The organism is Alkalicaulis satelles (assembly GCF_008630495.1).
Taxonomy (GTDB): domain Bacteria; phylum Pseudomonadota; class Alphaproteobacteria; order Caulobacterales; family Maricaulaceae; genus Oceanicaulis; species Oceanicaulis satelles.
This window is the reverse complement of record NZ_VWOJ01000001.1, coordinates 1118624-1173363: the sequence shown is the minus strand read 5'-3', so window position 1 is coordinate 1173363 and position 54740 is coordinate 1118624. Positions and strand designations below refer to the sequence as shown.

At 66.2% G+C, this 54740-nt stretch carries 56 protein-coding genes and 1 tRNA gene (1 of these 57 cut by a window edge); 19 read left to right on the top strand and 38 right to left on the bottom strand.

Annotation, left to right across the window (positions count from 1 at the left end; translation table 11 throughout):
- The 4 genes from F1654_RS05690 to F1654_RS05680 all read right to left on the bottom strand — a co-directional run.
- Positions 1-700: outer membrane protein (locus tag F1654_RS05690; RefSeq protein ID WP_199200468.1), on the bottom strand; the 700-nt coding region annotated here is incomplete at its 3' end.
- A gap of 139 nt (positions 701-839) precedes the next feature.
- Positions 840-992, bottom strand: a complete 153-nt coding sequence (locus F1654_RS13870) for a hypothetical protein (protein WP_199200467.1) — start codon at positions 990-992, stop codon at positions 840-842.
- Between the two features lie 72 nt (positions 993-1064).
- On the bottom strand, positions 1065-2096 hold the full coding sequence (locus tag F1654_RS05685) for a sulfite exporter TauE/SafE family protein (RefSeq protein WP_233205144.1): 1032 nt from the start codon (positions 2094-2096) through the stop codon (positions 1065-1067).
- 80 nt (positions 2097-2176) lie between these two features.
- Positions 2177-2746, bottom strand: coding sequence for a hypothetical protein (locus F1654_RS05680; RefSeq protein WP_233205143.1), 570 nt, complete (start codon positions 2744-2746; stop codon positions 2177-2179).
- A gap of 165 nt (positions 2747-2911) precedes the next feature.
- Here F1654_RS05680 and F1654_RS05675 point away from each other — a divergent pair, with 165 nt between their 5' ends.
- On the top strand, positions 2912-4264 hold the full coding sequence (locus F1654_RS05675) for a spinster family MFS transporter (RefSeq protein WP_233205142.1): 1353 nt from the start codon (positions 2912-2914) through the stop codon (positions 4262-4264).
- A gap of 46 nt (positions 4265-4310) precedes the next feature.
- Here F1654_RS05675 and F1654_RS05670 read toward each other — a convergent pair whose 3' ends face one another.
- From F1654_RS05670 to F1654_RS05650, 5 genes are read right to left on the bottom strand one after another with little or no spacing between them, the layout of a single operon-like run.
- Complete coding sequence (locus F1654_RS05670; RefSeq protein WP_233205141.1) at positions 4311-4898, bottom strand: VOC family protein; 588 nt, start codon at positions 4896-4898, stop codon at positions 4311-4313.
- A gap of 1 nt (position 4899) precedes the next feature.
- Positions 4900-5535, bottom strand: a complete 636-nt coding sequence (locus F1654_RS05665) for a chromophore lyase CpcT/CpeT (protein WP_150022495.1) — start codon at positions 5533-5535, stop codon at positions 4900-4902.
- A 14-nt stretch (positions 5536-5549) separates the two neighbouring features.
- Complete coding sequence (locus F1654_RS05660) at positions 5550-6443, bottom strand: polysaccharide deacetylase family protein (RefSeq protein ID WP_150022494.1); 894 nt, start codon at positions 6441-6443, stop codon at positions 5550-5552.
- Complete coding sequence (locus F1654_RS05655) at positions 6443-7279, bottom strand: SDR family NAD(P)-dependent oxidoreductase (RefSeq protein WP_150022493.1); 837 nt, start codon at positions 7277-7279, stop codon at positions 6443-6445. The genes F1654_RS05660 and F1654_RS05655 overlap by 1 nt, the downstream gene beginning before the upstream one ends.
- A 12-nt stretch (positions 7280-7291) precedes the next feature.
- The gene (locus tag F1654_RS05650) at positions 7292-7606 is read right to left on the bottom strand and encodes an REDY-like protein HapK (protein WP_150022492.1); all 315 of its coding nucleotides are present in this window, start codon (positions 7604-7606) and stop codon (positions 7292-7294) included.
- A gap of 178 nt (positions 7607-7784) precedes the next feature.
- Here F1654_RS05650 and F1654_RS05645 point away from each other — a divergent pair, with 178 nt between their 5' ends.
- On the top strand, positions 7785-9020 hold the full coding sequence (locus tag F1654_RS05645) for a class I SAM-dependent methyltransferase (protein WP_150022491.1): 1236 nt from the start codon (positions 7785-7787) through the stop codon (positions 9018-9020).
- Positions 9020-9376, top strand: a complete 357-nt coding sequence (locus F1654_RS05640) for a hypothetical protein (protein ID WP_150022490.1) — start codon at positions 9020-9022, stop codon at positions 9374-9376. Before F1654_RS05645 ends, F1654_RS05640 begins: the two co-directional genes overlap by 1 nt.
- A 13-nt stretch (positions 9377-9389) precedes the next feature.
- Here the strand turns inward: F1654_RS05640 and F1654_RS05635 are convergent, their stop codons facing one another.
- Positions 9390-10511 carry a hypothetical protein gene (locus tag F1654_RS05635; protein WP_150022489.1) on the bottom strand — a complete coding sequence of 374 codons (1122 nt, stop codon included), beginning with the start codon at positions 10509-10511 and terminating at the stop codon, positions 9390-9392.
- A gap of 82 nt (positions 10512-10593) precedes the next feature.
- Between F1654_RS05635 and F1654_RS05630 the strand changes: the two genes are divergently transcribed.
- Positions 10594-11055 (top strand): cupin domain-containing protein, encoded by a 462-nt coding sequence (locus F1654_RS05630; protein ID WP_150022488.1) that lies wholly within the window; start codon positions 10594-10596, stop codon positions 11053-11055.
- A gap of 3 nt (positions 11056-11058) precedes the next feature.
- Here F1654_RS05630 and F1654_RS05625 read toward each other — a convergent pair whose 3' ends face one another.
- From F1654_RS05625 to phbB, 3 genes are all read right to left on the bottom strand, one after another.
- Entirely contained in the window at positions 11059-11592 is a 534-nt protein-coding gene (locus F1654_RS05625; RefSeq protein ID WP_150022487.1) for a tetratricopeptide repeat protein, read from the bottom strand.
- A 91-nt stretch (positions 11593-11683) separates the two neighbouring features.
- The gene (locus tag F1654_RS05620; protein ID WP_199200466.1) at positions 11684-12424 is read right to left on the bottom strand and encodes a DUF4908 domain-containing protein; all 741 of its coding nucleotides are present in this window, start codon (positions 12422-12424) and stop codon (positions 11684-11686) included.
- A gap of 55 nt (positions 12425-12479) precedes the next feature.
- Complete coding sequence (gene phbB / locus F1654_RS05615; protein WP_150022485.1) at positions 12480-13205, bottom strand: acetoacetyl-CoA reductase; 726 nt, start codon at positions 13203-13205, stop codon at positions 12480-12482.
- 211 nt (positions 13206-13416) lie between these two features.
- On the opposite strand from phbB, the gene phaR reads away from it, so the two are divergent.
- Positions 13417-13998, top strand: coding sequence for a polyhydroxyalkanoate synthesis repressor PhaR (gene phaR / locus F1654_RS05610; protein ID WP_150022484.1), 582 nt, complete (start codon positions 13417-13419; stop codon positions 13996-13998).
- Positions 13999-14576: 578 nt separating this feature from the next.
- Here the strand turns inward: phaR and F1654_RS05605 are convergent.
- Together F1654_RS05605 and F1654_RS05600 are read right to left on the bottom strand one after the other, a co-directional pair.
- Positions 14577-15152, bottom strand: coding sequence for a hypothetical protein (locus F1654_RS05605; RefSeq protein ID WP_233205140.1), 576 nt, complete (start codon positions 15150-15152; stop codon positions 14577-14579).
- A gap of 55 nt (positions 15153-15207) precedes the next feature.
- The gene (locus tag F1654_RS05600; RefSeq protein ID WP_150022483.1) at positions 15208-15954 is read right to left on the bottom strand and encodes a glycosyltransferase family 2 protein; all 747 of its coding nucleotides are present in this window, start codon (positions 15952-15954) and stop codon (positions 15208-15210) included.
- 113 nt (positions 15955-16067) lie between these two features.
- Between F1654_RS05600 and F1654_RS05595 the strand changes: the two genes are divergently transcribed.
- Together F1654_RS05595 and F1654_RS05590 are read left to right on the top strand one after the other, a co-directional pair.
- On the top strand, positions 16068-17840 hold the full coding sequence (locus F1654_RS05595; RefSeq protein ID WP_150022482.1) for an ArnT family glycosyltransferase: 1773 nt from the start codon (positions 16068-16070) through the stop codon (positions 17838-17840).
- A gap of 10 nt (positions 17841-17850) precedes the next feature.
- Entirely contained in the window at positions 17851-18783 is a 933-nt protein-coding gene (locus F1654_RS05590; protein WP_150022481.1) for a hydroxymethylglutaryl-CoA lyase, read from the top strand.
- A gap of 8 nt (positions 18784-18791) precedes the next feature.
- Here the strand turns inward: F1654_RS05590 and F1654_RS05585 are convergent, their stop codons facing one another.
- The 4 genes from F1654_RS05585 to cysS form a co-directional block, all read right to left on the bottom strand.
- Positions 18792-19778: a glycosyltransferase family 2 protein gene (locus F1654_RS05585; RefSeq protein WP_150022480.1), complete on the bottom strand. Its 987-nt coding sequence runs from the start codon at positions 19776-19778 to the stop codon at positions 18792-18794.
- A 51-nt stretch (positions 19779-19829) separates the two neighbouring features.
- The gene (yidD, locus tag F1654_RS14010; RefSeq protein ID WP_269844603.1) at positions 19830-20090 is read right to left on the bottom strand and encodes a membrane protein insertion efficiency factor YidD; all 261 of its coding nucleotides are present in this window, start codon (positions 20088-20090) and stop codon (positions 19830-19832) included.
- Positions 20091-20214: 124 nt separating this feature from the next.
- Positions 20215-20649, bottom strand: coding sequence for an iron-sulfur cluster assembly scaffold protein (locus F1654_RS05575; protein ID WP_150022478.1), 435 nt, complete (start codon positions 20647-20649; stop codon positions 20215-20217).
- Positions 20646-22034, bottom strand: a complete 1389-nt coding sequence (cysS, locus tag F1654_RS05570) for a cysteine--tRNA ligase (RefSeq protein WP_150022477.1) — start codon at positions 22032-22034, stop codon at positions 20646-20648. Before cysS ends, F1654_RS05575 begins: the two co-directional genes overlap by 4 nt.
- A gap of 293 nt (positions 22035-22327) precedes the next feature.
- On the opposite strand from cysS, the gene folE reads away from it, so the two are divergent.
- On the top strand, positions 22328-22954 hold the full coding sequence (folE, locus tag F1654_RS05565) for a GTP cyclohydrolase I FolE (RefSeq protein ID WP_150022476.1): 627 nt from the start codon (positions 22328-22330) through the stop codon (positions 22952-22954).
- A 78-nt stretch (positions 22955-23032) separates the two neighbouring features.
- Here the strand turns inward: folE and F1654_RS05560 are convergent, their stop codons facing one another.
- Positions 23033-24256: a substrate-binding domain-containing protein gene (locus F1654_RS05560; RefSeq protein ID WP_150022475.1), complete on the bottom strand. Its 1224-nt coding sequence runs from the start codon at positions 24254-24256 to the stop codon at positions 23033-23035.
- Positions 24257-24572: 316 nt separating this feature from the next.
- Here F1654_RS05560 and F1654_RS05555 point away from each other — a divergent pair, with 316 nt between their 5' ends.
- Together F1654_RS05555 and F1654_RS05550 are read left to right on the top strand one after the other, a co-directional pair.
- Positions 24573-25844 carry a type III PLP-dependent enzyme gene (locus F1654_RS05555; protein ID WP_150022474.1) on the top strand — a complete coding sequence of 424 codons (1272 nt, stop codon included), beginning with the start codon at positions 24573-24575 and terminating at the stop codon, positions 25842-25844.
- Complete coding sequence (locus F1654_RS05550; RefSeq protein WP_150022473.1) at positions 25844-26890, top strand: 1,9-bis(guanidino)-5-aza-nonane synthase; 1047 nt, start codon at positions 25844-25846, stop codon at positions 26888-26890. Before F1654_RS05555 ends, F1654_RS05550 begins: the two co-directional genes overlap by 1 nt.
- Positions 26891-26973: 83 nt before the next feature.
- Here F1654_RS05550 and F1654_RS05545 read toward each other — a convergent pair whose 3' ends face one another.
- A complete protein-coding gene (locus F1654_RS05545) occupies positions 26974-28479 on the bottom strand; it encodes a L,D-transpeptidase family protein (RefSeq protein ID WP_233205138.1) in 1506 nt (501 codons plus the stop codon).
- Between the two features lie 243 nt (positions 28480-28722).
- Here F1654_RS05545 and F1654_RS05540 point away from each other — a divergent pair, with 243 nt between their 5' ends.
- The gene (locus tag F1654_RS05540) at positions 28723-29772 is read left to right on the top strand and encodes a ribonucleotide-diphosphate reductase subunit beta (protein WP_150022472.1); all 1050 of its coding nucleotides are present in this window, start codon (positions 28723-28725) and stop codon (positions 29770-29772) included.
- Between the two features lie 40 nt (positions 29773-29812).
- On the opposite strand, the gene nth is transcribed toward F1654_RS05540, so the two are convergent.
- Genes nth through ileS form a run of 3 tightly spaced genes read right to left on the bottom strand, consistent with a single transcriptional unit; the run spans position 29813 to position 36389 of the window.
- A complete protein-coding gene (gene nth / locus F1654_RS05535) occupies positions 29813-30499 on the bottom strand; it encodes an endonuclease III (protein WP_150022471.1) in 687 nt (228 codons plus the stop codon).
- Entirely contained in the window at positions 30496-33186 is a 2691-nt protein-coding gene (gene leuS / locus F1654_RS05530) for a leucine--tRNA ligase (protein ID WP_150022470.1), read from the bottom strand. The genes nth and leuS overlap by 4 nt, the downstream gene beginning before the upstream one ends.
- 44 nt (positions 33187-33230) lie before the next feature.
- Entirely contained in the window at positions 33231-36389 is a 3159-nt protein-coding gene (gene ileS, locus F1654_RS05525) for an isoleucine--tRNA ligase (protein ID WP_150022469.1), read from the bottom strand.
- Positions 36390-36600: 211 nt separating this feature from the next.
- Here ileS and F1654_RS05520 point away from each other — a divergent pair, with 211 nt between their 5' ends.
- Together F1654_RS05520 and F1654_RS05515 are read left to right on the top strand one after the other, a co-directional pair.
- On the top strand, positions 36601-37425 hold the full coding sequence (locus F1654_RS05520; RefSeq protein WP_150022468.1) for an alpha/beta fold hydrolase: 825 nt from the start codon (positions 36601-36603) through the stop codon (positions 37423-37425).
- 9 nt (positions 37426-37434) lie between these two features.
- A complete protein-coding gene (locus tag F1654_RS05515; RefSeq protein ID WP_150022467.1) occupies positions 37435-38322 on the top strand; it encodes a bile acid:sodium symporter family protein in 888 nt (295 codons plus the stop codon).
- On the opposite strand, the gene F1654_RS05510 is transcribed toward F1654_RS05515, so the two are convergent.
- From F1654_RS05510 to msrA, 4 genes are read right to left on the bottom strand one after another with little or no spacing between them, the layout of a single operon-like run.
- Positions 38319-39437, bottom strand: a complete 1119-nt coding sequence (locus F1654_RS05510) for an FAD-dependent oxidoreductase (RefSeq protein WP_199200463.1) — start codon at positions 39435-39437, stop codon at positions 38319-38321. The two genes, F1654_RS05515 and F1654_RS05510, sit on opposite strands and share 4 nt — an antisense overlap.
- 44 nt (positions 39438-39481) lie before the next feature.
- Complete coding sequence (locus tag F1654_RS05505) at positions 39482-40234, bottom strand: 2OG-Fe(II) oxygenase (protein WP_150022465.1); 753 nt, start codon at positions 40232-40234, stop codon at positions 39482-39484.
- Positions 40235-40288: 54 nt separating this feature from the next.
- Entirely contained in the window at positions 40289-40960 is a 672-nt protein-coding gene (locus tag F1654_RS05500) for an HAD-IB family phosphatase (protein ID WP_150022464.1), read from the bottom strand.
- Between the two features lie 6 nt (positions 40961-40966).
- Entirely contained in the window at positions 40967-41632 is a 666-nt protein-coding gene (msrA, locus tag F1654_RS05495; RefSeq protein WP_150022463.1) for a peptide-methionine (S)-S-oxide reductase MsrA, read from the bottom strand.
- 188 nt (positions 41633-41820) lie between these two features.
- Between msrA and F1654_RS05490 the strand changes: the two genes are divergently transcribed.
- Positions 41821-41910, top strand: a tRNA-Ser gene (locus F1654_RS05490).
- 287 nt (positions 41911-42197) lie between these two features.
- Here F1654_RS05490 and cueR read toward each other — a convergent pair.
- The gene (gene cueR / locus F1654_RS05485) at positions 42198-42602 is read right to left on the bottom strand and encodes a Cu(I)-responsive transcriptional regulator (protein ID WP_150022462.1); all 405 of its coding nucleotides are present in this window, start codon (positions 42600-42602) and stop codon (positions 42198-42200) included.
- Positions 42603-42612: 10 nt separating this feature from the next.
- Positions 42613-43359, bottom strand: a complete 747-nt coding sequence (locus F1654_RS05480; RefSeq protein ID WP_150022461.1) for a MauE/DoxX family redox-associated membrane protein — start codon at positions 43357-43359, stop codon at positions 42613-42615.
- 188 nt (positions 43360-43547) lie between these two features.
- On the opposite strand from F1654_RS05480, the gene F1654_RS05475 reads away from it, so the two are divergent.
- The gene (locus F1654_RS05475) at positions 43548-44990 is read left to right on the top strand and encodes a TolC family protein (RefSeq protein WP_150022460.1); all 1443 of its coding nucleotides are present in this window, start codon (positions 43548-43550) and stop codon (positions 44988-44990) included.
- On the top strand, positions 44990-46327 hold the full coding sequence (locus F1654_RS05470; RefSeq protein WP_150022459.1) for a multicopper oxidase family protein: 1338 nt from the start codon (positions 44990-44992) through the stop codon (positions 46325-46327). Before F1654_RS05475 ends, F1654_RS05470 begins: the two co-directional genes overlap by 1 nt.
- 18 nt (positions 46328-46345) lie before the next feature.
- Here F1654_RS05470 and F1654_RS05465 read toward each other — a convergent pair whose 3' ends face one another.
- From F1654_RS05465 to F1654_RS05455, 3 genes are read right to left on the bottom strand one after another with little or no spacing between them, the layout of a single operon-like run.
- A complete protein-coding gene (locus F1654_RS05465; RefSeq protein WP_233205137.1) occupies positions 46346-46921 on the bottom strand; it encodes an RNA polymerase sigma factor in 576 nt (191 codons plus the stop codon).
- Positions 46918-47358 carry a Spy/CpxP family protein refolding chaperone gene (locus F1654_RS05460; protein WP_150022458.1) on the bottom strand — a complete coding sequence of 147 codons (441 nt, stop codon included), beginning with the start codon at positions 47356-47358 and terminating at the stop codon, positions 46918-46920. The genes F1654_RS05465 and F1654_RS05460 overlap by 4 nt, the downstream gene beginning before the upstream one ends.
- Positions 47355-47642 (bottom strand): hypothetical protein, encoded by a 288-nt coding sequence (locus F1654_RS05455; protein WP_150022457.1) that lies wholly within the window; start codon positions 47640-47642, stop codon positions 47355-47357. The genes F1654_RS05460 and F1654_RS05455 overlap by 4 nt, the downstream gene beginning before the upstream one ends.
- A 155-nt stretch (positions 47643-47797) precedes the next feature.
- On the opposite strand from F1654_RS05455, the gene F1654_RS05450 reads away from it, so the two are divergent.
- On the top strand, positions 47798-48562 hold the full coding sequence (locus F1654_RS05450) for a copper resistance CopC family protein (RefSeq protein ID WP_199200462.1): 765 nt from the start codon (positions 47798-47800) through the stop codon (positions 48560-48562).
- Between the two features lie 33 nt (positions 48563-48595).
- Here the strand turns inward: F1654_RS05450 and F1654_RS05445 are convergent, their stop codons facing one another.
- A complete protein-coding gene (locus tag F1654_RS05445; RefSeq protein ID WP_150022455.1) occupies positions 48596-49483 on the bottom strand; it encodes a CopD family protein in 888 nt (295 codons plus the stop codon).
- Between the two features lie 133 nt (positions 49484-49616).
- On the opposite strand from F1654_RS05445, the gene F1654_RS05440 reads away from it, so the two are divergent.
- On the top strand, positions 49617-50057 hold the full coding sequence (locus tag F1654_RS05440) for a hypothetical protein (protein ID WP_150022454.1): 441 nt from the start codon (positions 49617-49619) through the stop codon (positions 50055-50057).
- A gap of 89 nt (positions 50058-50146) precedes the next feature.
- On the opposite strand, the gene F1654_RS05435 is transcribed toward F1654_RS05440, so the two are convergent.
- From F1654_RS05435 to F1654_RS05425, 3 genes are all read right to left on the bottom strand, one after another.
- Positions 50147-50431, bottom strand: a complete 285-nt coding sequence (locus tag F1654_RS05435; protein ID WP_150022453.1) for a hypothetical protein — start codon at positions 50429-50431, stop codon at positions 50147-50149.
- Positions 50432-50473: 42 nt separating this feature from the next.
- Complete coding sequence (locus F1654_RS05430; RefSeq protein WP_150022452.1) at positions 50474-50944, bottom strand: hypothetical protein; 471 nt, start codon at positions 50942-50944, stop codon at positions 50474-50476.
- Between the two features lie 96 nt (positions 50945-51040).
- Positions 51041-51685, bottom strand: coding sequence for a helix-turn-helix transcriptional regulator (locus tag F1654_RS05425; protein ID WP_150022451.1), 645 nt, complete (start codon positions 51683-51685; stop codon positions 51041-51043).
- A 184-nt stretch (positions 51686-51869) separates the two neighbouring features.
- On the opposite strand from F1654_RS05425, the gene F1654_RS05420 reads away from it, so the two are divergent.
- Positions 51870-52415 (top strand): ECF-type sigma factor, encoded by a 546-nt coding sequence (locus F1654_RS05420; protein WP_150022450.1) that lies wholly within the window; start codon positions 51870-51872, stop codon positions 52413-52415.
- On the opposite strand, the gene F1654_RS05415 is transcribed toward F1654_RS05420, so the two are convergent.
- Positions 52412-54740, bottom strand: the 3' portion of a protein-coding gene (locus tag F1654_RS05415; protein WP_150022449.1) for a serine/threonine-protein kinase. The gene runs 62 nt beyond the window's last position; only the last 2329 of its 2391 coding nucleotides appear in the window; its start codon lies off the right edge, out of view; it ends in the stop codon at positions 52412-52414. The genes F1654_RS05420 and F1654_RS05415 overlap by 4 nt on opposite strands.

Sequence of the window (54740 nt, the reverse complement as noted above, 5' to 3'; positions counted from 1 at the left end):
GCGGAGGCGGCGGCGGGGGCGGCGGAGGCGGCGGAGCCGCAAACAGATACCGCAGGCCCACCCAGGCCTCGTGGCCGGACAGATTGCCGACATTCACGCCGTCATAGCGGGTCGAGCCATAGCCGAAATAACGGTACTCGGTGTCCAGCGTCAGGCGGTCGCCGATCGGCCAGGCGATGCCGGCGATGCCCTGATAGCCAATGGACAGGTCGTTATCGCGCACCTGGATGTAGCGCGAGTCCGGCAGAACGGAGCCAACCGGACGGGTGCCGGTGGTCCAGCCGCTCAGCGAGCCGCGGGAGTCCACAAAGCCGATGCCGGCGCCGATATAGGGACGCCACTCGCTGGCGAAGTTGAATTCGTACAGCACGTTCAACATCGCCGACCAGGCGTGGAACGAGGTCTCGCTGTCTTCGTAATTGGCGATGGCGCCGCCACGGTTATAGCGCTGGGCCAGTTCGCCCTCGATGCGCCAGTTGTCGGCCAGGTGGTAGCCGGTCGCGACCTTGAAGCGCCAGTTGCTGCCCGGCTTGATGGCGCCGCCCCGCGGGGCGTTGCCCAGATCGCCGGACACGACGGCCGATTGGGGCGCGCCGTAACCAATACCGCCGCTCACATACCAGCCCTCTTGAGCCGCCGCGACAGACGGCGCCCCCAGAACCAGCCCGAGAGCCGCAGCAGAAAGCAGATGCGATTTCATGCTTCGGATCCTCCGTAGGAAAAAACTCATGCACGTTATTGCGCGGATATGTGACAGCTTTAAGCGTGCACGTGCAGCAAAAAGCAAAACCTGGCGGGACTGTGGCCTTCCTGCACCAGTTGTCCGGACGGCTCAGTCATCAACCTTCTGTCTCGATCCTCAGGGTTTCATCCCCGATCTCCATCTCGAAGGTTTCGGTTTGGCTGTCGCGCCAGAGGGCGTAGCCCAGCGCGCCTGCGCCTGCCAGAGCTGCAGCGAGAATGATGTAGACGACGGCCTTGGGCAATTTCATGAGACAGTCTCCCCTCAGGGGCGGCTTCAAGTCAGGCCTGCAGTCTGGCATGAGGCGCGCATGGCGCCAAACCTAGAGCCCGGGGCGCGGCGGGCGGTTGGCCTCCCCCAGCCGGAACAGCCACAAAAAGCCCGCGCACAATACGCCAAGCGCCGCCAGCACGCCCAGCAGGACCCAGCCCGGCACGCCCTCCTTGAACAGGGTCCAGATAAACTGGGCGATGCACAGGGTGGACACGATGAGCAGGGTCGGCCGGCGCGGCAGGTAATTGACGATCACCGCCCCCAGCGGCGCGCCGAGAGCGACCACCGGCGCGGCGGCAAGCCAGTTGTGGAAGACAGCCGGATCAATGGCGTAGAGTGAGGGATGGATCTGGCCCAGCACGGCGTTGGCGCTGATGCCCACCAGTGAGGTGAAGGCCATGAGGAGCACCGATGTGGGGATCGCCACTTTCAGATCGGCCCGGAAATACAGCACCATCACCGTATAGAGGATCATGTCGATCCCCACGCCGGTCAGGGACGCCACCACGCCTCCTGTGAGGCCGATGAACAGGCCGGCAGGCCGGTCCAGGCGCGGGTTCGGGACCCGCGGGCCCTCGGGGCGCACGATATCACCGAGCTTGAGCCAGTGAATCACGCCAAAGCTCGCCCAGGTCACAGCGAAGATGAGCTTGACCAGAAGGTCCGAGGCATAGGGCGCGATGAAAGCCGCGCCCAGCGGCGTGGCGATCAGCGCGCCCAGGAGGGCCGGGCGCAGCAGCGTCCAGTCCAGCGTGCGCCGGGCGGTGAGGATGAATATGCTGGCCGAGACCATGCCTATGGACTGGACAGCCAGCCCGAAATTGCGTCCCAGCGTGGCGGGCATGTCGAACAGCAGAACCAGTACGGGAAACCCCACCGTGCCCCCGCCCATGGGCGTGGAGCCGGCGAAATAGGAGCCTGCCGCCATGGCCGCGGCGATGGGCCAGTGATCAAGCACCACCGGCCAGAGCCCGTTGAGCGAGATGATTGCAAGCCAGACCGTGTAGAACGCGGCCAGCCAGGCGAAGAACGGCCAGAAGCGCCGCGCGCTCGCCATCAGATGCCCCGCCAGCGCCTTCATCCCGCCCCGCCTTCGCGATCAGCCCGGAAGGGATATGAGCGCGCTGCGCGCCGGTTTCATAGTGTGAATATGCAGGACGCTCAGTCCTCCCAGCCCCAGGGCGCCTCCGGCGCGTCCACAGGAACGGCCAGATCAAACTCTGCATGGAAGGCGCGCTCCGTGCCCACCCGGCGCGCGTGATAGACGAAGCGCTCTCCGGGATGGACCTCCATCAGCCAGACATTCTGCCAGCTGGTGGGCAGGCGCGCGGTGGTGACATGGTCGCCGGGGAAGATCTGGCCGAAATCCGATCCGGGCGAGACGGTGACGCCGCCATACTGCGTGGCGTCTTCTTCCGTGCCGTCCTCATGGCGATGGTCGTGGCGCAGCTCGATGGCGCCGTCCTCATGGCGGGTCAGCACCCAGGTGCGCGACAGGTCATCTCCCACCACGAATGGGATGCGGATGCGGTCCGGCTCGCAGGCGCGCACATGCATGATGAGGCGCTGGCCCGACAGGCTGTCATCACCGTCCGGCGCGCGGTGCAGCTGGCCTTCGAACGCCTGTCCGCACAGGGCTTCCAGCCGCTCCCACCAGGCGCTGGAGGGATCGTCGGATGTGGCGGGCGCGGACTGGATCAGGGCGGCGGCGATGAGGGCGGCGGGGATCATGGCGGGCTCCATATCAAGGTGTGATGCGCGAGAGCCTGCCCTTTCCAGCCCGAGTGATCAAACCGGAGGGAGAAGAAAAGGGTTTTCTCCGCGCGCGGGCGCACTAACCTCATCGGCGTTGACCGGTCCGCAAAAGAGGCCGGAATGCATGGGGAGGAGTTATCCGTGACGGTTGACGCCAAAGAACCGGCGGGCGCACCTGCGCCGCTGGCCAAACCCGCCCGCGCCTACGCGCTGGGCGTGCTTCTGGTCATCTATATCTTCAATTTCCTGGACCGCCAGATCGTCAATATCCTGGCTGAACCCATCAAGCTGGAGCTGGGGCTGGCCGACTGGCAGATCGGGGTGATGACGGGGCTGGCCTTTGCGGTGTTCTACACCGTGCTGGGCATTCCCATCGCGCGCTATGCCGAGCGGGCCGACCGGGTGAAGATCATCTCCGTGGCCGTGGCGGTGTGGAGCGCTTTCACCATTCTGTGCGGGATGGCGGGCAATTTCGTCCAGCTTCTGGCGGCCCGGATCGGGGTGGGCGTGGGCGAGGCGGGCTGTACGCCGCCGGCCCACTCACTGATCTCGGACTACACCCCGAAGGAAAAGCGCGCCTCGGCGCTAGCGCTCTATTCAATGGGCATTCCGCTGGGCTCGCTGGCGGGCATGGTGCTGGGCGGCCTCATCGCCGACGCCTATGGCTGGCGCATGGCGTTCTTTGTGGCGGGCGCGCCGGGCATCCTCCTGGCGCTGATCGCCTGGTTCACCCTCCCTGAACCCCGGCGCAAGGGGCTGAAGAAAATCACTCCGGCGCCGGCGGCCAGCCGCCCGAACATTCTCAACGCCATGGCCGAGATGAAGGACAAGACCTCATTCTGGTGGATATCGGTGGGCGCGGCCTTGTCGGCCATGATCGGATACGGCCATATCGCCTTCTACGGCTCGTTCTATCTGAGAAATCATGGCGAGGGCCTGCTGGCGCTCGCCACACAGCTCAATGACGCCACCGGGCTGGGCTTCGGGCCGATCGGATTCATCGGCACGGCGCTCGGTCTGTTGTTCGGGATTTGCGGCGCTGCGGGCACCTATGTGGGCGGGATACTGGCGGACCGCTCGGCGCGGGTGAACCCGGCGGGCTACGCCATCGTGCCGGCCATCGCCACGGCCCTGACCGTGCCGCCCTTCGTGGCGGCGATGCTGGTGGGGGATGCAGGCCTGTCGCTCCTGGTCCTCGCCGTGCCGATCTTCTTCGGCGCGGTCTGGTACGGGCCGGTCTTCGCCAGCGCCCAGAGCCTGGTGGAGCCGCACACCCGCGCCACGGCGGCGGCGGTGCTCTTGTTCATCATCAATCTGGTGGGGCTGGGCCTGGGTCCGCTCAGCGTCGGGCTGGTCAGCGACGCGCTGGCGGTCACCATGGGCGCCGCCGAGGGCCTGCGCTGGTCGATGGTGATCTTCGGCCTCGTCGCGCTGCTCTCGGCGGGCGCGTTCTTCATGGCCGCGCGCACGCTGAAAGACGAGATCGTGAGCTAGGCGAAAGCGCGGGCGGCGCCGTCATGCGCCGCCCGCCGCCGATAGTTCAGTCCCACTGCAGGGGCGGATGAATCATCCGGTTCAGCTCCACGATATGCCCGTCAGGATCGCGCAGCATGGAGACCATGACCTGAAAGGTCATGCCGTCGCCGGGATATTCGCGATAGGACGGCTCGCTCATTACCCGCACGCCCGGCACGGCGGCGGCGGCGGGAAACACCGTGTCGAGCTCCTGGGTGTTGAACAACAGCACAATCTCGCCCGTGGCGAAGCCGGTTTCGGGCACGTTGGGCGGCGGCGCCTCACCGGCATCGGCCAGCTGCCACAGGCCCAGCATGCCGATGCGCTCGTCATTGGCTTTCAGCAGCACAAGGCGCGACTGGCTGGAGCCGTCCCGGCTGGTGATCATCTGGTCATAGCTGACCGTCATCCCCAGCGCGTCGCGATAGAGCGCCAGCGAGGCCTCCAGGTCGCGCACCAGCAGCGTGGTGCGGCGCAAATCCAGCGGATTGCGCTCGTTGGCGGCGGACGGCGCGGGCGGCTCCGATGCGCCCGCCGGCGGGGGCGCTTCATTGCAGGCGCCCAGCGACAGCGCGAGGCAGGCTGCGGTCAGGACAGACAGGGTTCTCATCATCTCACTCCGCATCAGTCATGCGGCGGAACACATAGCCGCCGCCGGTGGGGCCCCAGGCGCGCTCGCCGCCGGCCGTCAGGCCCAGATCCCAGTTGGCGAAGCCGTCCGGGGTGTGGATGGATTGCGAGCGTGTGCGCACCGCGCCGCGCAGATTGCTGGGGCAGTTGGGGAAGTCAGCGATCCACCAGCCCGCGGCGATCCGGTTCACCTCGCCCGAACAGTTCGGCGCGCCCAGCTGGTCCGCTTCGATGCGCTCGGGCGCATGGACCGCGCCCACCACCGAGGCCGGGTCGGTCATGGAGTAGATGGTGCGGATCACGGTGTGGTCATCAATGGCCACAAGCTGGACCAGGCGCTGGAAATAGGGGCGCTGGCGCACCGAATAGTCAGCGTCACCGGGATTGTCGCCCAGCCAGGCATTTTCCTGATAGAGCCAGACCCCGTCCTCGCGCTCGGGCCAGACGCGCACCAGGCGCGATTCCACATAGCCCCAGCCTTCGGTCAGCGATTGCTCGGCTGTGGTGAACTCCCCGATCAGAATGCCGGCCAGCTCCTCGGCGGGACTGGCGAGCGCCGCAGATGAAAGGCCCAGAGCCGCCAGGGCGGCGGTGCAGGCGGCGGCAAGGCGGGTGATCATGGCGGTCTCTCCGGTCAGGCCTGGGGCGCGGGCACAGCCGCGGCGAAGGCTTTGGCGATATCCTCGCGCGTGGCGATCCACACGCCGGTCTTTTGCGTCACATACTGCAGGAAGTCCCGGAACGCGCCGATGCGTCCGGGCCGTCCGATAATGCGCAGATGCAGGCCCAGGCTCATCATGCGCGCGCCATCGGCCTCGGCCTCGGCGTGCAGCCAGTCGAACGTGTCGATGGCGTATTGCAGCCAGTCCTTCGCCGTCAGTGACGGGTCCAGCCAGAACTTCATGTCATTGGTGTCGAGCGCATAGGGCAGGACGATGATCGGCTTCCGGCCCCCGCCGGGCAGGTCGACCACATCCCAATAGGGAAAATCGTCCGAATAATCGTCCATGTGATAGAGATAGCCCGCCTGCGCCAACAGGCCGCGCGTGATGTCGGTGTGCAGATAGCGCGACAGCCAGCCCGCCGGGCGCCGGCCGCACGTGGCCTCGATGGAGGCGCCAGCCTTCTCGATGAAGGCGCGCTCTTTGGCTTCGTCCATGAAGGCCTGGAACTGCCAGCGCCAGCCATGGCTGCACGGCTCGTCGCCGCGCGCCATCAGGGCCTTGGCGATCCAGGGCGCGCGCTCCAGCGCCTGGGCGCAGACCGTCCAGGTGGCCGGGACTTTATGGTCGTCCAGCTGCTGCAGCACCCGGCCCGCGCCGCGATTGATGCCGTACTGGTAATTGGTCTCGTTGCCATGCACACGGATCGGGGCTTTCAGCGCCACGCCCAGCTCGTCCACGGGCTCCGGCCCCTTGTCGCCGTCACGAATATTGCGCTCGGCGCCTTCCTCCACATTGACCACGACGGAGAGGGCGAGCCTGGCCCCGTTGGGCCAGGCGAAGCCGGGGGGAGGGTTATGGGTCATCAATGCGGCTCCTCGCCGCCCGAGACATTCATGCTCTCCGCGGTGATGTATTCGGCCTCGTCCGAGCACAGGAAGGCGACCGCCTTGGCGGTGTCTTCGGGCTTGCCGGGGCGTTTGAGAGGGATGCGGTCGGCCATGGCTTTGAGATAGGCCTCCACGCTTTCGGCGCCGACGACTTTGGAGAAATACTCGTTCTGCCAGGCGCCCAGCCCCGTGGTGACGTGGTTGGGGCAGACATTGTTCACGGTGATCTGGTGAGGGCCCAGCTCGATGGCCGCCGAGCGCACCAGGCCCACCAGGCCATGCTTGGAGCTGGTATAGGCCTGGGCGTGGGGGAAGCCGGACTTGGCCGCCTGGCTGGCGATATTGATGATGCGCCCGCCCTTGCCCTGCTCCACCATCACCTCGGCGGCGGCCTTGATGCCGAAGAAGCAGCCCGTCAGATTGACGTTGATCACGGCGCGCCAGTCCTCGGCGGTGACGTCCAGCAGCGGCTTCATGATGTAGCCGATGCCGGCATTATTGACCCAGATATCCAGCGAGCCGTGCACGTCGCGGGCGTGACGGGCCAGCGCCCGCATCTGGTCCAGATCGCGCACATCGCATACCCGGGTGGAGGCCTGGCCGCCGCTCTCACGGATATCGGCTGCGATGGCCTCCATCTCGTCAGTCGCGCCGATATGCTCAGCCGGGGTCGCCGGATCGGCGGGCTTGCCGATATCGGAGATCACCACCGCCGCGCCCTGGGACGCCAGATGCCGGGCGATGGCCTCGCCCAGTCCCTTGCGGCGGCCCGATCCGGTGATGACGGCGGTCTTGCCCGAAAAGCGGCCCATGACGCGCCCCCTCTAGCCCAGCTTGTCGGTGAGGATGAAGGACAGGTCGTCGGCCATGGCCTGGAACTCGCTGGCGATCTTCTGCATCGTCTCGGTCCCGACCTCGCCGCCGAACATCTCCATGTCGTTGACATCGATGATCTCGATATAGGCGTAGGGCGGCTTGGCGTCCGAGCCGAGAAGGCCGGCCGATTTGAACACTTCAAACCTGTCCACCGATTTCAGGCCGTTGACGGTGGGGATGTCTTTCGACTTGGCCCAGGCCTCGTAATCGGCGGCGCTGACGCCGGGTTTGAGATTGAACAGGGCGATGATGCGGGTGGTCATGACGGCTCTCTCCTCCCATCTTCTTCTTGTGCGGCCTTGCGGCAAACCGGCGCATGGGCGCCGTCAGGCGTTGGCTGCAGCCGGGCATAAATGATATATCATTTGAAACCGGCGGGTTTGCCAAGGGATTGTGATAAAGAATTTCAGCCCCGCCGTCGCCAGCAGGAGGATCGCAGCCATGCCCGAGGACCGTTCCGGGAAGATCAAACCGGCCATTCCGGCCTATGACGGACCGCCTGATTACCGCCTGGTGGGCCGCCATGACATGTTCCCCCACACCAGCCATGACGAGGCCGAGCGCTTCAATTTCCTGGCCCAGATGAACCGTCATCTCGCCAGCCGCGTGCTGCCGGGCGTGAAGGCGGCGTTCGAGGACCGCGTCGCTCCGGCCTGGGCGCATGAGAATGGCGCGTTTGAAAACCGCCATCAGGTGCGCAAAGCGCTGCTGGCTGATCCGGCCTTCCAGATGTGGTCGGCCCTGCGCCGGGCCACCATGGAGCAGCGCCAGCAGGCCGGGCGCTGGGTGACGCTGCGCCAGGGCGAGGCGCTCAATGCGCGCGCTGCGCAGCTGACGCAAGGCGATGACCGGCTGGAGCTGGACCCGGGCTTCGAGACCCCGCGTTATCTCGCGGCGGTGGACCATCACTGCATGCCTGGCAGCTATCACACCGAGACCGTGCCCGGTGATGTCACCGGGGCGGCCAATTATGATTGCGGCCTGTTCGCCACCACAGGCGGCGCGCTGGGCCGGTTCAATGATGGCGGCGGCCAGGCGGTGGCGGCCTGGGTGAAAAAGAACCTGCCGGACTTCAAGCCCAAGCGCATTCTCGATCTGGGCTGCGGGCTGGGCCACAATGTGCTGCCGCTGGCGCAGGCTTTCCCGGACGCCGAGGTGATCGGGGTGGATTCCGGCGCGCCCATGCTGCGCTACGGTTTGGCGCGCGCCAAGGCGATGGGCGTGAACAATGTGCGCTTCATCCAGGCCGACGCCGAAGATCTCAGCCGGTTTGAGGACGAGAGCTTTGACTGGGTGCAGACCACCATGTTCCTGCACGAGACCAGCCAGAGCGCCATGGGCCGCATCTTCGCCGAGACCCGCCGGCTCTTAAAGCCCGGCGGCGTCGTGCTGCATGTGGAGCAGCCGCAATATACCGACGACATGCCGTTCTATGAGCAGGCCATTCGCGACTGGGACGCCTTCTATAATAACGAGCCCTTCTGGACGACCATGCACGAGATCGATCTCGATGACCTGATGATCCGGGCGGGCTTCAAGTCGGACGGCGTCATGCATGGCGGCGTGGCCGCGGTGGTGGACGCCGCCCTGTTCCCGTCAGCAGGCGATGACAAGGTCGAGGACTACGGGCGCAAGGCCGCCTGGCATGTCATCGGCGCGAAGAAGGAGGCCGCGTGATGGCGTTTGATCCTCTTGCGCAGGCGGGCGCCAAGGCGCGCGGCAAGCGGCCCTGGTTCCTGGAAGACAAGGATTCAGAGCGCGTCCTGAATATCGTCATGGCGCTGGCCCAGGAAGTGGCGGTGACGCGCCAGCGGCTCGACACGGTGGAGCGCCTGCTCGAAGCGCGCGGCGTGATCAGTCAGGGCGATATCGAAGCCTACGCCCCGTCCAAGGCCGAGGCCGAGGCCCGCGGCGCCTGGACCCAGGAATTCATCGCCCGCATCCTGCGCATCGTGCAGCAGGAAAACGAGGCGGTGACCCGCCCTGACGAGGTCAGCTCGGAAGACGCGGCGCGGGAATTTCAGGAGAATTAGGCGCAGAGCCCCCTCACGCCGCCTTGTCGAGATCGGTGACCATCAGGGCGGCTTCGAAATCGGGCAGCAGGTCGAAGGCTTCCACCGGCGTCATGGCGTTGGCGCGCCGGCCGCGGGTCCAGAAGCGCCAGTAGGACGAGACGTGCTGGAGCCGGCCGATATCCTCGCCCATCTCCACAAACAGCTGGGGCGCGCGGCTCATGAAGGCTTTCAGCGCCGCCGGATCGCCACGCTCCACGAAGCGGGTGAACTCCTCATTATATTCGTTCAGGCGCGATTTCAGCCGCGCCCAGCGCCGGGCTGAGAGCTGGCCGATGGAACGGGTCACGCCCTCGATCTCGGCGCGGTCCGCCGCGCTCAGCCCGGGAATGCGCAGGCCCTTTAAATCCTTGATGAAGGCGGCGAGGTCGGCATAGCACTCGCCCGCGCGCCAACTGTAATAAAGCGTGCCCTTCCAGCCGAACACGCCGTCGCGGTATTCCTGCGCGGTCATGCGCAATGCGTCGCGCAGCACGGCGAGCTGGGGAGAATCCTCGTCCTCGAACAACACCTTGGCCAGGCGCCGGGACTTGTCGAGAGAATCCAGTGAAGCCTTGCCCATGGCCTTGCGCACCAGAAGATCGATCTGGCTGGCCACGAACTCGGTGATCTGGCGCAGCTCGTCATCGGAGATGACGAAATAGCACGGCGCTACTTTGTCCCCGCGGCGGCGGAAATATTCGTGCAGCAGATACGGGTCGAACGAGGGCAGAAGCGCCAGAGAGCGCAGCCGGTCCACATCGCTGGCGAAGGCGCTTTCGCCGACCGAGACCCCCAGGTGCTGGGCCAGCTGGCTTTCAAAGCGCGGGTGCTCGACGAAGATGGAATGCCCGCCCATGGCCAGCTCGGTATCGCTGATCGGTATGATCACCTTGGTGGCCGAGGTGCGCGATCCGCCCAGCTCCTCACGCTCCCAGGCGCGCAGGGTGTGTTTGACGATGAAGGACCGGTTCAGGCGCGCATTGCGGAACATGGGGTGACGCGCCCAGTCGGCCTCCTGGCCGTGGCGCTCGCGGATCGAGACCAGGTCGATCACGCGGCTGGTGGAGCCGCCGCGCTTGAGCAGATTGAGCTTGCCGAAGACGTCTTTCGACATGGGGTGAGCGCCATTACAAACGGATATGATGATACGTAATAACTCCGCCTTATGAGCGCGGGGTTAACCGGGGAGCACAGCCATGGCCGTTAGCGGAGATCTGGGAGCGGGCGAGATCGTGCGCATGCTGGGTCTCAAGCCCCATCCCGAAGGCGGCTGGTATGGCGAGACCTTCCGGTCCCGGGCTGCGCCCGGTGAACGCGCGGCGATGAGCGTGATCTGGTTCCTGCTGGAAGCCGATCAGGTCTCGGCCTGGCATCAGGTGGATGCTGACGAGGCCTGGTTCTGGCACGCAGGCGCGCCGCTGGTGCTGACACTGAGTGATGACGGCGTGAGCGCGCGTTCGGTGCGCTTGGGCCCGGATCTGCGCGCCGGGGAGCGGGCCCAGGCCATCGTGCCGGCCCAGGCCTGGCAGACGGCCGAATCGCTGGGCGCGTGGACGCTGGTGAGCTGCGCGGTGGCGCCGGCGTTTGCGTTTGATGGCTTCCGCATGGCCCCGCCGCACTGGCGGCCCGGCCCGGACGGCGCGCCGGATGGAGGTTGAGCCTCAGTTTGCCGGCAGATTGTCGATCATAGTGCAGCCCTCCTGCGAACCCAGGGCGCAGGCCTTCTCCAACGCGGTGCGCGCGGCCGGGATATTGCGCTCCACTCCGGCTGCGTTGACGTAGAAGAAGGCCAGCATGCTGCAGCTGTCGGCATCGTCGGCCTCGCATCCCGTGCTGGCCAAACCGTGTGCGCGTGTGAAGTCCTGATCTATACCGGCGTAGCGTTGTACAATCAGGACGGCGCCATACACGCAACTCGGCCCATAGCCGCGGTCACAGGCGGCCTCGAACAAATTCAGTGCGCCCAGCGTGCGCACGCCCGGCGCCAGACATGAGTCCGGCAATTGCAGCGTGCCTATCCCCATCTCATGGCAGGACTCGGCGCTGACCGCCGGAGACAGGCGGCACATTTGAGCATCGTCGCTGATGGCGCTGAGCGAACACATGGGATTGGCATGCCTTGCCTCGGCAGGGCTGGCGAAGAGCCAGAGCACTGCAGCCAAGCAAAGAGCTTTCAAGAAATATTCGATTTTCATGGCGTCCCCCGACAGTTTTGAACGTATACTTGAAAACGCTAACCCTCACAGGACGTCCCTGTAAAGGCGGACGCCGATTGCCCGCCGGGCTCTACCCCCCGCCCTGTTCCAGAGCGCGGCGGATATAGGCCGCGCTGGGCCGGCCGCCATAGCCGCGTGCGGTGTCCACAGAAATATCCAGCGTGCGCCCGTCAAAGCTGGCGCGCGGGGTTTCGCCCACGCCGATGCGCACGGTTTCCAGATTGCGCAGAGACCGGCGCGAGGCCTGCTCGGCGGCCAGTGTCACCATGGCCATGGTGTCGATGATATAGGCGTTCTGGTCGGGGGCCGGCGCAGCCAGTTCCGCGCGCACATTCTGGCGAGACAGCCGGGCGAGCCGGTCCGCCATCTCGCGCGCCGCCGTCTGGACCTGGGCGTTGTTGGCCGGTGCGGCCACCAGGGTGTGGGCGCGCCCCATGGGCTCCACCGCCACGCCATCGGGCCGGTCGTCGGGGAAAAAGGTCCAGCCGCCAATGCGCGAGACGCGAAGCACCACCTTCTCGGTATCGTTCACCCAGATATCCCCGCCGCCAGCCGCGCTGGCGCGGTAGAGCGCCACCACTTCCTGGGCGCCGTCAGGCCACAACAGGGCCGGCTCGGCCGAGCGGTCGAAGACAAAACGCCCGCGCCCGTCGGCGCGGTCATACCACACAGACGGCTCGGCCCGCCCGGTCTGTGACGAGACCAGGCGGTCGAACGGGTTGGACTGAGCGGCCCCGTCCGCCATGGTCAGCGCCCAAGCCCCGGCGCCCATGGCGAACAGGAGAATCATTCCCCTGAACATGGCTGTCATGCTGGCCGCCCATAAGGGCGATTTGTGGGCAAGAGACAGGCGCGGATCGGGCGTGTCAGCCCGCCATGTACTGCCCGCCATTAGCTGTCAGGGTCGCGCCGGTGATGAAACCGGCCTCGTCGCTGACCAGGAAAGCCACGCAGCGTGCGATCTCCTCGGCCTCGCCCAGCCGGCCCACCGGAATGGTGGCGATGATCTGCTCGCGCACCGCTTCGGGCACGGCCATCACCATCTCGGTTGCGATATAGCCCGGGCAGACGGCGTTGACGGTGATATTGCGCCGCGCGCCTTCCTGGGCGAGCGCCTTGGTGAAGCCCAGATCCCCGGCCTTGGCGGCGGAATAATTGGCCTGGGCGAACTGGCCCTTCTGGCCGTTGATGGAGGATATGGTCACGATCCGCCCGAAGCCGCGATCACGCATGCCGTTCCAGACGCTGTGGGTCATGTTGAAGACGCCGGTCAGATTGGTGTCGATCACCTCGCGCCATTGCTGCGGGGTCATCTTGTGGAAGGGCGCATCGCGGGTGATGCCGGCGTTATTGATCAGGATGTCCACCGGGCCATGGGCGGCCTCCACCGCAGCAATGCCCTCGCGGCAGGCGTCATAATCGGCCACCGACCATTTATAGGCCTTTATACCGGTCTCCCGGGTGAAGGCCTGCGCAGCGCTGTCATTGCCGGCGTAATTGGCCGCCACGTCATATCCTGCAGCCTTGAGCGCAACCGATATGGCCTTGCCGATACCGCGCGTCCCACCGGTCACAAGCGCCGTTCTCGCCATGAAAATACTCCCTGTCCCTGACTGCGAAGTGTGCTTATGCTGCGCAGCAATCCTTCGCCGCGAGTGCAGCAAAAAGACTGCAGTCGGACGCATGGAAGGCGCTGGCGACAGCGCATCGTTGGATCAGAACGTTAACCGCGAGCCGGCCGGAAAGAAAGCATGTCTCCGGCCTGCGCGCCGCCTTTTTCGGGCGGACAGGGAGGAGACCGACGTGACTCAATCTGACCACACAGACATCGTGACCATCAAGAAGTACGCAAACCGGCGTCTCTACGACACCTCGGCCAGCCGCTATGTGACGCTTGATCACCTGCGTGACCTGGTCAAACAGGGACGCGAGTTCAAGGTGGTGGACGCCAAGAGCGGGGAAGATCTCACCCGCGGGGTTCTGGCCCAGATCATCTTCGAGGAGGAATCCAAGGGCGAGACCCTGCTGCCAGTGGAGTTCCTGCGTCAGCTGATCTCATTCTACGGCGATTCCATGCAGACCATGGTGCCGGGCTATCTGCGCCTGAGCATGGATAATTTCGCCCGCCAGCAGTCCGAGATGCGCGACAAGATGGCCAGCGCCATAGGCTCGCCGGCAGCCTCCATGGCGCTCATCGAGGAGCAGACCCGGCGCAATATGGCCATGTTCGAACAGGCGATGAAGATGTTCACGCCCGGCATGACCGGCGCCGCGCCTGAACGCGATGATGCGCCCTCGGGCCTGTCACGCGCCGATGTGGAGGCCCTGCGCGCCGAGCTGGACGCCATGCGCAAGCGCCTCGACCGGCTCAGCGGGGAGGGGTGAACCGTCCCGTTTTGGCGCGCCGGTTTTGGCGGGCTGGCCGTTAACGGGTCATAAACCCGGGTTAACGGAGCGTTAAAACTGGCCCGGGACTTGCGGGGCAGGGGCCATGAGCGGTCTCGTTCCCATCCCTGCGCGCCCTTCGGGCGCTTCTGTCCCGGCCCGCCGGACGGCGCGCGTCGAGCCTGCTTGTCCCGTACGCGATGTGGGGGAGGAGCCGCGCCGTGCGGCCCCGCCCCCTCGCGCCAATCACCGCCCGTGCGAGCCGCTGAGCGCGTCTGGCGCCATCAGCCTGCAGTCCGCCCCGGTCCGCCGGGGCCTGCGTGCTGATGCATGCGAACGCAATCGCTACCGCGCGGCCTATGGGGCGGCCATGAGCCTGGCGTCGGCCCCCCGCCCGAGCGTGGAGCGCGCCGCATGAGCGCGCGCGCTGACAGCCTGCGCCGCATGACGCCCGCCGATGGCGCCTGGCTGCTGGCGCTGCTGTTTGTGATGGTCTGAGCACGTCAAAACGCAAAACGGCCCCGGACGCTGGTCCGGAGCCGCTGTCTGCGTGCGCCGTTGAGGCGGGCGTCTTGCGGTCAGACCCGCATGTCGCGCCGGGCTGCAATGGCGGTGATCGTGAACCCGCCCAGCACATTGACCAGGCTCATCATGGTGAGCAGGAAGAATGTGGTGGTGGCGAACAAGGGCACCATCAGGAACAGCACCATGGAGATCAGGAAGGTCAGCATCGACAGGCCGTGATTGATCAGCGAGCTGGTGCCCGATCCGGCCGACTTGATCATCTCCATGAACAGCATGACCAGCGCGAAGATCAGGATCAGATCGCCGGTCGTCAGGTTCCAGGAGCCCGAAGGCAGGTCCATGGAGAAAAGCTTGGAGTTGAGCACGCCGACATAGCATGGCGCCGCGTCAGCCGGCGCGTTGGCCATGCCCTCGCACTGTCCCGCCTGGAACTTGTCCAGCGTGCCCACGAAACTGTCCACGCCATTGCTGGATGTGAACGCCACGCCCATCGCCACGAGGGCGTAAATGATTACTGCCAGCAGCAGCTTCGGAAATATTGTGAAAAGAGACAATCTGTCACCCCCTCCGCCTTGGCCCCGCCCGCTGGCGACGCCCTTGGCCAGTCCTGCGCCCATGGTGTCTGCCATGACCTGCTCCTCAAGATAGGCCCGGATCGCCCGGCCGCCCCCTCGACTGCCGCGCTCAGGCCTCGTCCCAACCCCCGGACTGCCGCGCCCGGCTGTTGAGCCACATCATCCCTACCATATCACTCAACGAGGCGAAAAGGCGGCCAAGATTGGTATATTTGGATTTTCCCGCCGCGCGCGGCCTGTGGCCCACGTCCAGGAACTCCATGGCGAAGCCCTCGCGCTTCATCAGGGCGGGCAGGAAACGGTGCTGGTGATCGAAAAACGGCAGCAGCAGATAGGCGTCCCGGCGGAAGGCTTTCAGGCCGCAGCCGGTGTCATCGGCCTCGTCATTGAGGAGCCGCTTGCGGACGCCATTGCCGATGCGCGAGGCCAGTTTTTTCCAGCCGCTGTCCTGGCGTTTGGCGCGGCGTCCGCCTACCAGGGCCAGCGCAGCGGGCGCATCGGCCCGGGTGAGCGCATCCACCAGGGTGGGAATATCGGCGGGCGGGTTCTGGCCGTCTCCGTCCAGCGTGCACACCACTGGCGCGCGCGCGGCCAGCACGCCGGTGCGCACGGCGCGCGACTGTCCGGCATTGCGCCGGTGGGTGAGGATGCGCAGCTCGGGGATCTCCGCCTTGAGCGCGGTCAGCTCCTCCAGCGTGGCGTCCGTGCTGGCGTCATTGACGCAAATGATTTCAAAGCGGCGGCCATTGAGCGCGTCGTGAATCTCGCGCACCAGCGCGCCAGCATTGCCCGCCTCATTATGCATGGGCGCAATGACGCTGAGATCGGGCGTGAGGTCGGCGGAATTGGCGGTCATCAGCTTTTCCGGTGCGCGCAGGGCGCGGCTTGCGGTTTCAGGCGGGCCGTTACATACCGGGTTCCGGGCCGCGGCGCCCGAGGAAATTGCCGTTGCCGTTCCGGAATGACGCCATGATGCCGCTGATTGAAGAGCTTTCAAAGGGCTGGCGCGCCTGGGCCGCAGCCGGCTTGCTGGCCGCGCTGGCGGGCCTTGCGGGTGTTTTCACCCTGCCGGTGCTGGACCGCGACGAGGCCCGCTACGCCCAGGCCACCGCCCAGATGCTGCAGACGGGCGATTTTGTGCGCATCACCTTTCTCGACGAAGACCGCAACAAGAAACCGGTGGGCATTCACTGGATGCAGAGCGCGGCCGTTGCGCTGACGACTGGCGAGGCGGCGCGCGAGATCTGGGCCTATCGCCTGCCTTCGCTCTTGGGCGCGGTCCTGGCCGCCATCGCGGCGGCGCTGATGGCCGGGCGCCTCCTGGGCGCGCGCGCCGGACTGTATGCCGGATCGCTGTTTGGCGTCACGGTGCTGCTGGGAACCGAGGCGGGCATCGCCAAGACCGACGCCATGCTGGCGGGCGCCACCGCGTTTGCGCTCTACGCCCTGACGCGCCTGCGCCAGGCGCCGGGCGACGCCCTGGCTGAGCGGCGTCGCTGGGCGGTGATCGTGTGGGCCTTCACAGGGCTTGGCATTCTGATCAAAGGACCGGTGACGCCCATGGCGGTGGGCCTGGGCGCGCTGGCGCTGACGCTGTGGGAGGCGCGCGCCGGACGCAGCGACGGGGGATACTGGCCGGCCCTGAAGCGCTGCGCCCTCTGGCTGCGCCCTCTGGCGGTCTGGCCGGGGCCGGTGCTGGCGGCGCTGATCGTGCTGCCCTGGCTGATCTCTGTCCAGATCGCCACAGACGGCGCCTTCCTGCGCGAGGCGCTGGGCGATGATCTGGGGCCGAAAATGATCAGCGGCGATGAAGGCCATTGGGGGCCGCCGGGCTATCACCTGCTGGCGCTGGCGCTGACCCTGTTTCCCGCCGCCTTCTTCCTGCCCGCCGGTATTGCTGCGGCCATGCGCGCGCTGAAGGCGGGCGGCGAGTCTGCGCTGGCGGCGCGCGCGCTGATCGCCTTCTCTCTTCCGGTCTGGATCGTGTTCGAGCTTCTGCCCACCAAGCTGCCCCATTATGTCCTGGTGGCGTTTCCGGCCATGGCGGGCCTGTGCGCATGGGGCGTTGTCGAATGGGCGCGCACGCGCGCGGTTTGGCGCTGGACAGGCGCGGCCTTGAGCCTTCTGGGCGCATCCATCTGGGCGGCGGCGCTGGGCTATGTGACCGTCACCCATGAAGGATCGGTTGTGCTGCTCGCCGGCGGGCTTGCGGCGATCTTCGCCCTTCTGGCGCTCAAGCTGATTGCGGGCCTGCGCGGTTCGGGCGCGGCGGCGCTGATGGCGGCTCTGGCGCTGGGACTGGTCTGGCACAGCGCGGGGCGCGGCGTGATCCTGCCCTCCACCAATCTCTCGCCGGCCTATTTCGCCGCCCAGCTCGCCAAAACGGCCGATCTGCGCCCCGCAGGCGCGCCGGTGATCTCCACCTATACCGAGCCCTCGCTGGTGTTCAGCCTGGGCGGCGAGGTGCGCCTGACCGATATCGGCCCGCTCACCGAAGACTGGCTGGCGCCGCAGGGCGATGCGGGCCAGACCCTGTCGCCGGCCTTCCTGACGCAAGGTCCGGCCCTCGTGGTGATCGATCACAGCCGCCTGCCCCGCGAGGGCGAGGCGCTGGACGCGGCCCTCACCCTGATCGCGCTATTGGAAGCCGCCGCCTGCCGAACGGGCGAGGTGTCGGGGTATAATTATTCTCGCGGCCGCGATGTGCGCCTGACGCTGCATCGCACCGGCCCGTGTGAATGAGGTGACGTTCATGACCCAGACCGGCCAGGCCAGCGCACCAGAAAGAGTCGAGATCGTCGAGGTCGGCCCGCGCGACGGGCTGCAAAACGATCCCACACTGATCGATACCGGGGTGAAGCTGGAATTCATCCACCGCCTGATCGAGGCTGGGGTGAAGCGCATGGAGGCGGCGAGCTTCGTCAATCCCAAGCTGGTTCCGGCCATGGCCGATGGCGATGCGGTGATGGCGGGCGTGCCCCGGGACCGGGGCGTCACCTATATCGGCCTGGCGCTCAATGAACGCGGCCTGCGCCGGGCGATTGATGCGGGCTGTGACGAGATCAATTTCGTGATGGTCGCCTCCGAAGGCTTCGGCCGGGCCAATCAGAACGCCACGCCGGAAGACACCGCAGACCTGCTGGACCGGGTGGCGATCCTCGCCCATGACGCGCGCGTGCCACTGTCAGCCACCATCTCGGTGGCGTTTGGCGATCCGTTTGACGGCGAGGTGGATGTAAACCGGGTCGCTGAGCTGGCGCGCCGGGCTGCGGCGGCGGGAGTGAGCGAGATCGCGCTGGGCGACACGATCGGGGCGGCGAGCCCCTGGGATGTGCGCCGGGCCGTAGAGGCGGTGCGCGCTGCGGCGCCGGATCCGCGTCTGCGCCTGCATTTCCACAACACGCGCAATACCGCGCTGGCCAATATCTACGCCGCTCTGGAGGCGGGGGTGACGATCATCGACGCCTCGGCGGGCGGGATTGGCGGCTGCCCCTTTGCGCCGCGCGCCACGGGCAATGTGGCTACGGAAGACGTGGTCTACATGCTCTCGCGTGGCGGGGTGGAGACCGGGATTGATCTGGACAGGATGATCGAGACGGCGCGCTGGCTGGAGACTGTGGCGCTGCGCCACCCGGTGGCGTCCATGCTGTCAAAGGCCGGCGGTTTTCCGCCGCGCGCGTCCTAGAGGCAAGCTCAGCGCCCGTTGCGCCGGCGTTTCATGAGCCGTTTGAGCGCTGCCAGCCGGCGCAATCGGCCGCACACATGCTGGCGCAGGCGCACCATCACCGCGCGCGCCATCAGGGCGAGCCACATGAAGGGCCCCAGAACCACCGCCAGCACCTGGCCCGGCGCGCCTGAATGGGTCTGGAAATAGCGTATCAGGCCGCGCGCCTTCCAGCTTTCCACCAGGAACAGGCTGGCCTTCGAGGTGGAGCCGTAATGCAGGACCGAGACGCGGGGCTCGAACATCACCTGACCGCCCGCATCGCGCGCGCGCCGGCAGATATCGATATCCTCCACATGGAGGAAATATCCTTCGTCAAACCCGCCCAGCTGCTCGAACCCGGCGCGGGTGAACATCATGGCGGCCCCGGACACCACAGGAGACGGCTCGGCGGTTTCGGGCAGGGGCTCATGTTCGCGGTGCACATCGCGCACGAAGGGCACAAAGCGCGACAGGCCGAGATAGCCGGCAAAGGCTGAGCCCAAAGTCAACTCGCCCCGGCGTCCGCCGCGCTGCTCCACGCCGGACGGATCGGTCAGGCGCGCGCCGACAATGGCCGGCTCGGTGAGGCCATCGAGCGTCTTCATCATGCGCGCGGCGGCGTCCGGCGGCAGGATGGCGTCAGGATTGAGGAACAGGAACACATCGCCCGATGCGTGCTCCACACCCAGATTGCAGCCCCGGGCAAAGCCCAGATTGCCGCCTGAATGGATCAGGCGCAGTTTCGGATTGGCGCGCGCCAGGGCTTCCAGACGCAGCACGGTCTTGCGCGGATTATCGTGATTGACCAGCACCAGCTCGGCGGTCTCGCGCGCTGAGAGCGCAGCCTCAATGGCGGCGAACAGGGCCGGTCCGGTGCGGTAGCTGACCATGATTACCGACAATTGCCGGGTCAGGGCGTGCAACTCGCCGGGTTTATGCGCAGCGCCCTCAGGCGCGCCGTCAGCTTCGGGCATGCCCGCGGGTCGGGCTGGAAGCGATGGGTCTGGTCTGCTTAGCACGCCTGTTCATTCCCCCTCAGCGGCGCCGCGAAACGCCCAGATGCGCCACCAGGGCGCGTCTGCCTTGTCCCCCGGCGCCGGATCGACGCCCCAGGTGCCGCCTGGACGGCACCGCATGATCCGGCCCGACGCCAGCCAGAATCCCCGCCAAAGCCCCTGAGCCCTTATGGCGTCGGCGGCGTAGGCCGAACAGCTCGGTTCATGGCGGCACCTTGCACCGAGCATGTAAAACACCGGTGACAGTATGAGCTTGTACGCGCCAATCATCAATAATCCGGCATGTGATGGCCAACGCGACACATCACGCCATCCCCTTCTGGATGCATGACATATCGCTTCAGGCGAACTGGTTGGTCCATCAGAAATGGCAGTCCGGTGATGCTTGTCTGGCTCATGATGCGCGCACACAGCCCGCCTCCATAGCGTCCACGCCTGCATCGAACGCCAGCAGGATCGAGCCGTGGCGCTGGCGGTAGGCGCGCGCGCCTTCCACAGCGCTGAGCGCGGCGAACCGGCCCTGAGGCGGGTTCGCGCCCTCCTGCAGCATGGCTTTCAGCCCGTCGCGGGCGGCGCGCACATCGTCCAGCGTGGCGCCAATGGCGTTGCGGGCGAAGACCGAGGCGCTGGCCTGACCCAGCGCACAGGCGCGCACCTCCAGGCCCAGCGCGCTGATCGCGCCGTTCTCAAGGCAGATATCGAGATCCAGCTCAGACCCGCAAATGCGCGATACTTTACGCACGCTGGCGTGCGGGGCGGTCAGGCGCCCGATATGGGGAATGTCGGCGGCCAGAGCGATCAGGTCGGGACTATAGGGGTCTGAGGTCATGCGCGCATGCGCCAGACCGCGCCCTCCGGCCCGTCATCCACCATCACGCCCAGCGCATCGAGCTCGCCCCTCAACGCATCGGCGCGGGCGAAATCCTTCTGCGCGCGGGCGCTGACGCGCTCGTCAATCAGCGCATCAATGCGCGCGCGCTGGTCCGCGTTCAAGCCGTCAATCCCGAACCAGGCGTCCGGATCGGCTTGCAACAGGCCCAACAGCGCGCCAGAGGCCAGGAGCTCGGCCTTGGCCTCAGCCCGTTCGGCCTCCGTCTCCGCCTTGTTGGCGCGCCCGGCGATCTCGAACAGGGCGGCGAGCGCCCTGGGCGTATTGAGATCATCGCTCAACGCCTCGATCACGCCGGCCGGGGCGGGCGCGTCAGCAGGTTCCAGGCTCTTCATGCGGCGCAGCACGCCATACAGCCGGTCCAGCGATTTGCGGCTCTGCTCGATCAGCTTGTCATTCCAGTCCAGCGGGGCGCGGTAATGGCCCGAGAGCAAGCCATAGCGGATCACCTCGCCCTTCACCCCACGCGCCAATAGCTCGCTTGGCCGGATGATATTGCCCAGCGATTTGGACATCTTCTCGGAGTCCATCGAGACAAAGCCGTTATGCACCCAGTAGCGCGCCAGCGGGGCGTCGTGATGGAGGCATTTCGATTGCGCCACCTCGTTCTCGTGATGGGGGAAGACCAGGTCCATGCCCCCGCCATGAATGTCGATGGACGGCCCCAGCGCAGCGTTGATCATGGCCACGCACTCGGTATGCCAGCCCGGACGGCCCGGCCCGAACGGGCTCTCCCATACCGGCTCGCCATCCTTGGAGGGCTTCCACAGCACGAAATCAGCCGGGTTCTTCTTGTAGGGGGCCACTTCCACACGCGCGCCGGCGATCATGTCGTCCTGGCTGCGCCGGGAGAGCGCGCCATATTCATCGCACTTCTCCACCGAGAACAGCACATGGCCTTCCGCTGCGTAGGCATGACCGGCCTTTATCAGCGCATCAATGGTCTCGATGATCTCGGCCATGTGCCCGGTGGCGGTGGGCTCCAGCGTGGGGCGCATGATGCCCAACGCGTCGCTGTCGGCGTGATAGATGGCGGTGTATTTCTCCGTGATGACAGAAATATCCACCCCGGCCTCGGCGGCGGCGGCGTTTATCTTGTCGTCCACATCGGTGAAATTGCGGGCATAAATCACGTGCTGCGGCCCGTAGACATGGCGCAACAGCCGGAACAGCACGTCAAACACCACCGCCGGACGGAAATTGCCGATATGGGCCGGGCCGTACACGGTGGGGCCGCACACATACATGGTCACGCGCTTCGGGTCAGCGGGAGTGAAGCCGCGTTTTTCGCGCGCCGCAGTGTCGTGAAGGCGAATGACGGTCATGGGCGTGCCTGGGTCCTGAGACTTGATGCCGCGCGGGCGCTTGGCTGGCGCAGCGCTCTAAAGGGGTCTACACTGCAAGCGGTGTATAAAAAAGAGGGCGCGCCGCATTGGATTCTTCCGGCGGGCGCCTAACTTACCGCCGGGCGTGCAGGTATGACCTGCGCGTTCCGGAGATACGCCGCCGACCCGGCGCAAGCCCCGCGGCCCGATCGCGCCGCTTTCGCTGGATCCGGAAACCGGTACTTCGGGCAGGCTCCGGCCTGTCCGCCCGTCAACGAAAGGATCCGCGTTCCATGGACGCCATGACTGACAAGACCACGCTGGCCGCTGCGCCGGCCGACACCCCCCGTCCGACGCGCGAACAGGCCGAAGAGGCCGTGCGCACCCTGATCCGCTGGGCCGGTGATGATCCGCGCCGCGAAGGCCTGATCGAAACCCCCAAGCGGGTGGTGAAAGCCTATGAGGAATGGTTCCGCGGCTATCACGAAGACCCCGTGCAAATCCTCGGCAAGCGCTTCGAGGATGTGCAGGGCTATGACGACATGGTCATGCTGACCCATATCGACGTGGAATCGCATTGCGAGCACCACATCGCGCCGATCCTTGGCACGGCCTGCGTGGCCTATCTGCCGGACCGCGCCGTGGTGGGCATCTCCAAGATCGCCAAGGTGGTCGAGGCCTTCTCCAAGCGCCTTCAGACCCAGGAGACCATGACCGCCCAGATCGCTGACGCCATCAATGACGCGATGGCCCCGCGCGGCGTGGCGGTGTTCGTGGACGCCAAGCACCAGTGCATGACCACGCGCGGGGTGCACCACCCGCACGTATCGACGATCACCACCACTTTCACCGGCGAGTTCAAGGCCAATGCCGAGCTGCGCGAGCGCTTCATGCGCCTGTGCGAGCAGCCCAGGCGGTAAGCCTCGATCTTCAGTGTTGAATGAAAAAGCCCCGGCGCAGCGCGCCGGGGCTTGTCATATCCGCTTTGATGATCCGGCCTATTCGGGCGCGCTCATGGGGGTGAGGGCGCGGGCGTCGCGGGCCTGCTGGATGCGGCGCGCTTCGGGCAGGGCGATCAGCCCGCGGTCGGCCAGATAGCCGAACGGCCCCCAGGCCTCGTCATCGGTCAGCTCGATGATGAAATCGCGCAGGCCCGGCGCCACCCCGTCATGCTGGTTCTTCACATAGACGAACATGGAACGCGAGACCGGATAATCGCCTTCGGAAATGGTCTCATAGGTGGGCTCGACCCCGTCAATGGACGCGCCCTGCACCCGGTCGGCGTTCTGTTCGAGATAGGAATAGCCGAACACGCCGAACATGCCCGGCGTGTTGTGGACGGTGCGCACGATCACATTGTCGTCCTCGCCGCCATCAATCCACGGCCCGTCCTCGCGCAGCCGGCTGGCCAGGGCATTGAAGCGCACCCGGTCGCTAGCGCGCAGCTCGGCCATGCAGGATATGGCGCGGGCTCCGCCCTGAATGCCCAGTTCCACCAGCGCGTCGCGCGTGCCCGAGGTGGGCGGCGGGCCGAACACCTCGATACGCTCGGCGGGCAGGTCTGAATTCACCTCCGACCAGCGCCGGAACGGATTGGCGATGAAGGTCGCGCAATCATAATCGGCGGCGTCGGAGAAGCTGAAGCCCTCGCGCAAGCCCCCCGCAGCGGTCAGCAAGGGCTCGCCGTCCGTGTTGAGCGGCGCGGGAATTTCGGCGGCCAGCGCCAGATACAGGTCGCGCAGACGGAACTCCACCGGCTCGGCCTCGATGGAGTTGGCGAATACGATGCCGTCATAGCCGATGCGGATTTCGGTGATGGAGGTCACGCCATTATCGCGGCAAAGCTGGTACTCGCTGGCCAGCATGCGGCGCGAGGCGCCGGTCATGTCGGGGAAGTCCAGCCCGACCCCGGCGCAGAACAGATTCATGCCCCCGCCCGTGCCGACCGATTCCACGACGGGTGTGGGAAATTCGGTCTTGGCGCCGAAATTCTCCGCCACCGAGGTGGTGAAGGGAAATACGGTAGACGAACCTACAATGCGCAGGCCCTGACGGCCTGAGCCACGGCGTGTGGGGGCAGGGGCGCCCGCCTGGGCCGTGTCTGCGTCCTGTGTGGTTTCATCGGGTTCGTCGCTCAGCGAGATCGCCTCGCGCGGCTCGCCGCAGGCGGCCAGCAAAGCCAGCGCGGCCACGCCCGCCGTCAGATGCACAAAACCGGTCATCTCATCCCTCGCATTCGATTTCAGATCTATCAGATCGTATGGGCCCGTTCCCGGAGCCGGGCCGGCGCGCCACGCCCCGTATGCCCGCCCGCCCCCTTGCCCGCAAGGCGAAGCGGGCCCTGGCGGCGTGAAGTTTTTGCGACGATGGAGGCCTTGCACCCGCCCCGGTGCTTTACGACGGGGGCGGCATGTGAAAGATTTCGCCGGCGCGCAGACCATTTCGTCTTTACAGGCGGGAGCAATGCGCCTATTTCGCGCTTCCCGGCGGAGGTGACGATGCCGGATTGGGTTAACTGCAAGCAGGGGGTCACGTGAGTTGTCACAGTACGATACGCCCCTGGACCTGGTCCGCTCTCGGCCTGTCGAAGGCCCGGTCGCCTGCGCGCGTCCGGACCGGCTGACAGCCGCAGCCTCCTGGTTCCAGACCAATTTTCCCGGCGAGGTTCTCTACGCCGTCAAAGCCAACCCGTCGCACTGGGTGATCGATGCCCTGTATGCGGCCGGCATTCGCTGGTTTGACGTCGCCTCCCTGCCGGAAGTCGAACTCGTTGCTTCGCGCTGCCCGGGCGCGACGATGGCCTTCATGCATCCGGTCAAGAGCCGCCATGCGATCCGCACGGCGTATTTCGACCATGGCGTGAAGATCTTCGTGCTCGATTGCGAGGCGGAGCTGGAAAAGATTCTGGCCGAGACCGGGCATGCGCCCGATCTCACCCTGGTGGTGCGCCTGGCCGTCTCCAATGACGGCGCGACCCTGCCGCTGGCGGGCAAGTTCGGCGCGGGCGAGGACGAGGCGCCGGACCTGATCCGCAAGACCCGCGCCCACGCCGCAGAGCTGGGCGTGAGCTTCCACGTGGGCAGCCAGTGCATGGCACCGAGCGCCTACCGCTCGGCCATGATGGAAGCCTCGCGCCTGATCGCCAAGGCGGGCGTGACGGTGGACATCGTGGATGTGGGCGGGGGCTTCCCGGCCATCTATCCCGGCATGATCCCGCCGCCCATGAGCGAATATGTGGCCGCCATCCGCAGCGCGTTCGAGGACATGATGGTCCTGTCCAACGCCGATCTGTGGTGCGAGCCGGGCCGGGCGCTGATCGCCGAGGCGGTCTCGGTCCTGACTCGCGTGGAGCTGGTCAAGGGCGATGCGGTGTACATGAATGACGGCTCCTACGGGTGCCTGTTCGATATCGTGCACGCCAAATGGCCGTTCCCGATGCGCGTGCACCGCCGTCATGGCGCGCCGTCCGAAGAAACCGCGCTGTACAAGCTGTACGGGCCGACCTGCGATTCCATTGATTCCATGCCGGGGCCCTATTCCCTGCCGTCGGACCTGATGGAAGGCGATGTGCTGGAGTTCGGCATGCTGGGCGCCTATGGTACGGCCATGGCCACCCGGTTTAACGGGTTCGGGGATGTGGAGACCGTCACGGTCGCCGATTTCCCCTGGGCCTCCATGTATGATCCCGCCGATGCGTCCGAGGCCGTTGCGGCCGGTGGCGAGGATGGCGGACGCGTGGTGCCCTTCGCGCGCGGCTTGCGCCGGCGCCGGCACCGTCTGATGAAAAATCGCATGATGAAGAGGCGTTGATGACCGAGACTTCCCAGCGTAAGGCCGAGCTCCTGTCGAGCCCGGTCGAGCATATCGATATCGCCTCATTCGATGGGCGCGTGATCATTGATGCGTGGGAGAAGATGAGCTTCTCCTCGCGCGATGCGGCGCGGGCGGCGCGCATCCTCCAGGCGGCTGTGGCCGACCAGGACTGCTCGGTGATCCTGACGCTCGCCGGATCGACCTCAGCGGGCGGGTGCATGCATGTGTGGCGCGACATGGTGCGCAACAACATGGTGGACGCCATCGTGGCCACCGGCGCCTCCATCGTGGACATGGATTTCTTCGAGGCCCTTGGCTTCAAGCACTATCAGGCCCGCGAGATCCCGGACGACCGCGTGCTGCGCGAGCTCTATATCGACCGCATTTACGACACCTATATCGACGAGGAAGAGCTGCAGACCACCGATCACACGATCGGCGACATCGCGGACAGCCTTGATCCCAAGCCGATTTCCTCTCGGGCCTTCATCAAGGCGATGGGCAAGTGGCTGGCGGACGGCAACGCCAAGAAGGAAGGCTCCCTCATCGAGGAATGCTACACCCACGGCGTGCCGATCTTCGTGCCGGCCTTCGCCGATTGCTCGGCGGGATTCGGCCTGGTGCGCCATCAGGTTGACCGGATGAAGGCGGGCAAGCCCTATCTGGCCATCGACGCGGTGGCCGATTTCCGCGAGCTGACCGACATCAAGATCAAGGCGGGCAAGACCGGCTTGTTCATGGTCGGCGGGGGCGTGCCGAAAAACTTCGCCCAGGACACAGTGGTGTGCGCCGAAATCCTCGGCCACGACGTGCCCATGCACGAATACGCCGTGCAGATCACGGTGGCCGATGTGCGCGACGGCGCTTGCTCGTCCTCGACGCTCAAGGAGGCCTGCTCCTGGGGCAAGGTGGACGTGACGCTTGAGCAGATGGTTTATGCCGAAGCCACCACCGTGGCGCCGGTCATCGTCTCGGACGTGTTCCACCGCGGCGCCTGGAAAACCCGGCCGCGGCGCCGCTTCGGTGACATGTTCCAGGACTAGGGGGTCGCGCTACGCGCCCTGACATTAAACCCCCCGCCCGGCGATCCGGGCGGGGGGTTTAATGTCTCAACGGCAAAGCTCCTTCAGTTCACCTGGGCGTTCTCGTCGATCTCTGCAGGCGCGCGCGGCGCGGCGGGCAGGGGCGGCAGATCGCCGTCCAGGGCCCGGATCAGCGCATTATCGCGCCGGTAGACATCATGGACATAGCGCACCTGGCCGAACCCGTCGGCCACGGCGGTGAAGTAGAGGATGTGCACCGGGATGCGGTGGGTCAGCCGCACCCGACGGGTCTGACGGGCGTCGAAGGCGGCGCGCACTTCGGCCGGGCTCCAGCCCTCGGCGGCCAGCACCCAGATGGCCAGCTCCACCGGCTCGCGCACCCGCACGCACCCGGCTGAATCATCGCGCTGGGTGTTCAGAAAGCGGCTCTGATGGGGCGTGTCGTGGATGTAGACATTATGGATGTTGGGAAACAGGAATTTGACCTGGCCCATGGCGTTGTTGGGACCGGGCTGCTGGATCACCCGGTAACGCCGGTTCGCCCAGTCGGCTGAATGGGCGTCCACGCGCTGGCCGGTATGGAGATCCACCAGGTGATAGCCATTGGCGTAGGCTGACGCCGGATTGGTGCGAAAACGCCGCAGCCAGGGCTCGCCCAGGCTCATGGGCGTGTACCACCAAGGATTAATCTCAACCAGGCGCATCTCTTCGGAGAACACCGGCGTGGAGGTCCAGCGCGCACCGATCTGGGCCTGGTGGACGCGCTCCGCACGCCCATTGGCCCATGCCTCCAGCCGGTAATCGGCGATATTCACGCGGATATGGCGCTCGCCCAGATCGGCAGGCAGCCAGCGCCAGCGCTCCAGATTGGCGCGCAGCTGATCCACCCGGCGGCCATTGCCGGCATTGAGCTCGGTGAGGGTGTCGTCGCCCAGAACGCCGTCGGCGGAGAGATTGTGGCGGGCCTGAAAGCGCATCAGCGCGGTTTCCAGCCGGGCGTCGAACGCCTCGCCGGGCGCGCCGGGCGTATCAATAAGGCCCAGCTGGTGCAGGCGCGCGCGCAGGGCGTCGACGCGCGGACCTTCCTCGCCCCGGCGCAGGCGGGCTCCGCGCGGCACGGTGACGGGCGCGGTGGGCGAAATGGTGCGCCGGATCAGTTCGCGGCGCAGGGCTTCATAATCGGGATGGGCCGGGGCCAGCGCCTCCAGGCTGGCGTAAATGCCTTTGCCTTCGCGCGCCTCGGCGTAATGGGTGAGAAGGTCGATCTCCCGGCGCGGGGCGGTCCAGTCGGCGTCCAGACGGCGCGGATCGACCTGTCCGAAGGCCAGATCAGAGGCCAGCGCAAACCAGGCCTCGCGCGCCATCCGGTCGCGTTCCGGTCCGCGCGGCAGGGCGGTGAGGGCGTCGGCGTCGGCATAGCGCGACGGGTCCAGCCCGTGGGTCCAGGCCTCCGACAAGGCGCCGGCGAGCTCTGCGATCTCGGCGTCCCGCCAGGGTTCGCCCCGGGTCTGGACATGCGCAGCGCCTGCCAGGATGGCGGCGCAGGCCAGCGCCGCCATAAAGGTGTTCACCGCCTTGGTCAGATGCATGCGACTCGTTCCCCCCGACGCCGTTGGGCATGTGTTAACAAACCCTGCGCCCGGGGGGTAGCTTAATCGGGTGGACGGGCCGGTGGCCTTCAGCGCTATTTCCTGTGGACGGGCTGTGGGAAAATGCCGCGGTGCGCACACAAGGGGTGGACGTTAAGCAGACCTTCACCACAATATATTGGTCTTGTGAGCGCGCCATCGTGCGCGACTCGCCAGCTGATGATGAAGGACGCCTGAGACGCCATGACCCTGCACACCGCCGCCAGCGACCGCCCGGGCCTGCTCACGCCGAGCCATTCCTACAAGCCCTTCCGCTATCCGTGGGCCTATGATTTCTGGAAGATCCAGCAGCAGGTCCACTGGCTGCCCGAGGAAGTGCCGCTGGGCGAGGACTGCAAGGATTGGGCGACGCGTCTTGATGATCGCGAGCGCAATCTGCTGACCCAGATTTTCCGCTTCTTCACCCAGTCGGATGTGGAGGTCGGCGCCAATTACATGGAAAACTACATGCCGCTCTTCAAGCCGGTTGAAGTGCGCATGATGCTGGCCTCCTTCTCCAATATGGAGACGGTCCATATCGCGGCCTATGCGCTGCTGCTTGAGACCATCGGCATGCCCGATTCCGAGTTCTCCGCCTTCATGGAGTACCAGGAGATGGCGGCCAAGCACGACTATCTGGGCAAGTTCGGAGTGGAGACCGACAAGGACATCCTCACCTCCATGGCGGTGTTCGGCGGCTTCACCGAAGGCCTGCAGCTGTTCGCCAGCTTCGCCATGCTGATGAACTTCCCGCGCTTCAACAAGATGAAGGGGATGGGCCAGATCGTGTCCTGGTCGGTGCGCGATGAATCGCTGCACTGCGAGGGCATGATGAAGCTGTTCCACACCTTCGCCGCCGAGACCGGCGCCCTCACCCAGTCGGTCAAGGACGATATCGCCGATTGCTGCAAGACGGTGGTGTCGCTGGAGGACAAGTTCATCGAGCTGGCCTTCGAGGCCGGCGAGGTGGAGGGCATGACGCCCGAGGACATCAAACAATACATCCGCTATATCGCCGACTGGCGCATGGGCCAGCTCAAGCTCAAGCCCATCTATGGCGTCAAGGAACACCCGATCCCGTGGCTGAGCGAGATCCTCAACGGGGTCGAGCACGCCAATTTCTTCGAGGCGCGCGCCACCGAATACTCCAAGGGCGCCACCAAGGGCGCCTGGCACGGCGAGGACGGGGTGTGGGGCCTGTTCGACAAGACCCTGAGCGAGCGTGGCGCGGCCAACGAACTGCCTGCGGAATAAGTTCAGGCAGCGCGTATCTCAGGACGCCTGCGCCGTAAGATCACGGCGCAGGCGTCTTGTCCTTGAAGCGGCACAGATCGGCGATGGCGCAGCGCCAGCATTCGGGTTTGCGCGCCTTGCACACATAGCGCCCGTGCAGGATCAGCCAGTGATGGGCGCCTTTCAGATAGGCGGGCGGCGTGATCGCTTCCAGGCGCGCTTCCACCTCGTCAGGCGTCTTGCCCGGTCCCAGCCCGGTACGGTTGGCGACGCGGAAGATATGGGTGTCCACCGCGATGGTGGGCTCGCCGAACGCCTCGTTCATGACCACATTGGCGGTCTTGCGCCCCACACCAGGAAGGCGCATCAGCGCTTCGCGGGTGCGCGGCACCTCGCCGCCAAATTCGTCAACGATCAGGCGTGACAGGGCGATCACGTTTTTGGCCTTGTTGCGGAACAGGCCGATGGTCTTGATGTGCTCGCGCACCGCATCCTCGCCCAGCGCCAGCATGGCCTCAGGGGTGTCGGCGGCGGCGAACAGGCGGCGCGTCGCCTTGTTCACCCCCACATCGGTGGCCTGGGCTGACAGCGCCACGGCGACCACCAGCGTATACGCATTGACGTATTCCAGCTCGGTGCGCGGCTCGGGCCGGATCTCGGCCAGGCGCGCATAGATTTCCTCGGCCTGCTCGCGATTGAGGCCGCGGGGCTTGCGCGGAGCGCGGGTCTTTTTCGCCGGCGTCCTCATCCGTCCAGCTTGGGGATGTTGATCAGGCGCGGATGGCCGGTCTTCTTGTCGCGCACGATGATCACCCTGGACAGATCAACGCCTTCGGTGACCTTGCCCATCTCGCGCAGGCGCGCGAACGCGCTCTCGCGCAGCCTGGCGTCGTCCGCATCGGGCGCCACCGGGATGGAGGCGCGGCGCTTGCCGCCTTCCTGCACCACCAGCTCCACGGTTTCGATGGCCGCGCTGATCATGCTGGCGTCGGCCTTGGGCCACTCAGCCTTGAACACGCTGGGCTCACCGCCGGCCTTCTCCCACAGCTCCTCGGCCATGAAGGGCGCGAACGGCGCCAGCACGCGGATCACGGTGCGCAGGGTCTCAAGCGTGACCGGCTCGCCTTCGGCGGCGTTGAGATATTTCATCAGCTCGGCGATGGCGGTGTTCAGGCGCAGATTCTCCAGATCCTCGCTGACCGCAATCACCAGCTTGGCCGCCGCCAGGGTCACGGCTTTGGGCTCTTCTGATGCGGGCGCGGCCAGCGCGCCGGTGACATGGCGCCACATGCGGCGCAGGAATTTCAGCGCGGCGGCCACGGCGTCCGTGTCCCACTGGCGCATGGCTTCCACGGGGCCCATGAACATCATGTGCACGCGGAAGGCGTCGGCGCCGAAGCGCTCCACCACATGGTCGGGCGTGACCACATTGCGCAGCGATTTCGACATCTTGGCGCCGACCCGCTCGACCTTGGCGCCGGTGGATATGTGGAGATAAGTCCCGTCCTCGCGGGCCTCCACCTCATCCACGGGCAGCACCACGCCGCGCGAATCCTTGAAGGCGTGGCTGGTCAGAAGGCCCTGATTGATCAGTTTCTGGAACGGCTCCTTGGTGGAGATCAGGCCCAGATCGAACAGCACCTTGTGCCAGAAGCGCGCATAGAGCAGGTGCAAGGTGGCGTGCTCGGCGCCGCCCACATACAGGTCCACCATGCCCCAGGCCCGCTCGATGTCGGGATCGGCGAGAGCCGCGTCATTCTTCGGGTCCTTGAAGCGCAGATAATACCAGCACGAGCCGGCCCATTGCGGCATGGTGGAGGTCTCGCGCCGGCCCTTGAGGCCGGTCTTGGGGTCGGTGACTTCCAGCCAGTCCCCGGCGCGCGCCAGCGGGCTCTCGGCCTGTCCTGTCGGCTTGTAGCTCTCGATATGAGGCAGGGTCAGCGGCAGCTCGCTGACATCCAGCGTGGTGCGCGTGCCGTCCTCCCAGTGGACGATGGGGATGGGCTCGCCCCAATAGCGCTGGCGGGCGAATGTCCAGTCGCGAAGGTTATAGGTGGTCACGCGCTGGCCCAGGCCGCGCCCTTCGAGCATGTCGGCGACCTGTTCGCGCGCCTCGCGCCAGCGCACCCCAGCCTGATAAAGCCCGCTATCATCGGGCGCGGCCAGCATCACCCCGTCCTCGGTCCAGCAGGCCTCGCCCGCCAGCACGTCCGCACGCGCAGGATGATCCGCACCCGGATCAATCACCGGCACGATGTCCAGGCCATAGGATTTCGCAAAGGCGAAGTCGCGCTCGTCATGGGCGGGCACGCCCATCACGGCGCCCGTGCCATAGTCGGGCAGCACATAATCGGCCACGAAGATGGGCACTTTGCGGCCCGTCACCGGATTGACCGCTTCGGCGCCAGTGAGCACGCCGGTCTTTTCCGCGTCTACGGTGCGGTCCAGATCGGATTTGCGCGCGGCGGCCTCCACATAGGAACTCACCGCAGCGCGCATGTCGGGCGTGGTGATCTCATCCACGAGAGGATGTTCGGGCGCCAGGGCCAGGAAGGTCACGCCGCCCAGCGTGTCCACGCGCGTGGTGAAGGTCTCGACCTGCTGGTCATGGCCCTCCACGGCGAAGCGCAGGGAGACGCCCTGGGATCGCCCGATCCAGTTGCGCTGGGAGTCCTTGATGCCCTCGGGCCAGTCCAGCCCGTCGAGATCGGCCAGCAGGCGCTCCGCATACGCCGTAATGCGCATTTTCACCTGACGCAGCGGGATGCGCACGACCTCATAGCCCTGCTCGGACTTGCCGTCGAACACCTCTTCATTGGCCAGGATCGTGCCCAGCTCCGGGCACCAGTTGACCGGCGCGGTGTCGAAATAGACCAGCCGGCGCGCGTCCTGATAGGCCTGCACCGCCAGCTTGCCTTCAGCGGTCACGTCTTCAGGAACGGGCAGCTCCTCGATGGGCCGGGCCCGGTCCGCAGCTTCGTCATACCAGGCGTTATAGAGCCGGGTGAAGATGTACTGGGTCCATTTGTAATAGCCGGGCTCAGACGTCGCGATCTCGCGGTCCCAGTCATAGCCCAGGCCCAGCAGCGCCATCTGGCGCTTGTAGTTGGCGATATTCTCCGCCGTGGACACGGCCGGGTGCACGCCGGTGCGCACCGCGTACTGCTCGGCGGGCAGACCAAAACTGTCCCAGCCCATGGGATGCAGCACGGTAAAGCCCTGCATCTTCTTGTAACGCGCCACGATATCTGTCGCGAGATAGCCTACCGGATGCCCCACATGCAGCCCGGCGCCGGACGGGTAGGGGAACATGTCCAGCACGTAGAAGGTCTTGTCGCCGGGCTTGGGATGCGGCGTGCGGTTGACGCCCAGCCGGTCCCAGGCCTCGCGCCACTTGGCTTCCAGGGCGGAAAAATCATAGACCGCTTCGCTCATCATCGTCCTCACGCGGCGCGCTTGCGCCGTCTTGTCTTTTCGGGTCAGGCGCTGTGGCCGTCCGTCTTGCGCACCGACAGGCGCACCTGTCCGCCGTATACGTCCTGTTCGCTGATATGACCGCCTTCCGCGCTGAGCGAGAGGCTCAGGGCGAGGGTTTCAGCCTGGATGAATTCACCATGGGCGGCGATGGCTTCGGCCACGTCCGGCCCGCCCGACACGCCCAGATGGATGCGGTCGGAGACCTCCAGCCCGGCGTCCTTGCGGGCGGCCTGCACCGCGCGCACCAGATCACGCGCCAGGCCCTCGCGCTCCTGGTCGGCGTCCACGGAGATGTCCAGGATCACCGCGCCGGTGCCCGCGAAGGGCTCGGCGGCGCTGCCCTCGGCGGCGATCATGCGCAAGGTGAATTCGTCGGCAGAGAGGGTTTCGCCCGCGACCTCAGCCGTGCCGTCGGGATGCAGCGTGAAGGCGCCTGTGCGCGCGGCTCCCATCACCTCTTTCATCTTCGCGCCCAGACGTTTGCCGATCTGCGGATTGATCTTCAGCTCCACCGAGCCGTAGGCGTCCAGATCGGTGGACAGGGCCACCTGGCGCACATTGAGCTCCTCGGCGATGAGCCCGGTATAGGGCGCCATGGCCTCGGCGTCGGCATGGACCAGGGTCAGTACTTTCAGCGGCAGGCGCACGCGCAGGCGATGGCGCTCGCGCACCGACAGCGCTGCTGAGCACGCCTCGCGCACCAGGTCCATCGCCCGGGCGAGATCATGGTCGTGAGCAAACTCGTCCGCTGACGGCCACAGCGTGAGATGCACCGAGCGCCCGCCCGTGAGCGATTTCCAGATCTTCTCCGTCACGATGGGAAGGAGCGGCGCCAGGATGCGGCAGACCTGGGTCAGCACGGTATAGAGCGTATCGAAGGCGGCATGGCGCGAGGCCTCGTCCGCCGAGCCCCAGAAGCGTGCGCGCGAGCGGCGGATATACCAGTTGGTCAGCGCATCGAAATACGCCGTCGCCGCCTTGCAGGCGCGCGGAATGTCGAAGGCGTCGAGCGCGCTCTGAACCCCTGCGGCCAGCTCGCCGGTCTTGGTCAGGATATAGCGGTCCAGCGGATCAGACGCCTCGCGGATGATCTGCGGCGCGCGCGTCTCCAGATTGGCGTAGAGCGAGAAGAAGGCGTAGGCGTTCATCAGCGGCGCGATGGCCTCGCGTTGCACCGCGGCGATGTCGCGCGCTTCCTTGGGCACCAGCAGATCGCCGCCACCCAGCACGGGCGAGGAGATCAGGAACCAGCGCATCACGTCCGAACCGGCCTTGTCGAAGAATTCCAGCGGATCGGGATAATTGCGCAGACGCTTGGACAGCTTCTGGCGGTTCTCGTCCAGCACCACACCGTGGCAGATGGCGTTGCGGAAGGGCGGCTGGTCGAACAGCATCGTGCCCAGCACCATCAGCGTGTAGAACCAGCCGCGCGTCTGGGCGACGTATTCCACGATGAAATCGGCCGGGAAATTGGCCTCGAACCAGTCCTTGTTCTCAAACGGGTAGTGCACGCTGGCGAACGGCATGGAGCCGGAATCAAACCAGACATCGAACACATCCTCCACCCGGACCATTTTCGATTTACCCGTGGGATCGTCCGGGTTGGGCCGGGTAAGGGCGTCGATATAGGGGCGGTGCAGATCGGTGACCTTGACGCCGAAAGCGGCCTCCAGCTCGGCGATGGAGCCGTAGACTTCCGTGCGCGGATAATTCGGATCATCGCTGACCCAGACCGGGATCGGCGTGCCCCAGAAGCGCGAGCGCGAGATGTTCCAGTCCTGGGCGCCGGCCAGCCAGTTGCCGAAAATTCCGTCCTTCACGTGGGCGGGCGTCCAGTTGATCTGCTTGTTGAGCTCCACCATGCGCTCGCGGAAGTCCGACACGCGCAGATACCAGCTGTCCACCGCCTTGTAGATCAGCGGTTCGTCCGTGCGCCAGCAATGAGGATAATTATGGTCGTATGTGTCGTGGCGGAAGAGTTTGCCCTCTTCCTTGAGGCGCTGGATGATGGGCTTGTTGGCGTCGAACACCAGCATGCCCTCGTAATCGCTCACCTCGCGGGTATAGCGCCCGGCCTGGTCCACCGGCACCACAACGGCGATGCCGGCGCGGCGGCAGGCATTGAGGTCGTCCTCGCCAAAGCCCGGCGCCATATGCACCACACCTGTGCCGTCCTCGTCAGTGACGAACTCCTCGATCAGTACACGGAAGGCGTTCTCGTGGCCTTCGAAATAATTGAACGGGGGATGATAGGTCAGCCCGGCCAGCTCCGCGCCCTTCACGGTCGCGGTCTGCACGGCGCCTTCAAGTTGTTTCTTGTATTTTTCCAGCGCGTTGGCCGAGAGGATATAGCGCTCGCCCTCCTTCTCCATCACCGCATAGCTGATGTCCGCGCCCGCCGCGGCGGCCAGGTTGGACGGCAGGGTCCAGGGCGTGGTGGTCCAGATCAGCAGCTGGGCGCCGGACAGCGCGCCCTGGCTCTCACGGATGCGCAAGCCCACGGTGACGGCCGGGTCGGTCCGGTTGCGGTATGCATTGTCCAGCCGCGTCTCGAAATTTGACAGCGGGCTTTCCACCGCCCAGGAATAGGGCACGACCCGGTAGTCGCGATAGACCAGACCCTTGTCCCAGAGCTGTTTGAACGCCCACAGGCAGCTTTCCATGAAGCCGGTGTCGAGCGTCTTGTAATCGTTCTCGAAATCGACCCAGCGCGCCTGGCGGGTGACGTATTCCTCCCACTCGCCGGCGTATTTCATCACTTCCGAGCGCGCCGCGTCGTTGAACTTGTCGATGCCCATGTCGAGCACCGCCTTGCGCCCGGAAATGCCCAGCGCCTTCTCGGCGGCGAGTTCGGCGGGCAGGCCATGGGTGTCCCAGCCGAAACGGCGCTCCACCCGGCGGCCCTTCATGGTCTGGTAGCGCGGGATCACGTCCTTGGCGAAGCCGGTCAGCAAATGTCCGTAATGAGGCAGGCCGTTGGCGAAGGGCGGGCCGTCAAAGAAGACGAACTGATTGTCTTCCGGGCGCTCGTCAATCGAGGCCTGGAACGTGGCGTCGGCCTTCCAGAACGCCAGAATCTCCCGGTCCACCGCCGGCAGGCCAGCCGGGCTGGCGGCTTCGGGAAACCGGCGGTCCGCCGGCTTGGGGCTGGTCTCGGCCATGGTCGTCCTCGTTCGGGCGTGTCCTCGCGCCGGACGCGGCTAAGCGGCAGGGCGAAGAGAGGGGACGCGCGCATGTGCGCGCGCAACATGCGGCGGTAGCGCCCCGGCGCCATCCGGTCAAGGCGTGTGCAGGCATTGGCCGCGCGAGGGCTGGCCGATTTGTCCGGACAGGCTATCTTGAGTCCTGCTCATCGCATGCAAGGAGGCGATCATGACCGGACTGACGCGCCGCGCTCTGGCCGCTGGCGCCGCTGCTTTGGCGGCGGGCGCGGTTTCCGCCCCTGCCTTGTCACGTCAGGGCGCACGCAAGGATTTCTGCCTGGTGCATGGCACCTGGCATGGCGGCTGGTGCTGGGCGCATGTGGCCTCGCGCTTGCGCGCGGCGGGCCACCGGGTAATCACGCCCACCCTGACCGGGTGCGGCGAGCGCGCTCATCTCATCAGCCCCGAGACCGGCCTCGACACCCATATCACCGACATCGTCAGCGCCATCGAGGCCGAAGAGCTTCAGGACGTGATCCTGATCGGCCATTCCTTTACCGGCATCGCCATCACCGGCGCCGCGGACCGCTTGCCCGGGCGCATCGCCCATATCGCTTTCTTCGACGCCCTGATCCCCACCGAAACGCGCCGCGCCGGGGTGATGCGCGACCCTGAAACGGGCGAGTATCCGGACTGGTGGCTGGCGCGCACGGCGGACTTCCGCGACGGCTACAAGATGGTGTTCTGGGATCATTACCCAGCCAAAATGCTGGTGCCGGAAGACGATGCGGCCAATATCGCCTGGCTGGAGCGCCGCCTGACATGGCATCCCATGAAAACCTGGCTTGATGAGCTGACGCTGGACAATGGCGGCTGGCAGCCGTTGGCGCGCACCTGCATTCATGCGGCAGGGCAGGTCTATGCGCCCAGCTCCGAGGCCATGATCGGGCCTGGCCGGGGGCCAGGCTGGAATTTCATCGCGCTCGACGTGGCGCGCAACGGCTTCATGACGGATCCCGATACGGTTGCGGCCTGTTTCGAATCCCTGACCTGATCGCGTCCCATGGATACGATCTTCGCCCAGGTGCTGCTGCCGCTGGCGCTGGCCTTCATCATGCTCGCCCTCGGCGTTGGTCTGACGCCGCAGGATTTCCGGCGCATTTTCAGCCAGCCCAAGGCTTTCCTTACGGGCGCGGCGTTGCAATTCATCTCCCTGCCGCTGCTGGCCATCGCCATTGTGGCGCTGATCCCGGCGCCGCCGGTTCTGAAGGTGGGGATCGTGCTGCTGGCCGCCTGTCCGGGCGGGACCACCTCTAACCTGCTCACTCACATGGCGCGCGGAGATGTGGCGTTGTCCATCTCGCTGACGGCGCTGACCAGCCTGCTCTCGGTGATCACCGTGCCGCTGGTGCTGATCATTGCGCTGGCCCTGTTCATGGGGCCGGATGCGCCGGATGTGGGCCTTGTGACCACCGGCCTGACCATTTTCGCCCTGACCGTGATCCCGGTGGCCATCGGCATGGGACTGCGGCGCATCGCACCGGGCGTGGCGGCCCTGATCGAGCGGCGCTCGCGCCTGATGTCGGGACTGGTGTTCGTGGCGGTGGTGGCCGCTACGGTGCTGTCGGAGGGGATTGCGGTTACAATCCAGCGCTTCGCCGAAGCCGGGCTGGTGGCGCTGGCGCTCAATCTGGCGGCCATGACAATTGCGTTTGCGGTGTCCAGCCTGATGGCCCTGCGCATGCGCCAGCGCATCGCCCTGACGCTGGAATGCGGGCTGCAGAACGCGACCCTGGCCATCGTGGTGTCGGTCGCGCTCCTGGGCGATCTCGCTTACGCGGTTCCGGCGGCGGTCTATGGACTGTTGATGTTCGCCACGGCGGGCGGCTTCATCGTCTGGGCCCGGCGCTGGTCACAGGCCGCCCGCCGCGCCCGGCGGATAGCAGGCTAGCCCGCCGCGATCGCCCTCGCCATCTCGCCATGGCCGCGCAGCACCCGGTCCTGCTCGGCCGGATCAATCTCCAGCGACCAGTCCCCGCGCCCGTGCGAGCCGCCCAGCACCAACGCCCCGCGGCGCGGGAACATGTAGAGCGAGGCGCCTTCAAACCGTGTGGTGTAGGCGTAATCGATCTCCGGCTGGGGCAGGAGCAGGGTCAGCTGGCCCCGGTTGGGCTCCAGCTGCTCATCGCCGAACAGGGCGCGCGCGCCCATCCCTGTGCAGTTGACGATCACCCGCTCGCGCAGGCGCGAGACATCGCGCGCATCCTCGAACCGGGCGGCGGCAAAGCGCCCGCCCGCATTTTCCACATCGGCCATCAGGGCGCGCAGATAGATGTCGGGATCGATCATCAGCTGGTGAAAGCTGTCCACCGCCGAGTGCCCCCAATAGGCGTCCGGCCCCAGGGCGCGCGAAAAGCCGGGAAAGAGCTCGGGCATGTCCGGACGTGAGGCGGGATTGGCGGGCAGGCGGTCATAGAGATCAAACGCGCGCACCCAGTAGACCCCATAGCGCGGATCACCGGCCAGATGCTGGAAAGCGCGGTGGGCGTAGCGCGCCGCCGCACGCATGCGCGCCATGAAGTCCGGGCTCGCCGCATCGCGCCGGTAGAGGCTGGCGATGCCCCAATAGGCGCCAGCGATATTGGATGTGGTGTGCGGGGGCAGGGCGTCAGCGTAGAGCGTCACCTGATGGCCGCGCCGCAAGAGCATGAGCGCGGTGGTCAGCCCGATCACCCCGGACCCGATCACGGCGCAGCTGCGTTCGGACGTGGCCGATTCCAGCACCCGCACGGTTTCGGCCGCCGTGCCCCAGCTCATGGTCACACCGGCGCCGCCATGGCCGTAATGATGGACCAGGGTCTGGCGCCGGCTGAAGCGCTCAGCACGCACCACATAGCCCTCGGCCCGGAACGGGCGCAGACCCGCCACCGTGCGGATGATCCGTCCGGGATGCACGTCCAGCGCGGGCAGGGAGGGCGCCGGGCCTGAGGCGCGCGCGCTGAAGGGCAGGACAGCGCCCGCCGCCGCGCCGGCGGCCAGGGTCAGGAAGGCGCGCCGCTGCATCATGGAACCGCTCCGCTGATTGAAAGCCATGGCGTCTTATCGCGCGCCTATCGCGCCGGGTCGAGAGCGCCGCCGACCGAGGCGTTGACCCGGAACCAGCCCGCAATGGCGATGCGCGGCGCAAACGCCGGGCGCACTTCATGGGGGATGGATTCTGACAGCATCAGCACCAGCCCGCCCGGCGCCGGGGCGATCTCGGCGGCGGGTGTGACATCGTCCAGCGCCGCCATGTCCGGGCGCGCGTCCGCGCCCATGGGCGCACGCTCCCACAGGGCCAGGCGCCCGCCATGGCCTTCTTCCCAGTGGTCATTGAGGTAGGCCACCAGAGACACTACCCGCGAGCGCTCGGCGCGCCGGCCCAGGCCTGCGCCTGCGCCCGCCCCGGCGGCGGGCAGGGTGAAGGCGTCGAGATGGCGCGCATAGAAGCCGCCGGGCGGATAGACGGCGTAATGGGCCTCGAACTCGAACAGACCCAGATAGAGCGCCCGGTTGAGGCTGCGGCGCAGGGCTTCGGCGCCTTCCAGGAAGCGGGTCTGGGCGGGGCTGGCGCCATCCAGCCAGGCGATGCGGGTGCGCCTTATGGAGCGGTCATGCTGCTCGTGGCGCCCGCGCCCCACCGCCCCGGCATGGGTCTCGCCCGTCTCATCTAGGACCAGCGCCTCGGCGCGCAGCGCGGCTGTCAGTTCATCATCCAGCGCACCGGGCGCATGGGCCCAGCCGTGCGCCTCCAGCCCCGCGATCAGGCTGGCGGTCAGATTGTCTCCGAACAGGGGCCGGGGTGTGGCGAGGCTCTGGTGCATGATCGCGCCATTGCGCCCATTAGCAGGCCTTGCGCAAGAGAGATTTGTCAGGGCTCAGGCGCCCAGAAGTTTGGCCAGCGCATCCACATCGCCCGCCCAGGCCGGGGCTCTGGCGCGCACCGGCTCGCGCGCCACCACGCCGCCAAAGCCGATAAAGGCGTCCGCTGCACCATCTGCGAAGGCCTCGTAATCGGTCATGCCGTCCCCGACCATCACCGCTGATCCCGCCCCGGTCCGGGATTTCAGCGCCCGCACCACCTCCGCCTTGCCCCCCGAGCGCGAGAGCGGATTGTCCCGGTCGAACCCGGTGACCGCGCCCGTATCGTCAAACGTGAAGCGATTGGCGCGCACATCGTCCGGCATGAAGCCGAGCGTGGCGAGCGCCGGGCCTAGAAGCTCCAGAAATCCGCCCGACACCGCGAACACGCCATGCCCTTTCGCGCGCAAGGCTTCGGTCAGCGCGTCCATGCCCGGCGTGATCAGGTCTGCGAGCGCCACGGAGGCCGGCATGATGTCATGGCGTGTCAGCCCCGCGATCGCGATGCGCTGTTCCAGCGAAGCGCGGAAATCGAGCGCCCCGGCCATGCCCTTGTCAGTGATGGCCGACAGGCGCTGCGCGCGCTGCGACCCGTCCGGCGCTGCCTTGAGGGCGCGCGCGACGGCGAAGTCCAGGCTCTCCACCTGCAACAGGGTGGAATCCACGTCAAAGACGATCAGGCGGCTCATCGGGCGTCAGTGCGCTGCGATCCCGGTCCCGATGGGACAGGTCACGCCGGTGCCGCCAATGCCGCAATACCCGTCCGGGTTCTTGGCCAGATATTGCTGGTGATGCTCCTCGGCGTAATAGAACGGCCCGGCCTCGCGGATCTCGGTGGTGACCGCGCCGCGCCCGGCGGCGGCCAGCGCCTCGTTATAAGCGGCCGCGCTTGCTTCGGCGGCGGCGCGCTGGTCTTCATTGGTCCAGTAGATCGCCGAGCGGTACTGGGTGCCGATATCATTTCCCTGGCGCATGCCCTGGGTGGGGTCGTGGCTTTCCCAGAAAGTTTTCAGGAGCGCCTCCAGCGGCAGCTGGCGCGGATCGAAGACCACGCGCACCACCTCGGTATGGCCGGTGCGCCCCGAGCACACTTCCTCATAGGTGGGGTTGGGCGTGATGCCGCCGGCATAGCCCGCCGCCGTGCTGATCACGCCGGGCAGGCGCCAGAACACCCGCTCCACGCCCCAGAAACAGCCCATGGCCAGGATGATCTCCTGCGCCCCGGCGGGAACTTCAGCCTTCAGCGCGCCGCCCAGGGTGAAATGGGTCTGGGCGGTGGGAATCGACTGGAACCGGCCCGGCAGGGCCTTGTCGGCGGGGACCAGGACGGTCTTGAACTCGCTATCGCTGCGCAGGCGCATCAGGGCTCTCCGGAATGCTGGCGCGCACGGGTCCTCGCCTGCGCGCGAGGCTTAAGATAGGGGCGCGCGCAGCCTGCGTCACGGGCGCCGCGCCGCATGGCGCTGCGAAAGGGCCGCAGGGCGGGCGAAAGCGCATGGCGGGCGCGCTTGACCGGCCCGCCAGATCGGCTAGGTTCCGCGCCCTCGACGGTGAGGTGGCCGAGTGGTCGAAGGCGCACGCCTGGAACGCGTGTAGGCGGGAAACCGTCTCGTGGGTTCGAATCCCACCCTCACCGCCAGTTGCAGCTGGCCTATATATAAATTGCTTATACCGCCTTTGGCGAGCGCTGTGTGACGCCGCGTGTGGGCTCTTGTGTAACGCGAGTAGCGTCTCTCGGCGCGGGCCAGGTCTTGGACTTATCAGCTCTGCCCCAAAGTCTTGCTGAAGCGAGCGCGATGGCCGCGTCGCAGGCAGGGATCAGCCATGCCTGGCCGAGCGCCGGGGTGAAGGTGTGTGGAGCAGGGCCGGCCATGGTGGTGATCCTTGCTGGTTGCGGCGGGCGTACGGGCGGAGCTGGATCTTTGATCAGGCCGGGTCCGGCTCAGCGGTCGAGGCGATGCGATTGATAATCGGGCAGTCCGGGCGCTCATCGCCGTCACAGGCCCCGGCCAGAGTTTCCAGCGTGGCGATCATCGCGTTGAGTTCGGCCACGCGGGCGCGCAAATGCCTGAGATGGCCGTCCGTAAGGCGTTTGACATCGGCGCTGGAGCGCGAGCGGTCCTGCCACAGGGCGAGCAGGGCCTTCACGTCAGGCACGGAAAAACCCAGCCGCCGCGCCGCGCTGATAAAGCGCAGCGTGTGGATGTCCTGGGGCGCGTAGACTCGATAGCCGTTGGCCGTGCGCCCCGGCTCGAGCAGGGCGATCTCCTCGTAATAGCGGATCATCTTGCGCGAGATGCCCGAGGCTTTCGCCGCTTCGCCGATATTCATCGCGCCCGCCTCAAATCACGCCGTACATGCGCAGCGGCATCCAGATCGCCATGGCGATCATGATCAGGTTCTCGGTCAGCGAGATGAAGCCCAGCGGCACACGGCTCTCTCCGCCCATGCAGGCGCATTTGAGCTTGCGCCGCTCGATATAGACGGCCCTGAACACCGATACCGCGCCAATCGTGCCGATGAATAGCGCGACCGGGGAGGCGAGCCAGATCAGGCTGCCCGCCAGCATGAGCAGACCCGCGCCAGCTTCCGCAAACGGATAGATGCGTCCATAGGGAACCCAGCGCCGCGCCAGCAGGTCGTAATTGAGGAACATGGTGGCGAAGGCTTCGATATTGGTCAGCTTCTGCAGGCCCAGCAGCACCATGGCGATGGCGATGAAATACTCCACCGTGTGCAAGCTCACGATGGGCGTATCCGATTGCCAGGCGACGGCGAAGGCGAGCAGGGCCGATACCGAGAACAGGGCGATCACCGGCGTGTAGGTCGTTTCCTTCTTCGCCTTCGCGACGCCCAGATGGGTTTCCAGCGCCTCGTACCCGCCAATGCGCTTCCCATCAATGAAGGTCTGCGGCGTGGTCTTCACGCCATGCTCGGCCTTGAACGCGTCCACCGCCTCGCGGCTGGTCAGCAGATTGTCCTCGACCGTGTAGCCCTTGCTGCGCAGGAGATGGCGGCTCTTCAGCCCGTAGGGGCATTTATGCTCGGGCGTTTCCATGCGGTAGAGCGTGGCTGTCTTGCCGGTCATCAAAGGCGTCCTTTCCATGGGCGTTCAGGTGTGGCTGGGGCGCACCGTGAACCTTACCACCATGGGAGGGTCAAGCGCAGGGGGAAGGCCAAAACGGTCCGCTGAGCAGCTTCGCTGCGATCGTGAGGGAAAGCGCCGCCCATCGCGTATTGGTTCACGAGCAAAGACACATCGCAGGTGTTTGACGGATGACATTCCTGAAGATCAGAGGCGCCCTGGCGTCCGGGGTGATTGCGCTGGCGGTTTCGGGATGCGCCAGCTTCGCGCCTGATACCAGCTTTGCAGAACTCTCGGCGCAGGTGGAAGCGCGCACGGGCGCCGCGCCGGGCTGGGCTCGGACCGATGAGGACAGGGCCGAGCTGGACGCCTCGGTCGACCGCCTCCTTGAAGCGCGGGTGGGTATGGATGAGGCTGTGGCCATCGCCTTCCTCAACAGCCCGGCCATCCAGTCCGATCTTGAAGAGCTCGGGATAGCCAGAGCCGCCTTCCTGTCGGCCGTTCTGCCTCCCAATCCGGTCATCGAAGTGGTCCGTGCGGCGCGCGGCAACGAGCTGGAAGTGGATGTCAGCGTGTCCTTGCTGGAGCTGTTGTTCTGGCCTCAGCGCGCACGCGCGGGCGAAGCGGGCATGGCGGCCGCCAGCGCACAGGCGGCCAGCCGTCTGGCCGATGCCGCCTCGCATGTGCGCATCGCCTATGTTGAGTATGTCGCCGCCCGTCAGGCGCTGGATCTCTATGAACAGGCCGAAAGCGCAGGCGAGGCGGCGCGTCTGGCCGCTCAGGCCATCTATGACGCGGGCAATATCGCGCGTGTGGACCTTGACCGGCAGCGCCATTTCGCTGCGCGGATGACAGCCGAACGCATGCGCGCGCAGGGCCGTATTGGTCCGGCGCGTGAGCGGCTGATTGCGGTGCTCGGTCTGGATGAGCGCCAGGCCGGGGCCTTGCAGACCCTGTCTCGCTTGCCCGCCCCGCCTGGCGAGGTGATTGATGCACAGCACGTTGCAGACACCGCCGTGCGGGACAGCTTCTCTGTGGCCGCCGCTGAAGCCCGGCTGCGGGAAGTGGCGGCGCGCCGGGGCGTGCGCAATGTCGAGGCGCTGCTGGGTGATGTGGAGCTGATTGGCGAGTTCGAGCGCCGCGGAGGCTGGTCTGAAGCCTATGGGCTTGGCTTTTCCCTGCCGCTTGATTTTGGCGCGGCCGGACGGTTGCGGACGAGCGCGCAGTTCCGGCAAGCCTGGCGACAGCTCCAGCAGGCGCGCCTCGACAGCCTGACGCAGAGCCGGTCTGCGGCCATGCGCGCCGAGGCGGCCCGTGAACTGGCCCTGTTTCACCGCGACGTGTCGCTGAGGATTTCCGCCGATGTGTTCGACGGCGTCGTGCGCGATTTCAACGCGATGCAGATCGGTATGTTCGAGCTGCTGATGGCCCGGCGCGACCGGGTGGATGCAGGGCGCGACTATGTTCAGGCGGTTGAAGAATACTGGCGCGCACGCGCAGAGCTGGAGCGCCATGTCAGGGTCGCGGATTTAGGACAGTCCAGGCCGCCTCCAGACCGCCAGCCCTCTCGCGCAGGCGCCGCCGCGTCCGAAGAGCATGATCACACACACCGGCATGAAGGACATGATCACTGATGAGCCAGTTCATTCTCAGCCGTCGCGGGGCCCTCGCCGCTGCAGGTCTGGCCGCAGCCGGAGCCAGTCTGGCAGGGGGGCGCGCCAATGCGTCTTCGTCCGCTCCCGGTCCCCATCATGCGCGCAGCGTGGAGCCCGGAGACTATCCACCTGGCGAGCCCGGGGTTCACTACACGCCGGTGATCACGCCCAATGGCTCAACGCTTCCCTTCAGGGTGGTCGGCGGCGTGAAGGTGTTCCACCTGATCGCAGAGGAGCTCGAACATGAGTTCGCGCCGGGCCTGAGGGCGACTTGCTGGGGCTTCAATGGCCAGGTCCATGGCCCCACAATCGAGGCGGTGGAGGGCGACCGGGTCAGGATCTATGTCACCAACCGGCTTCGCGCCGCCACAGCCGTGCACTGGCATGGCCTGATCCTGCCATCGGGAATGGATGGCGTTGGCGGCCTGACACAGCGGCTGATCCGTCCGGGCGAGACGTTCCGGTACGAATTCCCGCTCGTGCAGCACGGAACCCAGATGTATCACGCTCACCATGACGAGATGACCCAGATGGCGATGGGCCTGATGGGCATGTTCGTTATCCACCCGCGCAGACCGGCCTACAGGGTTGACCGTGACTTCGCCCTGATGCTGTCGACCTGGAAAATTCGTCCGGGTGCGCGCCGTCCCGATCCCAACGAGATGACGGATTTCAATGTCCTGACATTCAACGCCAAGGCCTTCCCCGGCACCGATCCGCTGGTGGTGCGGCAGGATCAGAGGGTCAGGATGCGCGTGGCGAACCTGTCCGCCATGGATCACCACCCCTTCCATGTGCACGGCCATACCTTCCAGGTGGTGGGCACGGACGGCGGTGAAATTCCCGAGGCGGGCCGCTGGCCGGAAGCCACGGTGCTGGTGCCGGTGGGCTCCGCCCGGACCATCGAGTTCGTGGCCGACAATCCCGGGGACTGGGCCGTCCATTGCCACATGACCCACCATGTCATGAACCAGATGGGGCACGATATCGAGAATATGGTCGGGGTGGACCAGTCCTCGTTCACGGGCCTGGTGTCCGATCTGGTGCCTGGCTATATGGCCATGGACGGCGACGACATGGCCGCCCACGGCGAGCACGTGGAAATGGGCCATATGCGCATTCCGGAAAACTCCATTCCCATGGTGGGGGCGCAAGGGCCCTTTGATCACATCGGAATGGGCGGGATGGTCACGATCCTGAAAGTACGCCCCGGCATCACCAGTTATGACGATCCGGGCTGGTACAGGGCGCCGGACGGCACCACGGCGCGCGCCGCCACCTCGCAAGAGCTGGCGCGCGACGGCATCCGGACCTGAGCCGGGCGCATTGCCGGTTCAATCGCCGGTATGCCGGGTGGTGGCCGCCGCCAGCGCCTTGCGCGCGCGGTAGAGGCGGTTCTCGACGGCCTTGGCGCTCATGCCGAGCACCGCTCCGGCCTCGGCCATGGTCAGGCCCTCCAGGGCCGTGAGCAGAAGGGGCGCTTTGAGGCCGTGCGGCAGTGCGGCTATGGCGGCGTCCGCCTGTCGTAACGCTTCGCGGTCCAGCAGCACCGCTTCGGGTCCCGCCTGCATTGTGGGCGGGTCAGCAAGATTGTCGGGCAATTGGCCGAGAGCCGTGATGAAGTGGCGCACTTTGCGCCTGCGCCCCATGTCGCGGCATTTGTTCAGCGCAATGGCGCGAAGCCAGACGTCGAACGCCCGGCCGGTTTCGAAGCGCCTGAGCGCCTGCCATGCCGAAATGAAGGTGAGCTGGACGATCTCGAGGGCGTCATCGCCATTACCGCTATAGCGTCTTGCGAAACGGTACAGCCCGTCCTTGTGGCGCTTCATCAGCAGGGAATACGCGCGCTCGTCACCGTCCAGCGCCCGGTGAACGAGGTCTGCATCACTATCCTGGGCGCCGCCGGTCACCAGTCCTGATCTGTCAGAGAGGCGGTGACGGTGGCGTCAAAGTGGACGCGCTGGTCCTCATTGAGGATCTCGCGCACATCCAGAACATAGCGGATGGTTTCCAGCTGCAGCTCCCCCATGGCGTGGTGGAAGTCCTGGATGGCTGCGCGCACATTGTCGTCGAGCTGGTGGTCGGCCTCGATGGCGGCGGCGAGCCGGGCGTTCGCGGCGCGCATTTCGCGCTCCCGGGTCTGACGTTGAGCCGTGTAGCGGGCCTCGATTTCACTGACCTGCGCTCTCTGGTCCGCGGTCAGTCCAAGTTCATTCTGGATGATGCGGTGAAGCGATGGCTCGGGGGCGGCCGATGAGAAAAAATGCGTGGCGCACCAGGCTGCGAACACCCCGGCCAACACAGCCAGCATGAGGCTGATGACCAGATAGAGGCGAAGTTGGGTCATAAGGTCGACCTCGCCAACAGGGTGGACGGCGCCAGCGGGCTGTTGGCGGAGAAGATGGCCATGGCCTGCTCCTCATGCACTGGCGGGGCGCTGAGGAGCGCCGTAGCGAAACCCAGCATCAGGGCCGAGGCGGTGGCCGTGACCGGCAGTGCGCGCAGCCACGCGGTCCGCCTGTTCTCAAGCATGGACTCGATCCGGGACCAGACACGCGCTTCAAGACCGGTCAGGTCGCGGTCCGGAGGCTCTTGTGAGAGCCGTTTCAAGAGATCATCGGGCTGGTTCATGGCAGTCTCCACCTCATACAAGCTGTTACGCGCCTGCTGCAGCGATCCCTCATGGCCTGCGAACTGTATGTCAGCTTCAACGAGCAGGATGTGACAAGGGATGGCGCGTGCTGATGCGTATTGGTCCTGGAAGCGCATTAGCAAGGAGAAAAGCGATGCCCTTGATCAGACTGGCCGCCGCTGCCGCCATCGCCATGGTGATGGCGGGCGCCGCATTCGCGCACACGGTCATGACCCACTCCAATATCCGTGACGGGGATGTGCTGGCGCAAGCGCCGTCATCCTTCGATTTCGGATTCGCCGATCCTGTTGCACTGGCCGGACTTGAACTGGCTGAAGTTGACGGAGACGCGATTGATATCGGCTTCCAGCGCGAGCGCGGGATGCAGGCGGAGTTTTCGGTTGCGCTTCCGTCACTTGAGGATGGCCACTACGTGCTGAACTGGCGCGCTGTAGCGCAAGATGGCCACGTCATGAGAGGCGCCATCAGCTTCCATATCGACGAGGATGCGCCCGCCGGGCACGAGCATGAGCCGGAAAGCGCCGGTGAGCACGGCCACCACCACCATCACCATGATCACGGTGATGAGGGCGCCACGCCCGGCCATGATGATCATGGCCACGGCGCCCATGAGGATTTGGTGGGGCTGATCGAGTCCACACCCGCGGACGGCGCCATTGTCGACAGCGGCCTTGAGCGGATTGAGCTGCGTTTCGACCATCCCATGACGGTGCGGTCGATTCAGCTGTCCACCCTGGCCATGGAGCGCATCCGGGTCGAGTTTGAAGCCTCGGACGAGCCTGTCATGTCTGTCGAGGCGCACATGGAGCCGCTCGATCCCGGCGAGTATGAGCTGAGCTGGCGCGCTGATGGCGGCGACCATGAAATGAGCGGGCTCATCCGGTTTACCGTTCAGTAAAGGCGCTGGAGCATTAAGCAGGTGTGCGTGCGATCAGCCGGCATGGGGCGAGGTTATGCCCAGTACGGCGACGCACGCCACCACGCCCGCGCCCAGACAGGTCTCGGCCAGCACCGCCAGCCGTATCCGCCCGGCAGCCTGACCGGTCAGCTGCTGTGCGAGCGCGGGGGCGAGCATGAAGCGGTTCAGCGCCGCCAGGCCCAGCATCCCGGCGAACAGGGCGAGCTTGACAGCCAGCCAACCGCCATAGGGTGTTTCCAGCATCGCCATGACACGGTCCGGCCCGGCAACCAGTACGGTGTTGGCGCCGCCAGTGATGACCAGCGCGGCGACGGCGGCGCTCCCGATGCCGGAAAAGCGCGACAGGAGCCGGGCTGTGCGCTGGCGGTATTCACGGTTTCCCGCTTGCGCAGCGAACAGCCGCGACAAGAACAGGCCAAGCGCGCCCAGCCACACCGCCGCTGCGATAATGTGCGAAATCGTGGCGGCCTTGTGCAGCCCGCCTTCCCACCCCTCACCGGACGCGGCATGGCCGGTCCAGGCAAAGCTGGCGAGGGCCCCGGCAAGGAGCGCCAGGGCGATCCAGGCCGCGGGCTTTCCACGCAAGGTCAGAAGAGCGGCGAGAGCGAGACCGGCGAGGACGGCGCGCGCAAGGAAACCCAGGGCCGGATCGAAGGTCGTCAGTACGAAATCCGCTCCGTCCGCCGAGAACACCTCATCCCACGAACCCAGCACGGCGTGGGAGAAGACCAGGCCGTTGGCAAGCGCTCCGGCTGCCAGCAGGCCGCAACAGACCGCAAGGAACGCCCGGCTGGCGCGGCCGGGTGTTTCACCAGCCCAGAGCAGGGCGGCGAGACCACCGGCGCCGGTCAGCCCGGCGGCGTATTGCAATGTGCGAACGGTTATCTCCGCAGCGTCCATGATGCCTGCTCCAGCGGTTTTGCATTACCGGGCTATACGCGCCGGAGACCATGTTCACTTCGTCCGGTACGGATGTCGGCCGCACAGGGCTCCAGCAGACTGACCCGCCTTCAATGACAGCAAGGAGAATACGATGACGTTTGTTTCCTTCGGAGCCCGGCTCCTGGCCGCCACGCTTTTCGGCCTCATGACGAGCGCCGGGCACGCCCATGAGGTGGAGATTGTCGGCGATGGCCGTTATCTGGTGATCGTTGGCTTTGTCCAGGAGCCGATCTTCACCGGCGAGCGCAACGGCCTGGACCTGATTATCCGGCCCGCTGGCGAACGCGACGCCATCCCCGGCCTGGAGGACGGGCTGAACGCCGAGCTGATCGCCCCGGATGGCGAGACGCGAAGAGCCTTCGCCATTCGCCCCCAGTACCCGCATCCCGGGCGCTATACCTTTGACGTCATGCTGACGGAGCCCGGGCGCTATCACGTGCGGGTCTGGGGAGAGATTCACGATGTCAGCTTCGACGTCACCTTGCCGCTGGACGAGGTGAAGCCGCTGTCGACGCTGCGCTTTCCCGACTGAGCCGGGGCGCATCCCGGACGCTCGGACCCGGGTGCGGACCGCTTCAAACTGTTTTCCCTTTAACGCTACCCGCGCGGCGGCAATCGCGGTTAGCAGTTTATTTCAAAGCGCAGCACCCCGCCCCCGGCGCGCACCTGGCCAACGCCGGGGCTATGATGAGGCGTGAGGCGAAGCTCCCCGGACGCACGTTCCTGGGTCGAGACGTCCAGCTCGGCGCTGTGTGCGGAGTACCGCTCCAGCACCCGCCAGTTATCATCCATCAATTCCAGCGTTACGTCGGCGCTGCTGGTGTCATAGGAGCCGTCGACGCTGCGCTTTCCCGACTGAGCCGGGGCGCATCCCGGACGCTCGGACCCGGGTGCGGACCGCTTCAAACTGTTTTCCCTTTAACGCTACCCGCGCGGCGGCAATCGCGGTTAGCAGTTTATTTCAAAGCGCAGCACCCCGCCCCCGGCGCGCACCTGGCCAACGCCGGGGCTATGATGAGGCGTGAGGCGAAGCTCCCCGGACGCACGTTCCTGGGTCGAGACGTCCAGCTCGGCGCTGTGTGCGGAGTACCGCTCCAGCACCCGCCAGTTATCATCCATCAATTCCAGCGTTACGTCGGCGCTGCTGGTGTCATAGGAGCCGTCATCATTGCGCCAGTAGCGCACCTGGACCGTATTGAGGTCAGAAGAGGCGGTGAGGCTCCACTCCTCGCCACCGGGAATCGCCCGGCACCGGGCATTATCAAAGCTCAGCGTCTCGCCTTCCCAGCTGGCGGAGGCCGAACCGTTGGAGGAGGCGCTGCCGGACGAAGCGCTCTGGGAACCCTGCTCGCCAGAACAGCCCGCCAGGGCAAGACCGGACAGGGCAGCGGCCGCCACCGCGAAACGGGACTGGATCATGTGAGACATCCTGAATTGCTGTTGTGAACAGTCATCATCGGCGCTGATGGCGGCGTGCGCCACACCCGTTCGGGGGCGTACAGCCGCCAGGCCGCGTCACGCGCTCTCGCGCGCCTGAAAGGCGTCGTGGCGCACAGCGAAGGGCGATACGCCCTGCATCACCATCGCCACCAGCTCGCTCTGCCGGCGCGCGCCGGTCTTTTCGAAGATCCGTTTGAGATAGCCCTTGCCGGTATTCTGCGAGATTCCCCGCTCCCGGCATGCGGCCGCCAGCCCCATACCGCGCACCAGGCTTTCGGCTAGTCCCGCTTCCGCCGGGGTCAGGCAATACAGGCTGGCCAGGCTTTCAGCGTCTGGCCAGACCGTTTCGGGTTGACGGATGATCACCGCCGCTCGCGGCTGACCGCTGTCTTGCGGACCAATGCCCTCGGCCAGCATTTCCAGGGCGCCGCCGCCGGCCACATCCTCAATCCTGAGAAGGCTGCGTTCTCCGGTCAGCGCCGCGTCCAGCGCCGCGCCCAGCGCCTGCATGTCGGCGCCGCGGCGCGCGTTCAGCGATCCCGACGCCCATATCAGGCCGCGATTGGCGTCCGACAGGATCGCCCCCCAGGTTTCGTTGGACAAAAGCACTGTGCGCCGTGGCCCCAGCACCGCGAACCCAAGCCCCAGCATGTCCATCCCCGAGCAGGCGACGCCGTTGGGCAGGGTGATGGGTGAAAAGCCTGACGCCATCATATTCATGGTGCACATGTCCCCTTGTGTGTGGTGGCGGTTTTGGTCCGCGTAAGCGCCGCCTTCATCAATAAGAACGGCGCCGCGCACGCAAAGCGGACATTCGGCTCGCTTTTTTCTTGAGTTCTCCGATGCGGCCCGCGTACAAATGAGCTGGCGGTGCGGGGGCGCGTCAGGAACAAGGCTCTGAATAATGCTGGACTTTGGTGTCGAGCGGCCGCGCGAGGTGACGGCTGCAGCGGACAGGCTGATGCCGGTGCTCTGGAATGAATTGAGGTCAGTGGCCAAGCGGGAACGCCGCCGCGTGAGGGCCGGGCACACCCTTCAGACAACAGCCCTGGTCAGCGAGGCCTGGCTGAAGCTGCGCCGGCGCGAGCATTTTGTCGATGACAGCCATTTCCTGCGCGCTTCGGCCATGGCCATGCGCTGCGCCCTCATTGATCACGCGCGCCAGCGGCTGGCCGCCAAGCGCGGCCAGGGCCGCATCGAAGCCCTGACCGAAGATATCGAACCGTATTGGGAAAGTGATGAGCGCCTGATCGAGCTGGATGAGGCGCTGACCCGGCTGGCGGCCCTCAATCCGCGCCTGGCCGAGGTCGTCGAACTGCGCTTTTTCGGTGGCTATACCGAAGCCCAGATCGGCCACCTTCTTGAGGTCGCCGAAAGAACGGTGCGCCGTGACTGGGTCAAGGCCAAAGCCTGGCTCCACCGCGAAATGACCGCCGGGGAAAACGCTTAACCTTCAAGCCCGTGGCGGGTCCTGATCGTCGCGATGGCCTGCATTTGCATGCCCGCGGCCGGTCCCAGAGCGCCCAGCGCCTCTTCGGCCTCGGCCAGAAGAGTCTCCGCCCGGGCGATATGACCCTCGTCCGCCAGCGTGCGCGCCAGTGCGATGGCGACGATGGAGCTGGCGGGCCCGGGCGCGCCGGTGGCTTCCAGAATCGCGTCATAGGCCTGGCCGGCGATCAGAAGGGCCTGCTCCGGGTCACCGGTCGCCGCCTTGGCTTCGCTGTGACCGGCCACAGCCGCAGCATAGGCAAAGCTCGTCAGTCCGGCATGTTCGCGCGCCATGCTCACCGCTTCACGCAAGTGCGGCAGCGCCTCATCAGCCCGGTCGAGATTGATCAGGGTCTTGCCGTAATTATTGAGCACCGCGGCCGTGGTGGCCGAGGGGCCATAGGCCGCCCGGCGGATCTCCACGATCTCGCGGAATAACGGCTCTGCGGCGGCATGATCGCCGGACAGAACCTGGACGGCAGCCAGATTGTTCAAGGTATTCAGGGCGTCCGGCCCGTCGGCCAGCCCGGTGGCGCGCCAGACCGCCAGCGCTTCGCGCAGTGAGGCGGCTGCGTCTTCCATGCGCCCGGCGGAAAACAGCATGACGCCCAGATCATTATGGACGACGCCGGTCATCCGGTCGGTCTCCCCGCTCAGGGCGATCCGGTCCGGCACGGTGCGCTCGAGCAAGGCGACAGCCTCCGGCAAACGCCCGCGGTCACGCAAGATGCGCGCTTCGACCAGCCGGCTGTCCACCAGCCTGCGGCGCCACTGGCGTGAATCGCTCTGCCAGAAAGCCTGCGCCTGGGCCAGCAAGGGCTCGGCCTCATCGGGACCGACTGTGCGCAAAAGGACCTGAGCGAGGTCATAGCGCGCCGACGCGAGCAGGGCCGGGTCGAGATAATCGGCCTCCACCAATTGCCGCAATAACGGCCCGGCGGCCTCATAATCATTGAGATAGAAATAGAGTTCGGCCAGGGCGTGCATGACCTGCCCGCCCCGCTCGGGATCAGCCGCAAACAGATCGCCCACTTGTGCGGCGGCGGCCTCCAGGATTTCCCGGGCGCTGGCGCTGGTGCCGCCTGAGACATCCGCGCCATCGCGCAGCATGAAGAAGAGATAATGCTGCACGGCCTCCAGCCGGGCCTGTTCGCTTTGCGCCCAGTCCCGCTCGATCCGGGCCTCGCGGGCCTGCCAGAGCGAAGCGCTGAGCCCGCCCACCAGGGAGATGACGAGCGCAGCGGCGGCCGCCGCTTGCCAGCGGTGGCGCTTGATATACCGGCCCAGCACATATCCCCGCTCGGAGGCGCGGGCGGCCACGGGACGCCCCTTCAGGGCCGCGCGCAGATCCTCGCAGAAACTGTTGACCGTGGGGTAGCGTCCGGCGGGTTGTTTGGCGAGCGCACGCGCAAGCACATGGTCGAGATCGCGCAAGAGCGACTTGTCCCGTCTGGTGAAACGCTGGGCGGGCAGGCGCGCAGGCGGTTCCTCCATCGCGCGGCGCAACGCCACCGGCAAGGGGTCATCACTCAGACGCAGCGGCGGATGACCAGCCAGCAGCGCATACAGGGTCGCGGCCAGGCCATAGACATCACTGGCCGTGGTGGCGGGCTGTCCCTCCAGCAATTCAGGGGCGGCATAGTCCAGGGACAGCGGCGCGGACTGGCCCTTGTCCGCACTGGCCAGGCGCGCCACGCCAAAATCGATCACCCGGGCGCGCCCGCCCGCATCAATCATGATGTTGGACGGTTTGACATCGCGGTGAACGATCAGCTTGTCATGGGCGTAGGCCAGGGCCTCGCCCGCCTGCAGCATCTTCTCAACGATCAGGCGCGCCGGGGCCTTGGACCGGGAGGCCCAAGCATCGGCCGAAGCGCCTTCGGCCAGCTCCATCACCATCCAGGGCCGGCCCTGTGCGGTCACCCCGCCATCCAGCAGCCGGGCGATATTGGGATGCTCAAGCCGGGCCAGATAGCGCCGTTCGCTCTCGAACAGCGCTGTATCTTCAGACGGGCCGGGGCGCATGACCTTCAGGGCGGCGGTCTGTTCATAAAGCCCATCCGCCCGGTCGACCTTGTAGACATCGCCCATCCCGCCCCGGCCTACCAGAGAGGCGATGCGCCAGGCGCCCAGCTTCTGCCCCTGCGTCAGCAGCGGCTCGGCCGGCGCATCCTCGGTTTCCAGGAAATCCTGCGCGTGTCCGGCTGAGGCCAGAAGCGAGAGAACCTCTTCAAGAATGGCCGGATCATCGGTTTGAGACTGTACAAAACCAGCGCGTTCGCCTTCC

Excerpts from the sequence above, each read along its gene's own strand:
- F1654_RS13870 (WP_199200467.1), bottom strand. The coding sequence starts at position 992 with ATGAAATTGCCCAAGGCCGTCGTCTACATCATTCTCGCTGCAGCTCTG.
- F1654_RS05685 (WP_233205144.1), bottom strand. The coding sequence starts at position 2,096 with ATGAAGGCGCTGGCGGGGCATCTGATGGCGAGCGCGCGGCGCTTCTGG.
- F1654_RS05680 (WP_233205143.1), bottom strand. The coding sequence starts at position 2,746 with ATGATCCCCGCCGCCCTCATCGCCGCCGCCCTGATCCAGTCCGCGCCC.
- F1654_RS05670 (WP_233205141.1), bottom strand. The coding sequence starts at position 4,898 with ATGATGAGAACCCTGTCTGTCCTGACCGCAGCCTGCCTCGCGCTGTCG.
- F1654_RS05665 (WP_150022495.1), bottom strand. The coding sequence starts at position 5,535 with ATGATCACCCGCCTTGCCGCCGCCTGCACCGCCGCCCTGGCGGCTCTG.
- F1654_RS05660 (WP_150022494.1), bottom strand. The coding sequence starts at position 6,443 with ATGACCCATAACCCTCCCCCCGGCTTCGCCTGGCCCAACGGGGCCAGG.
- F1654_RS05655 (WP_150022493.1), bottom strand. The coding sequence starts at position 7,279 with ATGGGCCGCTTTTCGGGCAAGACCGCCGTCATCACCGGATCGGGCCGC.
- F1654_RS05650 (WP_150022492.1), bottom strand. The coding sequence starts at position 7,606 with ATGACCACCCGCATCATCGCCCTGTTCAATCTCAAACCCGGCGTCAGC.
- F1654_RS05645 (WP_150022491.1), top strand. The coding sequence starts at position 7,785 with ATGCCCGAGGACCGTTCCGGGAAGATCAAACCGGCCATTCCGGCCTAT.
- F1654_RS05640 (WP_150022490.1), top strand. The coding sequence starts at position 9,020 with ATGGCGTTTGATCCTCTTGCGCAGGCGGGCGCCAAGGCGCGCGGCAAG.
- F1654_RS05635 (WP_150022489.1), bottom strand. The coding sequence starts at position 10,511 with ATGTCGAAAGACGTCTTCGGCAAGCTCAATCTGCTCAAGCGCGGCGGC.
- F1654_RS05630 (WP_150022488.1), top strand. The coding sequence starts at position 10,594 with ATGGCCGTTAGCGGAGATCTGGGAGCGGGCGAGATCGTGCGCATGCTG.
- F1654_RS05625 (WP_150022487.1), bottom strand. The coding sequence starts at position 11,592 with ATGAAAATCGAATATTTCTTGAAAGCTCTTTGCTTGGCTGCAGTGCTC.
- F1654_RS05620 (WP_199200466.1), bottom strand. The coding sequence starts at position 12,424 with ATGACAGCCATGTTCAGGGGAATGATTCTCCTGTTCGCCATGGGCGCC.
- phbB (WP_150022485.1), bottom strand. The coding sequence starts at position 13,205 with ATGGCGAGAACGGCGCTTGTGACCGGTGGGACGCGCGGTATCGGCAAG.
- F1654_RS05605 (WP_233205140.1), bottom strand. The coding sequence starts at position 15,152 with ATGGCAGACACCATGGGCGCAGGACTGGCCAAGGGCGTCGCCAGCGGG.
- F1654_RS05600 (WP_150022483.1), bottom strand. The coding sequence starts at position 15,954 with ATGACCGCCAATTCCGCCGACCTCACGCCCGATCTCAGCGTCATTGCG.
- F1654_RS05595 (WP_150022482.1), top strand. The coding sequence starts at position 16,068 with ATGATGCCGCTGATTGAAGAGCTTTCAAAGGGCTGGCGCGCCTGGGCC.
- F1654_RS05590 (WP_150022481.1), top strand. The coding sequence starts at position 17,851 with ATGACCCAGACCGGCCAGGCCAGCGCACCAGAAAGAGTCGAGATCGTC.
- F1654_RS05585 (WP_150022480.1), bottom strand. The coding sequence starts at position 19,778 with ATGCCCGAAGCTGACGGCGCGCCTGAGGGCGCTGCGCATAAACCCGGC.
- yidD (WP_269844603.1), bottom strand. The coding sequence starts at position 20,090 with ATGATTGGCGCGTACAAGCTCATACTGTCACCGGTGTTTTACATGCTC.
- F1654_RS05575 (WP_150022478.1), bottom strand. The coding sequence starts at position 20,649 with ATGACCTCAGACCCCTATAGTCCCGACCTGATCGCTCTGGCCGCCGAC.
- cysS (WP_150022477.1), bottom strand. The coding sequence starts at position 22,034 with ATGACCGTCATTCGCCTTCACGACACTGCGGCGCGCGAAAAACGCGGC.
- folE (WP_150022476.1), top strand. The coding sequence starts at position 22,328 with ATGGACGCCATGACTGACAAGACCACGCTGGCCGCTGCGCCGGCCGAC.
- F1654_RS05560 (WP_150022475.1), bottom strand. The coding sequence starts at position 24,256 with ATGACCGGTTTTGTGCATCTGACGGCGGGCGTGGCCGCGCTGGCTTTG.
- F1654_RS05550 (WP_150022473.1), top strand. The coding sequence starts at position 25,844 with ATGACCGAGACTTCCCAGCGTAAGGCCGAGCTCCTGTCGAGCCCGGTC.
- F1654_RS05545 (WP_233205138.1), bottom strand. The coding sequence starts at position 28,479 with ATGCATCTGACCAAGGCGGTGAACACCTTTATGGCGGCGCTGGCCTGC.
- F1654_RS05540 (WP_150022472.1), top strand. The coding sequence starts at position 28,723 with ATGACCCTGCACACCGCCGCCAGCGACCGCCCGGGCCTGCTCACGCCG.
- nth (WP_150022471.1), bottom strand. The coding sequence starts at position 30,499 with ATGAGGACGCCGGCGAAAAAGACCCGCGCTCCGCGCAAGCCCCGCGGC.
- leuS (WP_150022470.1), bottom strand. The coding sequence starts at position 33,186 with ATGAGCGAAGCGGTCTATGATTTTTCCGCCCTGGAAGCCAAGTGGCGC.
- ileS (WP_150022469.1), bottom strand. The coding sequence starts at position 36,389 with ATGGCCGAGACCAGCCCCAAGCCGGCGGACCGCCGGTTTCCCGAAGCC.
- F1654_RS05520 (WP_150022468.1), top strand. The coding sequence starts at position 36,601 with ATGACCGGACTGACGCGCCGCGCTCTGGCCGCTGGCGCCGCTGCTTTG.
- F1654_RS05515 (WP_150022467.1), top strand. The coding sequence starts at position 37,435 with ATGGATACGATCTTCGCCCAGGTGCTGCTGCCGCTGGCGCTGGCCTTC.
- F1654_RS05510 (WP_199200463.1), bottom strand. The coding sequence starts at position 39,437 with ATGATGCAGCGGCGCGCCTTCCTGACCCTGGCCGCCGGCGCGGCGGCG.
- F1654_RS05505 (WP_150022465.1), bottom strand. The coding sequence starts at position 40,234 with ATGCACCAGAGCCTCGCCACACCCCGGCCCCTGTTCGGAGACAATCTG.
- F1654_RS05500 (WP_150022464.1), bottom strand. The coding sequence starts at position 40,960 with ATGAGCCGCCTGATCGTCTTTGACGTGGATTCCACCCTGTTGCAGGTG.
- msrA (WP_150022463.1), bottom strand. The coding sequence starts at position 41,632 with ATGCGCCTGCGCAGCGATAGCGAGTTCAAGACCGTCCTGGTCCCCGCC.
- cueR (WP_150022462.1), bottom strand. The coding sequence starts at position 42,602 with ATGAATATCGGCGAAGCGGCGAAAGCCTCGGGCATCTCGCGCAAGATG.
- F1654_RS05480 (WP_150022461.1), bottom strand. The coding sequence starts at position 43,359 with ATGACCGGCAAGACAGCCACGCTCTACCGCATGGAAACGCCCGAGCAT.
- F1654_RS05475 (WP_150022460.1), top strand. The coding sequence starts at position 43,548 with ATGACATTCCTGAAGATCAGAGGCGCCCTGGCGTCCGGGGTGATTGCG.
- F1654_RS05470 (WP_150022459.1), top strand. The coding sequence starts at position 44,990 with ATGAGCCAGTTCATTCTCAGCCGTCGCGGGGCCCTCGCCGCTGCAGGT.
- F1654_RS05460 (WP_150022458.1), bottom strand. The coding sequence starts at position 47,358 with ATGACCCAACTTCGCCTCTATCTGGTCATCAGCCTCATGCTGGCTGTG.
- F1654_RS05455 (WP_150022457.1), bottom strand. The coding sequence starts at position 47,642 with ATGAACCAGCCCGATGATCTCTTGAAACGGCTCTCACAAGAGCCTCCG.
- F1654_RS05450 (WP_199200462.1), top strand. The coding sequence starts at position 47,798 with ATGCCCTTGATCAGACTGGCCGCCGCTGCCGCCATCGCCATGGTGATG.
- F1654_RS05445 (WP_150022455.1), bottom strand. The coding sequence starts at position 49,483 with ATGGACGCTGCGGAGATAACCGTTCGCACATTGCAATACGCCGCCGGG.
- F1654_RS05440 (WP_150022454.1), top strand. The coding sequence starts at position 49,617 with ATGACGTTTGTTTCCTTCGGAGCCCGGCTCCTGGCCGCCACGCTTTTC.
- F1654_RS05430 (WP_150022452.1), bottom strand. The coding sequence starts at position 50,944 with ATGATCCAGTCCCGTTTCGCGGTGGCGGCCGCTGCCCTGTCCGGTCTT.
- F1654_RS05425 (WP_150022451.1), bottom strand. The coding sequence starts at position 51,685 with ATGAATATGATGGCGTCAGGCTTTTCACCCATCACCCTGCCCAACGGC.
- F1654_RS05420 (WP_150022450.1), top strand. The coding sequence starts at position 51,870 with ATGCTGGACTTTGGTGTCGAGCGGCCGCGCGAGGTGACGGCTGCAGCG.